A 55,776-nucleotide genomic window follows, 5' to 3' on the forward strand; every position below is an offset into this window, starting at 1 on the left:
TATTGTAGGACGCTTGTATGCAATAGCAGCCAGCATAACAACTCCGACGCCTGTAACTACAATATCGGCACGCTGAACAAGAGCAAACATCTGAGAAATGGTTAGCTCGCCGTGGTGCAGTTTCTGATGAGCGAAAGGTTCAGCGTCCGTTATCCACTCAAGACCGACTTCTGTATCCGCAATACTAATGACATGCCAGCCCCGAAAAGCGAGAATCTTGGCAACACAGTCAACGTACTCATTGAGAGGTCCCCGTGCTGAGTTATGCCATTCAATCCGCTCAGTAGTAGGTCGGATGAGTGCGATAGGTTTATTATGAGAAAGTCCAATATCGGGCAAAAAAAAATTTGGCAAATAAATCCTCGCGGGTGGAATGCCGAAGCGGCGTTCCATCGCATTAAAAATACTGCCATGCTTTAGGTCTAAGTCACCATAAAAAATACGCCGACATTGTATTTCATAAGGTACTGACTCAAATGTCACCTCCGTAATATTTTCATTTTTATTTTGAGTACGCAACTTGGAGTACGCTCGGACATAATGAATATTACTTAAACCCTCGTAAATTTCTGGTAAAGGTGTTTTTATCCAGACCCCTTGGCCTTTTTGTGTTAACTGTTTTATAAAACAGCGCTGAATAATGTTGTCTCCAATGCCGGACATTCCCTCTATATATAGATTAGACATAATTTCTCTAAAGTAACTTGAATACGGCGCAGTAATCTACTGCCAATCTGAACATAACGCACTTTTGAAACTCGTTAACGGCAACTGCTAAAGAATAAAATTTCACCAGTTCCTCTGCGTAAAAACAGTTGACCCTCTCACACCTCGGAATAATTTATCCAGTCTTTTTTAGAGAAGGTGGTAAGTAATTTGAGATTAGAGGTCAAAAACCTTGAAGCTCAACAGGTAATCTAGATACTTTTGTTGACCATATTGTTTGAGTAAAAACCCTCAAAAAATCATATAAAATATATTATTAATAGTTGATGGTAGCTGGCTTTGAACAAAAACCCATCGCACTCCGTCTTTCCAAAATACTATGGTTAACACACGGTAAATTTAAATTTCAGTAGCCTGATCAATCATCTTTTTGCTGTATTTTATTTTCAACTACTAAATTTATTCGGGCCATAATATTAACAATAACCGTAACAATGAGAGCGCTGCATAAAAAAGCGCCGATAACACGGTTATCACAGAACACGCCCGGAAAAAATATCTTTATTAACTCAAGTGTTGCATCCCCACCGACTATCCCCATGGCAAAGGAAATAAAAAAAGCCACCGACTGCCGGAAGCGGTCAAAGTGACGCTGCGTAATAATGTACGCCAGTGCACCAGAAAGTGAAGCAACTATTACACTTAGGTCGTCATGAATACTGAGAGCTAAAGACATCCTTCTGCCCCTGTAAAATGATTGCAGTATCCGGGGCGTTCCGGTAATACCCGCCCGTCCTCATTAAGTATGCATGCTGTCTCTGAAATATACTGTACGCGCATTAACCATACTAAACCAATGGATATTATCGATCATTTAACCCATCTTGATAGGTAAAAGCTATTGAATATTTATTAAAGATCGTTGTAAACGATTAGTTTTTGTCATGGATTTAATAAGAACTGGTTAACTGTACCCTGAAGCGAGACTACTCACCGCAGTGCAAAAGCCATAAGTTACAACACCCATTTCAACCACGCCTGTTCCATCCTTCTTCGCTTGGCGGCCGGGGCAACTCAAGTGCGGCTAAATTCACCTTAAAGATTGCGGGTAAATGTGGATAAAAAATCTGGCGGTCGCGATTCTGGCCTCGACCGCCATAACATGCGCAGAAAAGTGGAAGTTCAGGCATGAAAAAGAGCCGAACCGGACGCTTGGAACAAGCGACTTTACCGCCAGTGAAGGCGGTTAATTGAGGAACGGTGTGTCAGTGAAAAACGTCGGGCGGTGCCAGCTCACAACCGAGGCCCAGGATCCAGCTGGTTAAGATAGTACCAGACCATGCGTTCGAAGCCGTCACCATCGATGTTCATCAGCTCGTGATTCGGACGTGTCAGGATTAGCCAGCTGGCCATCGCCTGCCGCCGCTCGTCCAGCGTAAGTCTGCTGAGGAGTTTTCTGTGCTTCTCCTTTACCGCTTTTCACTACGGTGGAGCAGCGTGGTCATGCGCATCTTCTCGTACCAGCGCTTTCGCGTCTCACGAACGGAGTCATACGTGCCAGGCTAAATGATGCCGTCAGCCAGGGCCTGCAGTCGGACATTACGCTGCTGAAGCAGTCTGTCCATGTTGACGCCGCACAGTTTCCAGAAGCGATCGGTGAGGAGGATGTGCCGGTGCATCCAGTAATTTTCAACCGTGTCACACTCAAAATTCGGCAGCTCAATAAAGCCATAACGCGCCAGCTCCTCAAACAGACGGGACAATCGGCACGGCTCAACCCGGGTTTGACGGACTCTGTCGCATGACAAAAAGGTAAGTGGCGGAAGGACCACTATCTGCACTTACAACGATGCATCGCCAGTTTCCGCTTCTGTCACCCTGCCGTCAGGAAAAAAATAGCATATACTTATATCCCTGAACTGGGTAACGTCGTCAGCAGTATAACGTCGAAGGGAGTAAGCCAGACATTCAGCTATGAAACGCTGACGGGCCAGCTGGTTTTGGCGAAGAAGTGAGGGACGGAAAACATGTTGAGATGGAATAGATCCGGCATTCTGAAGGCGGAAACCTTCACTTAGTGCAAGACTATGCACGGTACATCTTATACCCGTACATTAGCAGGTGTAATAGCCTCATACACGGACGTAACTGGCAAAGAAACATCGTATCAGCGGGACACGTTTGGGCGGGTTTGACCACCTCCATCCGAAATCGGTGCAGACTGGCAGAGCCGATGTCTGCAGAAAGGCTTTGTCACACCGGGGCATACCGAAAAATACTATCTGGCAGGAGCACGCCACAGCGGCACTGGCCTGGTCAGTTATGTGGGCAGCAGCATTAAAATTTCGTTGCTGTTCATCTCGCGGTTAAAACACCTAAAAGCGATTTACTGGCGAGAAAAAACCAGCATGTTAATCGTGGGTAACTCCATCATTCACAAGTGCAAAGAAACGCTGCGCTGGCTGAATTCACCCCCGAAGTTCAGAATAATTTACCAGCTGGTTTACTCGACGTGAGTGAATCACGTTGAGCGTTTATGGCATGTACTGCACGAAACCATCACACGGAATCATCAGTGTCGATTAATGTCGCGGCTATTAAAAAGTACGCCACTCTATGAAAACTATCAGTACCTTCACGGGTGGCAACTACGGACTTGCAAAAGTGTAGCTATATTATGTTCACTTATTTAGGATTACTGCGGCGGTTTAGTCGTACGTCAGCGTGAACTCCGTGTCGGCATCTGCAGTGCCGGGTCTGACGCCATTATCTCCAGTGGAGACATAATTCGCCCGGAAATTCAAAGTGACATTACCGCTTCCGTCTACTATGCCGCGTGGTGCCTTGCTTCCCATGGGGATACGCTGACCGCTGCCGTCCATAATCTGTACGGCAACGCCGGTCGCATCTTCTTCACTACCAGTCCTTAGCGCCAGCAGCTCCGGATTTACGGAATCTTTTTTCCCGGTAAATTTTGTCGTCACTCCGCTTGCTGTACAGCCGGTGAGATGAATGCTGAAAGCAACGGGTAATGTCTTCTGACCAGCTTTCTTGAGCTGTTTCGTTGCCCATGAGCCAAGCTCAATGGGTTTATCAATGTCGTCGGGGTCAACGGTACAGCCCAGCGCCACCACCGTACCTGTCATCCGGATATTGATCTCCCCGACTGTGCCATCAGCTTTCGCTGGTGTTGAACTAATCAGGCAGCACAAAGCTGCCATCGCAGCAAAGGTCCGACATTTGAATCCTGCAGTCCTGACTGCCGTTTTAGTCAAAATCGACACGCAGATAGCCCTCCGAGGTGAACCGGCCTTCCGCAGGTTTGTTCCCCGTCACGCTGACGGGCCATGCGCTAATCGGCACTGTAGCCGCAGCATTATTATTCAGCCGGAACGGAATTTTGCTGTCTACATTGTTAGGCGTAAGAGGATTCTGCTTACCGTCCGCAACCACAAAGCCCAAGTCTGCGTTATCAGAAACGATGGCGTTACCAGAGACATTATTTGCCTCAATACGCAGAGAAAGCAGAGTCTGTGCGTCAATGTTTTTGCACTGAATGCCAATGCTTCGTGTCTGAGGATTTACTCCAGCGGGCTTTTTACCAGCACCCGCCTGTGAAAAGGCAGAGGAACCAATATTACCAAAGTCCATACTGATAACCTGCCCGGCATTCAGCTCGCAGCCTTGAGGGACAATAATGTTTCCTGAAAGGTATAAAACAGTAAGGGGTTTGGTACTTATGCCTTCTTTAAACGTATTAGCATAGATCTCGAGTATTTCTTTTTTAAAAGGCGACATGCCGATAAAGGCACGGTCAATTCTGATCGATACCCTGCCTTTACCGCCTGTATGCCAACTTGTTTCAGTACCATTTTGCTCATTGTATTCATTACTTTCGTGTTCCATTGGATTGTCTATATAGGCTTCTCGGCCAGCATCAATCCATGTTTGACTTTTCACTGAAAGATAATCATTAATTCTATACCATCCATCGTCCTTACCCGACCGACTCAGTGGCACTTTTGTGGTCAAAAATATAGGAGTTAACGCACTTTTGTCATTATCACACGAAGCTCTGTACGGCAGGCCAGAGGCAAAAAATGGGAAATCTTTGACAATTATCTTTCCGGGAACATTACTTGAAGAGTCGTCAATGTTGAACGCGCCTATGTCAGCCGAAAGCGTATTTGTTCCTCCGTCTGGCATAAGGCACTGTCCCGTATAACCCAAGGCAAAGTAAGGAAGGCAAGTCAAAAATAAAAGACCTTTTGTTATAGAACCTTTTTTTATCACTTTTTCACCTATGAATTTTTGCAATTCTTCTTTATCGTGATGATGGGTAATTTTTCGCTTTCGGCTGGCAGGCTGTAAGGCACCTGACATCGATTTTGCTGACCGTTACCCCATACCATCTCCAGTACCCCTTTCTGTGGCACGCCGACCATATAAACTTCCCCTGTATCGTCTGCGATACCTGTCGTGCCGGAGCTTTTTTCCGTCACCGTCGTGCCGAACGGAACCGGACTACCGCCATGAGTCAGGCTGAACATGGCTCTTAATCCTACATGCGTCCGGTATTCAGCCCGCACTATAGCCCCTTGGGTTGGCACGACATCCTGCACTGAGTCATCCAGGTCTGTATGCATGTCTAGGCTCTTAACGTCAAGCGCAACGCGGTTACGGCGGTACACCGTGGCATACGGCATCACGGCATAGCCCCGCCAGTCCGTGCTGACCCCCGTTTCATTCTCCACGTGAACGCCCTTCGCTCCTGGCGCCTTAATCAGTACGTTAGTGTCACCAAGAGACTGGCTGAAGGTGACACCGTCCGCATGCGCCACCACTCCACCCGACAGGTCCCAGTTCCAGGCGTGTTCGTTACGGCTGTAGTTGTAGCCGCCGCTGACGCGGCCTGCAGCCGCCTGCCAGATTGCGCTCAGGCTGCCACTGTTACCGCTGCGGCTGCTGCGTCCCTGCATGAGGCTGTAATTCAGGTTATTTCCCGCAAGCAGAGTGCCGCTGACCCCGCTCTGCATCTGAGTAATTCCGTCCTGGTCCCGGCTCATCTGGGTCGTGGCATACAGGCTGTTAAGGCGTTCATGCTCTGCCATGTTATGACCCAGCCAGCTGCCAAACGGTACAGAGATATTCAACGACACGAGGCGATCCGTTCCCGGCATGCCGTTGCTCCGGCTCAAAGAATAAGAAATGTTATAGTTGACACCGTTCCAGCCGCTGGAAAAACCTACCTGATACCAGTTGTCGCTGCCGGTGCTGTTCCAGTAGTCCTGTCGCGTGGCGGTAAGGTTCAGGGAGCCGATATCTGCCACCTGCTGCGAGAGACTCACCTGCAATCGCCCCTTTTTGCTGTTACGCAGGTCATGGTAGCTTACGGGCTCCTGCTGCGGCCCTTGGCCATCGCTCTCGTCTTTCCATGCGTACTGATAGCCGTTCATCTCGCTCCATGCGGCCTCGTCTAGGGTATAAAATCCCCTGGTGGAGTAGCGATAGCCAAGCAGCTGAAAAATGGTACCGTAGTTGTTCAGAGATTTGGCATATAGGAAGCGCAACGACTGCCCGTTGTGTGAGCTGCTGTCAGAGAGTTCGCTGTGTGCCGTGGTCAGGTCAGCTGACACAGCCCCCCACGTTCCCAGATTCATACCCGCGCCGGCCACGGCAGAGGTATAACGCTTCGCTATCTGGCTTCCGCCGTACAGCGTTATACCGCCGGTAAATCCGCGCGCAAGTGTACCCTGTACAAAAACGGGTGCATTCTTAGCAGACAGTCCGCTCCGGTACTGCCCGGCCACGACGTCATACTTCAGACGTCCCTCACGCTGAAGCAGGGGAACCGTTGAGTAAGGAACAATAAACTTTTGTACGGTACCCGATTCGTTTTTAACTGTAACCTCTAGGTCGCCACTTGATGATGCCGGGTTGAGGTCAGTAATTTCAAACGCGCCGGACTGAACGGTATTCTGGTAAACCACATAACCGTTCTGTCTGATGGTCACCTGAGAACGACCCGAGGCAATACCACGAATAGTGGGGGCAAATCCCTGCTGGCTGTCCGGATACATAGGGTCAGAGGTGTAGATCCTTACCCCGCGAAATCCCAGACTGTCATAAATGTCTCCCGCGCTGCTGCTGTTACCAAGAATCAGCTCACTTTTCAGCGGAATTAGCGTGCGCTCAGCATACGTGGAGATATTCTGCCATTTCTGCTGCCGGTCTCTGCCCGCATAATCTGAGTACGTCCATGCCCCGTTATTACGCAAACGCCAAGCCCCCAGATTCAGACCGCTGGTAATGTTAAGGTAGTAATTGCTGCTGTTATTGCCTTTACTGCCCGTCAGCGTGTAGTCCAGCAGGCCAGCATTAATCCCCTCATCCCACTCTTCCGGCGGAATATATCCCCTCACGCTATTCAGTACATACGCCTGAGGAAAAAACAGCTTCAGACGCTGTGCCGAAAAATCATAATAAGAGGACGCGCCGGGAAAGAGATGCATAAAGTCCACACACTGGCCGTCATCTTTCAGTTTCCTGAGTTCTCCAGCGGCCATATTTACTCCAAGCCGCTTCAGCCATTTAAGGGACAGGCATGGAACCAGCCCCGTACCGTCATCTTTTGACCGCTCTGTGACAGTAGCTGCACTGCGGCCGCCTTTTATTGCCTCAAACCGCAGGGGGGAAGTTGTCACGAACTCATCATTTACCCAGATATCGACCCTATAGATACCGGGCAGCTGACCTGCCCCATTTTCAAAACGGGACAGGTCAGCCACTTCACCGCCGTCTCTGGAAAGAAAAGCCGGGTTAAACCAGTCCTGTGCGTGGGCAATCCCCGTCAGGGCAAGGAGCACTGCCATGGCGCAATACCGGAGGCTGGGAAGGCGATGAAGGTACCTGCAGGGATAACAGTAGGACTGAAGCATAACGTAACTCTCAGGTTTTCACGAACAGAAGCAATGCAGAAAAAACGACCACCTAAATCTTTAAGCGGGTTTTCCAGTTTTTTCTGTAGTGATGGCACCATAGTCGTTAACCGTCTGATAATGTACCGGCCCTGTAATGCCTGAGGGTAGCTTCAGCACGCGCTGACCAAAGGGCTCAACCATAATGTTTTCAAGCTTCCGGCCACCAACGTAAATGTTGACCAGCGACTGGTAATAGGGCGTCGGATTTTTAACGACAACCTGCCCTGCCGTCTGCTGAAAACGAAGCTGCTCTGCAGATTCAGGTTCGCTCATCTTCAGTCCGTCCGGGCGCATGAACAGCTTCATTCTTGAAAGTATGGCAAGCTGAAGTGTGTTTGCCCCTTTAAGAGCAGATTTATCCACTGCGGGTATGGCTTTAATATTCATCCAGTAGACCGCCTCCCGGTCCCCGGGAAGGGGCTTGCCGGTATAAACGATGCGCAGGGTATTTTCACTTTTGGGTGCGGCCGCAAACAGGGGGGGGGTAACAATGAAATCATGGTCACGCTGGCCCTTATCGTTTTCCACCCAAGCCTGGATAAGATAGCGTTCATGGCTGTCACTGTTGGTGACGGCAAGCGAAGCCTGGCTGTCACTTTCCGGGTAAATCACGCGTGTGGCACCTGGTGCGATGCCACCTGCGGTGGCAGGCTGAAACACACAAAGCGTCAGGAAAGCCAGAGGCAATAAAAGAACTCTTTTCTGCATGATGAGTAACCTGTTTTTAAATCAGCAATTATTACGGGTAGGCAATATCAAAGCGCACTTCACTTTGCAGTTTACCGGGCCAGACACTTCGGGACGTAGTCCGATAACGGGCAACGTAATGAAGAGACATATCGCTCCCGTCCGGCCCGAAAAACTCCTCAGGTAAGCCTCCGGGAATGACCTGGTGTCCCTTCGGGTCAGTAATCAATAATCCAAGACCGGTGTAGCCGTCATGTCCGAATACGCCGGTGGGCCTAGTATCAGAGGCCTCAACCAGAAAGACATCCGGCTCTTTAGGGGCTGTTTTACCGGAAAACGTAATGCCAACGCCGCTCTGTATTCCGGGGCCACAGTCAGTGAGATTAATGGTAAAGGGGATTCCCGGCGCAGAAATGTCACCGACCCGCTCAAAGGAGTGAGTTGTATACTCGCCCATATCGACATGCAAATCCTGACTGTCAGCACTGACGACACATGCCCCACTCGTGAGCTGCCCGCGCATATGCACCTCGCCTCCCGGGATGATGACACGCACGTTGCGGGCCTCAGCAGATCCGGAATGAATGAACAAAACGAGAAGAACCGGCATCAGGTATCGTGAAGATTTCATAAAGGCGCCTTGGATTAATGTGCGGGACGGCGTAAGTATGCCGTCCCGCAAGTGCCGGTGAATCAGTTGTACTGCATGATGAAGTTAGCGTCTGCGTTCGCATCACCTGCAGTGGCGACGCCCGTAGACTTATACTGCGCAGCGAACTTCAGGATGTTCTCGCCGTCAATCAAGGTGGTCGAATTAACAAACGTGGTTCCATCAAATTTCACGGGGGCGGACTTGTTGTCCAGAACCTGAATGCCAATGTTGGTTGCTGTACCGGCGTTGCCTGAAGACAGATCCTGATCTACAGCCAGTAGAGAACTGTCTTTACTGGAACTGTCAGTCCGTCCTGAAAATGCAACTGAGGCGGTTTTTGCAATCGAAGTGTCGCAGTCTTCCAGTTTGATCTGGAACGGCACTATTGAACCCAGCGTTCCTGCCTTTTTAAAGTGATGGGTAGTGTATTCACCGAGCTTAACTTCCTGATCGCTAGTATCCGTGCTGACGGTGCAGGGAGCAGCAACCAGCTTACCTTTAAAATGTACGGTGCCGCCGTTAACTGTCACGGTTTTATCCGGCTGCGGCTGCGGCTGCGGCTGCGGATCTGGACCATCACCCGCATTTGCAGCGCCTGCCAAAACAGCCATTCCCATACCCAATGCCAGCACAATAGTATTCAGTTTCACTAAAAAAACTCCATTAATTATCAAAATAAACGCATTAAAAAATCTATAACAGCCATATTTATCAGCATACAATGCTACTGATAAATATGACGGCACCATATTTTATTTTTTGTGGACAGTTCAATTTACATGTGATTTTTTATTTAGGTAGTCGAGTTCAGTTACAAATTCTCTTGGCGGTATAAAGTAATCATCTCCGTTGTCGTTTACTCTCAGGCAGGTATGTATTTTTTAATGTACGCTAATTCACTATCGCCTAGTTCAGTAGCACTGCAAAAAATCAAAATAATAGCGGCCATCTCAGGAAAGCCACAATATTGAATTGCTCTTTATATTTTTAACGAGAGAAAAGGTGAAAGCAGTACATCCTTTCTAATAATAATGCGTAACGTGCATTGTATTTTCCTAGGTTACGTTTTAATTGCAATTATAATGCACCATCTCTTCTCGATCGGCAAGAACGAAAAATTCAACATAAATGATAGTCACAAACTATTATAATCAGATTAATGATCGCCCATACCAATTACATTGATGTCCAATCAAATTTTAAAATCTTAAAAAAATCAACAAATTACAGAGCATTCAAATGAATTAATTAAGATGAGTTATTTTTAGGAATGAAATTTAACACGGAACAAATAACCAGAATGAAAAGAATAAACTATACTGGATGTTGAGGTGTTGTTTAAAATACACCCATAATTTATCAACAGGAAAAAAACGGAAAAATTTAAAGAGTTTTTTCTTTTACAGAAAAACATCCGGGTTCAATTTCTAAAAGCTAAAAATTGATTTATATCAAAATCATGCAGCTGGGGTAGACAATTAATCAGATGGCTTTCCAAAGAAATTTTCAACGTCTCTCTTTAGTGAAAAACTGAAATTCATCTTCAGCCAAAATGTCACTTTTACAAAGATAGCAGTGCTTATAAAACTCGCTGGATTTTTAATCACCACCTGTATTCATGAACGTATTAGAATGACTAAATCTTCAACGGAAGATAATCCTTTTGGCGGTACGCTAATACTGCAAATACGGTTCTGTCGCATCAACAGAGTAGATTCAGTAAAATTTTCGCTGCAGACATAAATCGCAGGCCGTAGATTTGGTATGCTTTAACGGCGTCCCGCCTCTATGCGCGGCAGTTTTTCTTTAAAATGGAGGCAGTACCTCAAGGTGTTATGCCCGATATTTCACGCGATAGTACCTATTAGAAATGAATGGACACTATTTTCCAGGAACCGGAGTCTGATGCACAGATGGTCTAATTGAGGTGCTTATGTGTCAGAGACTCTTTCATTCGTGGATTTATGAATTTCGCCCTGTTTGTTGGCGCAGTAAACATTATCTTTACCCCCTTCATCGGCCTGCAGGCCGGAATCGCCGTCTGGCCCGCTACGACAGGATTTTTGCTGACGGGCATGGGCCTTACGGTCGTTACGGCTGTTGCGATGGCAAGATCCGGCGGCTCAATGGCGGCCCTAACCCGGCCGACAGCTCGCCTGTGCGATATCCTGCAGACCGTTTATCTGCTACCTCTGCGTCAGACCGCTGTTCGCTACTCCCAAAACGGCTACGGTTTCGTACGAGCTGGTGCTGCCGGTATTAACCGGCAGCTCAGTCCGGAACAATTTGAAAACCAGAATCTCGCTTAGGACGGTGTCCACATTACGTGGGTAGGATCATAATTTAACCTTAAAGCAAAAGGCTCAGCAAGATGAACCGAGCAACTTCATGGTTAATTTGGCAGGAGCCAATGATATTATCATGCATAGAAAAACAAATGCGTATTAGGTCATTTTGTATACTTATCAAAGTCTAATCTCAGTAAAACCAGTTTTTGAAAGTTAACACCCCCACAAATACCAATAGCTGTCTTTGATACCAAACCACCTTGGATAAGAGCATCAATGTTTTCGTTCAAAATATACTCACTATACATACCAAAAGCAGAAAAGTATTGTCTCCCAGTGATTGGATCTGGGTAGGCTTTTGCTAATGCTATGAGTATTTCACGCTGAATTTTTTCAGAAATCAAATTTCGCTTCACGGTTCAACATTCTCCATGGTCGAAAAAAACTAGCATACAATGAGATGTTTACGTTGCGGAAAAAATGATCAAAATCATATAAATAAAACTTAACTAATAGTTATTTTTTTCGATATTCAGGAAATTATGTTGACGTAGTTATTATGATTCTAAGTCAAATTTTCAACTTCGCTGTAGTCAAAACTAGTGCCGGTTTACTCTATTAATCATTTTTCCATAGAAAAGAGCTCTATCCTGATCCGCCAACAACCTAAATAGGAAAAATTTCTACAAAACGTAGCATATAGGTATTAAAAATATTTATCTAATAGCGCGGAGAAAAATTTTTCTTGTTGGATAAGGGGTTTGTATACAAAAGTTATATTTTATTATTATCTTCGTAATAAAGATGGTTGAATTTTTAGCCTGATAAAAAATAATCAGATACTGCGATTTTCTAACTCGGGGGCTAAATAGCTGCGCGGAATAGTAGATCACTTTGAGGGAACTCAGCCCGGATTGTGCGATCTGATCAATCGTCAAACCAACCAAAATCACCAACCGGACTGAGCGATGCCGATCATAGCACCAATTCCCCGTGACGAAAGACGCCTGATGCAGAAAGCTATCCATAAAACTCACGATAAAAATTATGCCCGCAGGCTGACTGCCATGCTGATGCTGCATAGGGGCGATCGCGTCAGCGATGTTGCCAGAACGCTCTGCTGTGCCCGTTCCTCCGTCGGACGCTGGATTAACTGGTTCACGCTGTCGGGTGTTACAGGACTGAAATCATTGCCTGCCGGACGAACCCGTCGCTGGCCGTTTGAGCATATCTGCACGTTATTACGTGAGCTGGTAAAACATGCTCCCGGCGATTTTGGCTACCAGCGCTCACGCTGGAGTACAGAACTTCTGGCAATAAAAATCAATGAGATAACCGGTTGCCAGTTACATGCCGGAACCGTTCGCCGCTGGTTGCCGTCTGCGGGGCTTGTGTGGCGAAGGGCCGCGCCAACTCTGCGTATCCGTGACCCGCATAAGGATGAAAAGATGGCAGCAATCCACAAAGCACTGGACGAATGCAGCGCAGAGCATCCGGTCTTTTATGAAGATGAAGTGGATATCCATCTTAATACCAAAATCGGTGCGGACTGGCAGCTGCGCGGACAACAAAAACGCGTAGTGACGCCAGGGCAGAATGAAAAATATTATCTGGCCGGAGCACTGCACAGCGGAACAGGTAAAGTCAGCTACGTGGGCGGCAACAGCAAAAGTTCGGCGCTGTTCACCAGCCTGCTGAAGCGGCTTAAAGCGACGTACCGTCGGGCGAAAACTATCACGCTGATCGTGGACAACTACATTATCCACAAAAGCCGTGAAACACAGCGCTGGCTGAAGCAAAATCCGAAGTTCAGGGTGATTTATCAGCCGGTGTACTCGCCATGGGTAAATCATGTTGAACGGCTATGGCAGGCGCTTCACGACACGATAACACGCAATCATCAGTGCCGTTCGATGTGGCAACTGTTAAGAAAAGTTCATCATTTTATGGAAACGGCCAGCCCATTCCCCGGAGGTAAGCATGGGCTGGCGAAAGTGTAGCGGTATTCGGCGCAGCTATTTAGCATCGTTTAAAGCATAACTAGTTTTCCAAGTTTCATATTGGTTGTTATTAGACTTTAGTTCAAACGCTGGCTGATTACTCAGCCCATTTTTTGGAGAGATGTAAAGTACAAATTTTATATTATAGTGTACGAAAAGGGAAGGTCCTATTTATGAAATATAAACTTAACAAAAAATAAAAATCATAAAACCACTAAAACTGAGATTCTAAATAATTTATCTTATTATCGCTTTATTGAAACGGCAAATGTTTTAAATTTTTTTAATAATCTTTGTAACCTGCTCCCCGTTAATTAACACACGACGATGTCAGTAATGTCTTCATCAGCAACGTGAGGACATCCCCATGAAGAAGCGTTTTTCTGACGAACAGATCATCAGTATTCTCCGCGAGGCCGAGGCTGGCATTTCCGCCCGTGAGCTCTGCCGTAAGCATGCTATTTCTGACGCAACCTTTTACACCTGGCGTAAGAAGTTTGGGGGCAGGTCACTTCCTCTCAAGCTTAATCTTTTTCACTGAATAGATATAACAGCTATACCGGCCCCTCTAAACTCTCCGGCATTAACAGAGCCTGATGAAATTAGCTCACTATTTATGACAACATTTTGAGGAGCATTTGCCTTCATTTTCATTTCAATACCTGTACTTGAAGTATCTTTTCCGTCCACGGTAAGTTTAGAAGATATTGACTTATCATCTCTCAAGTATATAACATTCGAACTCTTAGTTGAATTTTTTACTTTTATTTCTACTGTTGCATCTCCATTGCAAATTAACTCTGTAGTAGCAGATTTTTTTAGCCCATTAATTTCATCATCCTTTACAACACCATAATTAATATTAACTTGTTTAGTAAGCTTGCAATAAACTTTATTCGGAACAGGAGGTATAGGTTTTCCGTTACAAGCGAAGGGAAGTCCAGAAAATACCGTACTATAAGGGCTGACACTATCTTCAAATAAGCATGCGTACACATTTGTTCCTCCTTCGATTGGAAATTCCTTACCAACTAAAGAATTTACACTATCCAATACTACTGGTGTGTCGCTTGCTATGCTCCTGTTTGAATTAAATACCATGACCATCTTATTATTGTTTACGTTGTTATGTAAGGACGGATCACCAAGTAATATGCTACATTTATACTTATGAAAAAGACCACTTTTCCACTCAGTACTTCCTGCGCATGGGCCCCCTGCTCCAGCACCCATGTAGGCATGTGCCTTAATACTCAACACTTTTCCAGTGTGATCATCTAACTTTGTCCAACTAAATTGATCTAATATCAAGGTTTGTGATAATGAAAATTTAGAAAATGCAAATAAAATAAAAAATATAAAGGGCATAAAAAAGTATTTTTGCATTTTTTTCTTTCCTATTAGGGGGCAATAAAATAAATTAATCGATTGATTTTTTTGCATAGCTACTCACTTTTTCATATAATTTAACAAAAACAAGACATTGTAACAAGAATGAGGGAAATCAAGCGCGCTAAAATCTAAGTAAATTTTAATAATAGTCTATTTTCATAGTAGCAGATGCATTGAAAGAACCAGAACTAACATTTCTCTTTTTAATTCTTTCAGGATCGGCTTTTAGGTAGGCTTTGAATAATATCTCGTTATCGCCTCCGGTTATATTATACATTGAATTTTTTTGATTTATCTTAATTTGTCGACCTGCGTCATTTTCTAATCCTATGGCTATCCCTGATGCTTCGGAATTTTTATTTATAGCAAGAAAGCCAAGAAGATTTTTATCCTCACCCCCTTCAAAAGTGATGCTAAGTTTATTAGCTACATTAGGATCACAGTCTCGAAGATGCAGTAAAAAAGGTACACGCGGCATAAGTTGGTCTAGATAAATCTTGTGTAATTCTATTACCCCAAGACTTACTTTTATTTTTTTATCACTTTCAGGGATATTACATGGTAAAGCAACCAGTGTACCATGAAAATTTAAATTACTTTCTGCATTTGCGGCTTTAAAAAGTAAAAGAAACAACATGATTATTATAATTTTGATATTCATTTTCGACCCTCATTGGTAAGAAGCAATCAGTGTCGCTCCGGCACTAAATTCACCAGATGCTAAAGAATTACCACTTTTTTTTACAGGTACAGCTATTAGTTCAGGTAGCTTGCCAGGCTCTAATTTAATTCTTGTTCCTAATACAAACGGTTGTCCATCCCGTCGTATTTCGATAGCAAGGTTATCGGAAGATGTCTTAACTGCCGCCGCATCCCAACTTACACCCTCCCCATCCATTGAAAGGTAAAGATTTTCGTCAACATCTCCGTCACATGATATAGTGTAGTCTATTTTCTTTGCATAATTTACACCGTTGACTTTATTAACTCCTACATTGTTAAATTCCACTTGGATAGTTTCCCCGTTGTTAATATGACAATCTGGAGTATTAATTAGTGTTCCATGAAACCTCATATTTTCGACAGCATTAGCATAAAAAACGCACAAAGGAAAATATAATATAATAAAAAAAAGATTACGTTTCATTAGTCATCCCTACTGCCATTCCACTATCATGGTTGCGCCCACATCAAATTCTCCAGTTTTAAGATGAGCACCCGCTTTCTTAACCGGTACAGCCTGTAGTTTGGGCAAATCGGGCCAAGTAAATTTAATTTTTTGGCCAATATTTAGTTTTTTACCTCCGCTCTGAAGTTCAATACCGAGTCCGTCGTGTCCGGCATCTAATGCAGCCCCACCATCAAAGTTAGCCGTATTACCTTTGATTAAAATACTCATTGTATTACTTGTTGTGCCATCACACTTCAAGGTATAATTAATGTCCTTGATGTAACGTCTACCGTCTATTCTATTCACATCTAAAGAATTGCCAAAGTTAACATCAACAGTATTGTTATCATTTACAATACATGGAGGCGGTTTTATTACCACCCCAGTGACAGTAACTTCATTTAATTGTCCGAAATTTTCACCATAATCAAACCCTGCAGCACCAAATGCTGTCTTGAAGAAAAAAATAAAGAGTCCCGCTTGTACGTAGATTGATAACTTCTGAATGGCTAAATAGCACTTATTCATAACTTAGCCTCATATTAACCACGCTGTGCCATGCCCCTTCATGTAAAGGAGCCACTGTTCGCTGTGCAAATAGCCAGAAGATGAGCTCGTCACTATTTCCATCTATCACCATTGGTTCTCCTATTTGGTTTAGCTGAACAGGATGATGCGCAGCATCTTCCAGAAGAAGGCCAAACCCTTTCGCGCCTGATACCGCAATCAGCTTTGAATTATCTTCATCTAATTTACTTACAAAGCTGATACGGACTACAGGCTCATCCATTATTCCTAGTGAGTTGGATGTGGTAATTTTCTCATCTTCAGTACTATTTGTAACACAGTCGCGTAGGCGTAGATGAAACGATTTACCATGGGCTTTGACCCCTGGTCGAGAGAGCTCTCCACTATTGATAGTTCCCATAGCTAAAGTTTGCCATCGTGAAGAAGTTTCAATATTGCATGCTCCATGTGTTAGCTCCCCACCAACATACAGAACCCCACTATCACCGTTAGCAATATTATCATCAGCGTATACATAACCAATGAACAATTCCAATGCGATAAAAGTCATTAATATTAAGCGTTTGAAATATGTCATCGGCTTCTCATGTTGCCTGCAGTTATGTCAAAGTTCAATTCTTAAAGTCCTCATCCCCAGATACCTTGCACTGACTCTCATTGCACTTAAAGGTCAGAACTCGCGTGCCACCATAATCATTGATGTAGGAAATCGTTGGTTTCGATCCGAGACTGGCGGCAGACACACCAAGTGATGCATTTCCTTTAGGAGCAACCATTAAAGGTTTGAATTTTTTTGAGCGAGCCGCATCGCTGTTCTTAGAACCTGCAGAAACCAAACTAATAAAGTATGGCGTTGAATTAATCACCTTATAGTCATCACCTTCGCGGGATAATGTTAAACTGTCCTGCCATGGCGTCATCATTTGTGCATGTGATGGCAAAATGCTTTTTGGACGGTAGAACAATTTTATACGCGTCTGAAGCGCAAGTTGAAGAGTGTTTGGCTCATTGCTTCTAGGCGGTATTTCACGCAGATTGAAGTAAAAAACCGACTCTCTATCTTGTGGTAAAGACTTTACATCAGGTAAGGCTTTAATTTGGAGTTGAGAAGCGGAGCCCGCTTCGACACGCTGTAAAGGAGGTACGACGACTAACGGTGAGGAAATTTTATTACCTTTTTCGTCCTCAACCCAAGATTGTGCTAAATAGGGAAGCGAGGTGTTTTCATTATGTATATTAACGGTGACGGATTTCCCCCCCCCCGGGAAAATGACTCGTGTACGATCCAGCGCAAGCGCAGCATTGGCTTGTTGAGTATTTAGCATGGTTACTAAAATACCAACTGACATTGTCATAAATCGGGCTTTCTTCATTTCGATTCCTTATATCTTATTTGGAGGTAATATTTCAATTAACGTGGTTACCACTGCGTATACAGGGCAGAAAAAGAGCTGGTACATCTAGCCTTTTAGGAAGCTTAAAAGTACATTGCACTTTTCCATCCCATTCGACGCTCATGGTTTCTGAAGGTCTCATCCCAGACAGCCAAGTATTTCCGCTATCCCCAACCAAGCCAGTTTGCTGACCTTTCGCATTTCTTACTGTAGCGCCAAAGGGTGCCATCTGACCATCTTTGAGACCAATAACTGCCATTGCCTGTCTACCTGCAACAACACTGAATCGGCGGTAACCAATTGCACCCTCTGTTAGCGTATCTGCTACAACCGAAGAGCTTGCTGTAACGTCATCTGGCAAGTGGTCCATATCTATACTTGCCTCATTATGATAGTAACTGGTTATGTCACTAATAACAGCTATACCGATAGCGTTGGTATTTGTAGTACTTCCATAACCATGGACTGGCACACCAGAAACGCCCTCAGTATCAAGCATCAGTCGTGTTCCGCCAGCCTGAGAAGTACGGTGCATTGCAGCACCGCAGGCAGTTATAGTCATCCCACCCCGTAGTGTAAGGCCTCCAGAAACATAGTTTCCTTCCTGCCACCCCGCGCTCGCATCAATTTCTGAACTACTACCTTCGTGAGAGAAAGATGCGCTTCCTGTTGACCCAGTATTCCCATTACCCGCACTAACCTGATAACTATTGTGTTCGTCGATTGTCGTAAAATAAGTAGCATCGTGCTCCAGAACACCGTTCGACATGCTTTCAGAATACGAAATAGTATCCGCATTACCCAGAGGAAGAGAGATGGAAAAATACCCACCTCTGTCCCAAGCACTATTAAATTTGTTACGATATGCAGATAGAGAAAAACTGATATTTTTGAATCGTCCTATATCGAAATATTTAGACAGGGAGAAAGAATAGCGAACGTCTGCTGGTGTATCGTTCCAGTAGGTTTGTCGACTAATATTAAAATTACTGCTAAGTCCAATACTACTGAATTGTTTATTAAGTGAGACAGTATATATTTGCTTATTGCCAATCGGTCTAATACCCTGATCGAGCGCATCAAGAAAATCGTTCAAACTCACGAATGTTCGCTGAGAAAAGCGGTAGCCTGCGAAGGTTACTTGGCTATCAATTGAGTCGAACGTTTTCGAATAACTAAGCTTATAAGATTTTCCAAATGTTCTTTTGCTATCAGGCAGGTCTGCTCTGGCTGCAGACACATCCGCAGCCAAAGCACCAAAAATCATAAGATCACGCCCAATACCACCAGACAATGTCTGATATCCATTTCCAAAAAGACTCCCCCCATATAAGGACCAACCATTGTTTATTCCCCATGAAAATTCGCCTGTAGATAGTAATGGACCATTTACACGGTGGCGCATATCATCGGGCCTGCCCATGGCCAGCTTATATCTTATTAATCCCGGACGACTGAGATAAGGTACAGTAGCAGTGTTAATTTGATATTTTTTAATCTTTCCATCCTGCTCTGTCACTTTTACATCAAGAGTACCATTAGTTGTATCACTAAGTGTTTGTATCCGAAACGGACCTGGCGCAACCTGACTTTCGTAAATTATACGTCCTTGGTCGCTAATTGTAACTTTTGCATGTGTACGAGCTATGCCAGTAACTTCGGGAGCATAGCCACGAAGATTTGGTGGTAGTTGATTATCATCAGATACAAGTCTTAGCCCCGCCAATCGGGGAGAGTCAAAAAGGTCTGAGTCGAGGTAGTCCTCACCCAAAATTAATTTAGCCCCCAAACTTCGGATAGCGCGAAAAAGATAATATCGGTTCCACTCCCACTGTTGATGGACTGGAGTATCACCGTATCGGCTATGGTTAGCTTGCCAGTCGGCTCTCAGACGCCATGCGCCAATATTCATGCCAACCGTTCCGTTTCCGCTCAAGTTTGAGCTGGATGAACCGCTTTTTAATCCATGTACCTTCATTAGGTTGAGGTTATAGTCCGAGATTAAACCAGATACACCGTCGTCCCAGCGTGAAGGGGGATCCCATGTAGCACTAGTATATTCAAGGTAGGCTTGAGGTATAGTGACCACTAGTCTCGACTTAGCAATATCTCCTTTGACAACTATACCCTTAACCACATCGGCATGAACGTTCAGACACTTACCGCCTCTTAGCCATGAAAGTTTTTGGTATATTTCATCTTTAAAACCAAACTTCTTTACAAGCTGTGGTGAAAGGCATGCTACAGTTTCATCCGGCTTGTTATCTAGCTTGATAAACTCAATGTTTTCCTCTTGCAGACTGCTATCGTTTACATTTACCGACATGCTGTATTCACCTGGCATTATATAGCCTGCATGGGAAAACTGATTCAAATTAATATTATTTCTATCTTTAACATCCAGCACATCGGTGTTGAAATCAACGCCAAGGTCATCTGCATGAACTAAACTTACTCCCATGAGAAAAAGAAGAGAATATAAAGTAAATTTGGGATAGTTGAACCACATATAAATAACCTCAATTACAACTGGCAAACCACAAAATCAGAAGTAAGTAATCCCAAAACGTACGACTGCTCGAAAATTACCTTTTAGTAAAGGCTTGTGGTTCGCAACGAGTTGCAGACTGAAATTCAGCGTTTGATCACCTTGCACAAGTTGCTCTTTAGGAAGCGATTTACCTGGTACTACGCGCTTACCGTCTGTATCTAATATTCGGAGCGAAACGCCACTCGCATTTCCACTAACGGCGAAGTCATTACCTTCAGATACTCCATTCATCGTGATTGTAAAACCTTGCCAGTCTGCCAACCGTCTATCCAGGCGCTGAAGCGTACAGTCATTAAGTTTTACGACAAATGGAACAACCCCACCAACACCGTTTCGTTTTATTAATTCAGTTGGAGTTGCTCCCATCCATATAGTTTGCTCTTTGCTACCGGGATCTATAGAACATGGAGTGTCAAGAATATTGCCCTCAACTGTGAGCCGTGTATGATCAGTTGATATACGAGCTAACACAGATCCGTTATATATGCAGCTTAATAAAAGAATACATCGCAACATAAGTTTCAGGCAGGTATATTTGTAAAACACTTATGTTTTTCCGCCTTCAAAAAGGGGGGCATGCCCCCTAAAAATTTATTGATACGTAAAAGTTACGTTGGAAACTGCAGAAAATTCTCCTGTTGTAACTGAATCACTGTCGCCTTTAAGTTGTGCAGCGAACGTCAGCGTGTTGTCACCTTCAGTAAGGTTCTGCTTCTCAGTTGGCTGATCCAGTTTTACAGGTTTGCCATCAGCAAGAATCTGAATGCCAGCACCTGAAGCTTCGCCGCTACCTAAAGCAAGAAGAGACTTGTCTTTAGGATCAGACGCTCCGCCAAAGGTTACTGAGACTGAGCTACCAACTGGGCAGTTAATCAGGTCAAAATGGAATGGTTCTGCATCAGAAGTACCACCATTCTTTAAAACGTGAGCGGCAATACTACCCATCTTGACGTGTTGGTCGCGTGAAGCGTTTGGGATTGAGCAAGGGGCGTTAGTAATAGTTCCATCGAAATAAACATGTGTACTGTCAGTAGTTGGTGTCGGTGTCGGTGTCGGTGTCGGTGTCGGTGGATCATCGGCCATAGCCGCACTCGCAACAATAATTAATCCCATACCTAATACTGCTGAGATTGATTTCATTTTCACTTAAAAACTCCCTTGCTTAATAATTAAAAACTTAAGTTGCTACCATGCAATAACATTAATACACACGTCATGATAAGTATATGCAGCAGCTAATAAAATATAAAATCAAGCATGAATTTTTGCATACTCACAGTTCCTACTTAAACGATATCCTTTAAGAAGCAAATAACATTAACTGTAAGTTAAAAAACAAATAACTTGCTTGATGCGGATAATTATATATTCATAATTCTCTTAATCAACCGCGGCACTTTCTTCGATTTTAATAGTAACTCCCTATCAAAAAACCTCAATAAATAGATATAAACATTAAAAAAACCAAGTCGAAAACGCAAATAACTATAAAAAACAAAATGTTACATACTTACTTCAATCTCCTCACTCCCCATTGTTTTAGTATTAAATTTTAAAGAAAATAAAATTAACAACAAAATATAAACATAAATATTACACGCCTTGTTGTGGATGCATTTCGGATATGCACTTCAATTCTAAACGCCCCACTAACAGTACAATTAAAAAATCACACCTTTTCTTTCACGTTTAGGAGAAATTATTGACCTTGCTTGTGTTTTTTATATGAACCATGTGAAAATAAACACATAAATTGCGCACTTCTTGAAAACCATAAAAATATTACATTAAAGATATTTATACTAATAGTAAGCACACCCGTTTTAGTTCCACGGACTTTTTGAAATTTCCGCATTTTCGGCCATCAGCCTGTATTATTTCGGCGTCAGGTTATTCAGCGATTCATGAGGTCGCTCGCTGTTATATTCCATCAGCCAGCGTTCTGTGATTTCCCGTACTTCGTTCAGGGTTCTGAACAGGTAAAATCCAGTATTTTTGTCCGGTACATCCGGTTAAACCGTTCGATAAAGGCATTCTGCGTCGGCTTACCCGGTTTGATAAAGTCCAGCATTACGTCATGCTCTTCAGCACACTGCGCAAGGGTCAGTGATATCAATTCCGGCCCATTGTCCATCCGCATCTTCAGTGGATAACCACGGTTTGCCACGATCCTGTCCAGTACCCTGACCACCCACTGTGTCGGGATATTCAGGTCGATTTCTGTCGTCAGTGCTTCCCGGTTAAAATCATCCACCACATTGAAGGTTCTGAAGCGCCAGCCTCACACCAGCGCATCGTTCATAAAATCGATAGACCAGCTCTGGTTTAACGCCCCCGGCGTGGCCAGTGGTGCCGGGTTGCGCACTGGCAGACGTTGCTTTCCCCTGCGACGAAAGTTCAGTTTCAGCAGACAGTAAATCCGGTGCAGGCGCTTGTGATTCCAGGCATTACCCTGTCTGCGCAGCGTCTGGAACAGCTTCTTAAAACCGTACCGGGGATAACGTTCAGCCGCTTCTGTCATCGCCAGGATCACGGGCTCATCCCGGCGGAGATCGGGCTTGTAAAAATACACCGTCCTGCTCAGCGATAATGTCCTGCATGCCTGGCGTAAACTCATAGAAAATTGCACCGTCAGATAGCTGACAAGCTCACGCTTCATCGTTGATTTTAAAGCTTTTTTTCGATGACATATTTTAACGCACGATTTTCCAGACTCAGGCTGGCAAACATCTGCTTCAGACGACGATTTTCGTCCTCAGGGTCTTTTATTTTTTTGATATCAGCTGCTTCCATCCCGCCGTATTTCGCCTTACAGTTGTAATAGCTGGCTTCAGAGATACCGGCTTCACTGCAGACATCCTTAACAGTTTGACCCTGACCCAAAATCCTGCTCCATTCAGAAACAGAATTTCTGCATGATTAATACTCCCCCCGAGCGGAGGTTGAGCCGATGAAAAAGTCACGATTCACTGAAGAACAGATTGTCTTTGCCCTCAGGCAGGCTGAACTGGGTACATCAGTACCGGAGGTCTGTCGCAAGCTGGGTATCTCCGATGCCACATTCTATACGTGGCGCAAGAAATACGGCGGGATTTCCCCATCTGAACTGAAGCACATGCGACAGCTTGAGGAAGAGAATCTCAGGCTGAAGAAGCTGGTTGCCGTTCTGAGCCCCGACAAGGCCATGCTGCAGGATGTGCTGGCAAAAAAGAACTGACGCTGGCGCGACTGCGCGAATGGGTCCAGGATCTGCAGGCACGCTACGGAGCCAGCGAAAGGCAAATATGCTTTGCCCTGCGGGTCAGTCGCAGCTCGTTCAGGTATCGTTCTGTGGCAGCAGACGACAGTGCGCTACGCCTGCGCATCAGGGAGATCAGCGAAACCCGGCTCCACTATGGCTACCGCAGAGTTCACGTCATGCTCAGGCGTGAAGGCTGGCGGGATAACCATAAACGCATCTGTCGACTCTACAGCGAACAGGATCTGTCCCTGCGTCTCAAACGTCCACGTCGTAACAAATCGGCACTGCGCCGACAACCCCAGCCTCAGGGATTTATCTGGGGCATGGACTTTGTCTCTGACGCATTATTTGACGGGCGTCGGTTACGCCTGCTGACGGTAATTGATCTCTACACGCGTGAATGTCTGGGGATCTGCGTGGGCCAGAATCTGCGCTCAACGGAGGTTGCGGAGATGCTTGACAGTATTGCGTTCAGACGTCCTTTACCACAGTTGCTGAAAACCGATAACGGTTCTGAGTTTGCAGGAAAAATGCTGGACAAGTGGGGGTATGAACGAGGGATCCGTATAGACTTCTCACGCCCGGGAACCCCAACGGACAATGCGACGGTGGAGTCGTTCAACGGCAGGCTGCGGGAGGAAGGCCTGAATGAAAACGGGTTCATGTCGCTGGAAGATGCCCGGTCCAAAATTGAGGCCTGGCGCATACACTATAACCAGAGACGTCCCCATTCTGCACTGGGCTGGATGACGCCGTCAGAATTTGCCGGGAAATCTGCCGGTTGCCAGAATATTCAGCCAGACTGAAGCCGGATATTACTGGTTATGAATGGATCACATACGGGGAGCGGGTCATTATGAATGACATTACTAACATCGGGGTGTGTTAATCAACGAGGAGCTGGTCAATTATTCAGCAACGAAAGCTCCGTAATTTCCCTTCTGTGCTTCGAGCCTTAAACGAAGGTAATACGGCTTGTATTACTGATGTCTGCGCAGATGCGGCTTAACTACAGATCTCCTTACAGAGCGCGCAGCTCAGCCGGCACCGGTACCACGGCCGCCAGAAAACCCGCCCCCAGCGCCAAATATTCTTCCGTCGTCATGGCAATGTGCGTACCGTCCACCGTCCAGCCCGAGAACTGCCCTGCTGCCTTCGCCCCGGGATACCAAGCTTTCCCGGGCGCTACACGCGCCCGTGCTTCCCTGCCAGACGCGTGCATGCATGTAGTGGACCAGCGCACTGAACACCTCCCAGCCGAGTGCCAGCGACAACCCGCCCTGCGGTCACGAACAGGCTGAACTGCGGCGCCTGCCAGGCTTTCCCGCTGGTTGACGTTACTGTTATTCTGTATGATGAAATGACCAGCCACCGCAGCATGGCCGCCCTGACCCTGCTGCAGAAACACATCCATCAGCGGGACTTGGCAGAACTGACCGACCGGCTGGCCCCAATTATGCTGGCCGGCTATTTGTCTTCATCACAGGTGATATCGCTGGTACACTATATTTGTACAGGCAGGCGAATCAGCCGAGGCCGAAGCCTTTGTACGCGAACTGGTACAGCGTGTGCCGCAACACGGAGACGCACTTATGACCATCGCACAACAGCTTGAACAAAAGGGTATTGAAAAAGGCCGAAACGAAGGCAAGCTGGAAGTTGCCCGTACCATGCTGCAGAACGGTCTTGACCGCAATACCGTCATGGAAATGACCGGCCTGACCGAAGACGATTTAGCATAAATCCACCACTGACTTATTCAGCGGCCTCTCCGGTCGCACTGCTGAGCCGCCAAGTACAGCCTCCGATAATTCACTGCCCCAACGTTCGGCGATGCACAGATAATTCTGCACCTTCAGAAACATCACGGGCTTCAGCACGATTTCGTCGGGGATGAGGCAGCCATAGTACCTTATCAGCAACCTCCCCTCCGTGTACCCCGAACAGTACGGGTGCGGTGAAAGACCCGGATGCAGTTGTCCGGATGCGCCCTGAGTGCCAGCCGTATCGCTTCACGTTCCATCATTCACTCCTTTGTTTCAGACATCCACTATAGTCAGTAAGCGCCGTTATTCCTGTCAGCTGAAGAGAGCAGCTGCTGTACTGATTTTATATATGATTCTGTTAACTGATGATTTTCTGCCGTCATTGCATAAAGGCCGTACGGACCTTCACCGGTAATCCGCCATCCACAGCGGTTAAACAGCGTTTCCAGCCCCTTCACGCGCCCGGTCAGGCGCGCCATCAGCGGTCTGACCTGCCAGCCGTTGTCGTCAAACGCCGCGTCCAAGCTGGTCCGGGACACGTAGATACCATTTACCTCAGAGTTCAGGGCGGCGGCATGGCGTCCCGACCACTCCCGGTCACTGAGCAGCCGGTACGTCCAGTGCATGTCCTTCGCGGTTTCCAGCGCATAGGTCAGCCGGAACAGGTCGTTCTGTTCAGACAGCGCGCCAGTGCAGGAGCGCCAGAGGTAGTCCAGCTTGCTGGGCAGCTTTGCTCCTGCACCGTACCGGCGGCCCTGTTTAAGCAGCCATTCAATGTCGGGGGCGACCTCGCGCGGAAAGCGGTGCTGCTTCAGGGCGGTAGCCAGCCAGCGGATGATAAAAAGATTTTCTTGGGCGTCAGAGCATACACCTCCGTCTTTCCGTGCCAGGGCCAGTGCGGTCAGAGCGCACCACGCAAGATGGCCAGATTTTTCTGTCAGCGTCACTGTGGACTCTTCTCCTGTATATTCTTCCTGCTAGATTCTGGCAGTTTCCCGTTTACAGCCTGAGCCCGCTACAGCTGTTGGGTCAGTTTTACAGGCCCTTGGGTAAGGCTGCAGAGCCTGTATGCGCTACTGCATATAATACTGGCCTGATGATCCAGAATAAATGGCTGATTAGTTTCACCATGCCCGAATTCCGGATAATAATAAACCGGATAGTTAAAGTGGTCGGCAAACTGTTTTATCACATACCGGTAAAGCGATTTTTCCTCGTCGCTGGCATTCAGCCCGTAAAACTGACCGAAGATAACGGCACGTGGATGGAATTTTCGGCTGTACGCTATCTGATGCAAGGTCCGGTCAAGCTGTTTAGCCGTAACTCCCGTATCTTCCAGCATCATAATTTTGTCTGAATAGCTGCCCTCATAGACAGTGGAAAACAGGGACTGCACCAGGGTCAGGTTCCCGCCATCCAGTTTACCCCTTACTGTTTTTACCGCCTGATAGTTCATCGGCTTGATACCGGTGTAATTTATCCCGTGAGACAGGGCCTCAAAGACTTCATTCAAACTGTTGTTCATGCTGAGTTTTTTACTGTTATCAGCCTCATGCATTTCTTTATTGTAAGACGCCACCACGCCATGCACGCTTGGCCAGTTCAGTTCATGACTGACAAAGCTGTGAATGGCCGTTACATCACTGAAACCGATGAGGATTTTCGGCATTGAGGCTGAAATACGCTGCCGGCTTGCATACAGGGCAGGGTAAAGATTGAGCGCTCCCGAGCCGCCCCTGACAAACCAGAGGTAGTGCACGTTGCGATCACTGAGAGCATTAATAAGGGTCCGGGCCCGCTTTTCATCCGTGTTGACGTAACCCAACCGGGTAGGCACTTGGTCGAGATATCGTTTGTCAACCGAGTAGCACTGGCGAGAAAATGCCGTCTCAATCTCCGGGATGACGTTCTCGTCATATTGCGACGAGCTTGCAATCAGGAATACCGTCCCCTTCTGGCCGGAACAGACTTTTCGTTCAGGCGCTTCAGCCGGGGAAGCTGTTTTCTTCACCATAGTCTGTGAGGTAGTCGCACACCCGGTCAGAAAAAGCACAAGAATGATGATCGCGCTTTCTTTAAATGCCGTGCATTTTATATGAATCATATTTATCTTCCTTAAAAATATTTTACGGTCAACTAACAAGTATTACATGACATTTATAATATTATTTTTTTAAAGGGGTGATCTTAAAGATCACCCCTTTAAAAAATGATTTTTTATTGATTCAATTATTGTGAGAAAAGTCAGGTAATATTTAGCACGATCACCGCCGAGCCTGAAAACTCGCCAGGATCAGGAGCCCCTGAGACTATGGCTTCTGAGGTGACTTCAAGTGTTGCAGGCCTGTTTTTATCTATTGAAAATATCTCTCCAGATTGCGAAGCGTCTTTTCCATTTAAGGTCATTTTGGCCACGAGAGAACCATCCTTACGCAAAGGAACTGTTTGAGAACCGTCATTGGGATTAAAAAGCATAACTGAAAGATTGATGTTGGTATCACAAATTACGTCAACTCTGCCGCTGATTTTTTTCCCGTTTAACGCTGATGAAGATAAGGTTCCATAGTTCAGCGTTAGATCACCGCTGAACTTACAACGTCCTACCGGAGGAGGTATTATTCCACACATCGAACCAGGTAATAGTTTCCACTCCTGTGTAAAGTAATCACCATAAAATAAACCTACACATGATGTAGGTGTGATTTCTTCTGGTCCGACTTTGACTGCGTAATAACTATCCATATTAAAATATTTTCTTATTTCACCAATTGTTTTGGTCTTATTAATACATGTATAATTATCGTTATCAATCCTATACTTCGAAGAAGTCGAACTTAGACGCACACCCATTGTCAAGACACATGTAGCTGAATCACTGAAGCAAGGGTTAGGATTATTATCCGATTCATCTGTCCATGCGTCTGTTTTGAGTGAAAGAGATAAATCGGAACCGGGATTAGCGGTAACTTGCGCAACATGGGCATAAATGGCTGAATTGGAAGCATGTGAAAAAAAACAATCAAAATAAGCCATTGCAATGGAAATGATCTATTCTCGTGTTCAAAGAAATCACTCATAATTAAGCTCCAGTATGGCCGTCGATTTAAAACCACCCGGCTCAATGCTCTTATTCCTGATTCTATCAGGTTCTCCCAGAAGATATGCATTAAAAATCAATTCATTGTTACCGGTCGTCAGTTTCTGAGGTGGGGCATTTTTGTTAAGTGAAATCTGCTCCCCGCTTCTGTTCTCAAATCCAATTGCAACACCTGGCTTTTTAGAGGTACTGCCCTCCACTGAAAGCATGTCTGGCAAAGCCGTGTCTGCATTACCTATGAATTTCACAACAACACTATTAGCTATACTTGTATTGCAGTCCTGCAGATGTAAAATAAATGGAATACGTGGCATTGACTGGTTACGGTATAAATCCTGCAAATCAATATTACCCATATGTACATTTATTATTTTATCACTGTCAGGAACAATACAAGGTTGAGATACAAGGATACCTTTAACAGTCACAATTGAAACAGCTTTTGCATCACCCATTTTAAAAGCGGGTAATGTATTGGCCTGACAGGTGTAAGTTACTATGATCATTAAAACTGCAAGTAATCCAATCTTTTTTTATTCATAACTAAACCTCATTTTGATAAGACTATATTGCATGTTTAAGTATCGTAACTCCCACCCTTTTCTAATACGTGCGCGGCAATGCTATCCATTTTCACATGTTGATCGAGGAAGCATTTGGAATTGAAAACGGAGCATTAGTAATTGCTCCATCTAAATAAACGTGCGTGCTATCAGTAGTTTTGAGAGTTGGAGTTGGATAATCCGCCATGGCTGAACCCGCAAAAAATAGTTAGTCCAATATCCAGCGCTAATGAGATTGCATTTAATTTCATTTTAGAAAATTCCAATAGAATTTTTTATTAAAGAAGGGAAGTGAGCAACCATATTTACCTCTTCACATAATATGTAGATGAATTTCTTTAAAGTCAAGTAGGTAAAACTACCGAGAATATGTAAACATTTATCTCAACTTTGGGTTGACATGAATTATATACTCTTAAATGGATAGGTCAACTTTAGTAAAATTGATTAAATCATAGCTAAAAACTATCGATTTTGCTTATTTGATTAGCATTACAATTTACATTGGTTAGAACAGCTGGTAAATTATAATAAAATTCAATAAGTTAATTTAAATGGGAAACTTTAGTAAGTTATAGCTAATTCTTGCTTTTTTAATTACAAAAAATTGCAAATAAATATATTACATTACTCGTTTGCTGTCCGTTTTATTTAATGAGGAAAAACGTCAACAGAAAATAAATGACGATATTTCATGGTTTACATTAGATCAAAATTCAATGTGAATAGCTACGAATAATCTTGACACTTCCGAGCCGTTGATAATACTGGTTTTCATATTCTGCCGGTGACATCTGATCGCCAGAACCATGCCGACGCTTACTGTTATAAAACATTTCGATGTAATCAAAAATATCACTGCGGGCTTCTTCCCGCGTTCCGTAGATCTTTTTCTTTATCCGTTCGCGTTTCAACAACTGGAAAAAGCTTTCTGCAACCGCATTATCGTGGCAGTTACCGCGGCGGCTCATGCTGCCCTCCAGGCCGTGTGATTTCAGGAACAACTGCCACTCATGGCTGGTGTACTGACTGCCCTGATCCGAATGAACCCGCACCTCTTTTTGGGGATTACGCCTCCATACAGCCATCAGCAGTGCGTTCAGGACAATGTCCTTTGTCATCCGGGATTGCATGGACCATGCCGATAATTTTGCGTGAGAACAGATCAACAACCATGGCAGGATACAGCCAGCCTTAGTGGGTCCTGATATAGGTTATGTCGGTTACCCAACGCTCATCCGGAGCATCCGGATTGAACTGTCGCTGGAGCCTGTTGGGCGACACGATACTGGCCTCGCCTTTACGTGCCCGCGGGCTCCGGTATCCGACCTGAGCCTTTATCCCGACACGTTTCATCAGCCACCAGACTCTGTTGACTCCGCACTGTTGCCCGCTGTCCCGCAGATCCAGATGGATCTTGCGATAACCACAGACGCATCCCGATTCCAGCCAGAACTGTTTAATCTGTCCTGTCAGTCTCAGGTCTGTCTGATGGCGCTGTGAATGCGGCTGCTGAAGCCAGGCGTAAAAGCCACTGGGATGAACATCCAGCACCCGACAGAGCAGGCGAACAGGCCAGCAACGGGCGTTGTCACGGATAAAGGCGTACCTCAGTCGGACAACTTTGCGAAGTACGCCGCGGCTTTTTTTAATATGTCCCGTTCGTCGGTAACCCGCTTCAGCTCTTTCTGGAGACGGCGGATCTCGGCCTGAGCATCTGACTGTTCTTTATGAGTGGATGAGTCCGGACCGTACTTCTTTATCCAGGCGTAAAGGCTGTGGGTGGTGATATCGAGACGTGTTGCAACGCTGGAAACAGAATGACCGCGATCAACAACCTGTTTGACTGCTTCAATTTTAAACTCTTCGGGATAACGCTTACCGCTCATGGGCACCTCTCTTTAAGTCATCTTAAATGACTCCGAGGTGTCTGTTAAACCCGTGGCGATTCATACCGTACAATAATTTCCGATCTCCAAACTGCCCCCTTTTATGACATATGAGGTACGCATGGCCAGTGCAGCTTTACTGCTGTCAATTTAGCTGAAACAGGCCGAAGAGAGAGCGTACCTCATATGTCATAATCTCTAGCCATAGACGTTCTTTTTTGAAGGTTGTGGCGGCAAAAGCTAACGCTTTTACTGGTAGGTATTGAGTTGCTATGAAGCTTGAATGACTTTCGTTGAAGTTAGAGCTGATATTCGAACCGGTATCTTGTTCAACGCCATTTTTAGTTGAACCAAACGATAAGGAAACCACTTCTCGTAGCCTTTAGGCTAGCTTAGATAAGGTTGACGTATTACTCTTTTTTGATACAATGGTAATTGTCTAGGGTGCGAATGCCTCAGTAATTGGAACTGCGCTATTACGTTACCCTAGACACCCCCTCAAGTTCGCCACAGCAGTAAGCCATCGTTCTCCCATCTTTGAAGCTGATCAGGATTATCTTTCGCGTAAGCGCTCGACACCCAATGAACGTTTGGCTGGTATTTGCCTACATGCTTGCTCAGCTGAATGGGGATGATAATTGGATTACCCCGCTGAAACTCCAGGGTCACTACTACTACAGATCCTGGGCGCGATGCGGAATTAAAAATCTGTTTTGGCTCGCAAAGGATTGCATGGAACTTGGAAAGAATGTCTGTTCCAATACCATGATCAAAAACCATTTTTTCAAAAACTGAAATGGTGGTGACTATCTCAAGATCATCACAACCAATACCGGCTAATATATTAGCGGGAAATCGGCCAATAGAGACGATTTGACGCATTTTTTCTGCATCGATGCCCTCAGCAGTACTACCAGCCTCACAAATCCATGCAGCCATTTCTGGCGTAAATACCTCATACTCCACTCTGATGCTCAATATCATGCTCCCTAAAGGATGTTTTTAATCTGAGGGCAAAATTGACCCTTATTTTATCACCATTTACTGAAGCATGTTGGAGGTGTCACTCGTCACTAAAGATCAGTACGGGATCAGTTTGGCGCTTCATCAGAGCTTGATGCTTATTGTTATTGCAGAGCTATCAATCCCTGTTGCCTGGCTAATATCCCTTTTGGCTCTTTCAATTGCCTCACTAAGAGGGAGTTGCTCTGACCTTACTTCAGCAGGGTTCGGAACCGCTGCGCCAGGAAGTGACAGGGGAGATGGATTGAATTTCTTCCACTCCAGTTTTTCCGGTGTTACCTCAATACGCAAAAATGCTTCTTGCGCACTCAAATAAGCAACAGGATAGCGCTGACCATCTGTTAGCATTTTCCATGCGTTGGGAGAGTGAATTTCTGCGTATTCATCAAAAGTTATAACGTTCCTGTCTTCGTAATCGGGATTTTTAAAACAACCTGTAATTTTGGCAATAAGGAAAGCTGTGCCGTGCTCCAGGTCCTTTACTGCCCAAGTTTCCCTTCTGTTTCGTACTGCAATGAGGTATTCGGCATCGTTGAGCCTGTCTGTTTTGGCATGCCAGTAACCTGATCCCCCTTCAGAGCTCATTATGTTTAGATCTTTACCAGTAAAAACAACAACTGCCTTCATATCTTTCATATAAAAAACCTTAAAATGTGAATGAATTTCATTTTCCATTAAATCTATACGATAGAAATCGTTTTTTTCAATTTTTTTATTCGATAAGAATTCAGCGCGGTGTAACTTTATCGACTGTGGTAAGCGTGTTTACCTGGGATTTTGATAAATCACCCAAAACGGGGTTTTCAGCAGCCCTTTGTTCTGATATCCCTTGTCATTCATGTTCGTGCATAGTCATGCAGCTACACCAGAATCATCAGGTGCGTTTTTCAGGGTTTTTGACAGGGAAAGATGCCGGAAACGGCCCATTCGCCGCAGAAACGCGCTGAGGGCCTCTCAGGGGGGGCGGCAAAGGGGTGTTATGGTAAATCCTGGCGTAGGGCAGACACGGGTGATGCAGGGTAACAAAGCCGGAGGCCGATCGTTAATTTTGCCCTGCAGGAGTGATAGCATCGGCCTGACAACTTACAGGGAGCGTTTCATGCTAAAGATGACAATGAGCTACAACGACCTGGCAAAGGGGGGCGGCGAGGCAAAGCTGCAGGTCTACGGCGTGGGTACCTTTCCGGTCTTTTCTGGCCAGAAACCCTACACCAACGATCCCAACTGCGCTTACCTGCCGAACAGTGCCATTCCGGTTGGCCGTTACTGGATTGTCCCGCGGCCCGAAGGCAGTATCGCAAACCAGATCAGGGGATGGGTTGTTGATTTCTGGAATAACTCAGACCATTCAGAGTGGTTTGCGCTGTTTAATTCGCAGACCATGACTGACTCGATATTCATCAACGGCGTGGCACGTGGCGGCTTTCGCCTGCATCCTCTCCGGCCGGACGGTTCAGGAGAAAGTGAGGGATGTATCACCTTTGTGCGGCGCACTGACTTTTACACGGTCAGGCAGGCGCTGTTACGCACACCAAAAATCCGCGTGCCCGGTTCGCGGAACGGGCTGATGGCCTATGGCTACGTTGACGTTCAGGGAGACAGCAACTTTGCAGACTGCAAAATTCGTTAAGAAAGCGGCGGGGTTCGCACTGTGCTTCGTAGTGGCGTTTATTATGTCGCGGTACGGGATGCCGCTTTATTCGCTGACAGCGTGGATTGTTGACCGTTCTCATCTGGTTTTTGGCCGTTACCAGGCTGACGTTTATGAGGCTGGCACCGATCCCGTGACCTTCTTTGCTCTGCTTGCGGTTATCACCTTCTACGCCGCGATTCTGTTCGGCCTGATACGGATGGTGGTCAGGAAGCTAAAAGCCACCTGAAATTGGCTTTGATAAACTGTTTAAGTAACCGCGATATTGTCCGTGCTTGTTTAAGGTTGCGTTCTTCCTCAGCTTAGGCGGCTACTTTCATAATGCGGTGCTCAAATGTCTTGTAAGGGTAGTCTGCTTTCATAAATACAGAGTAAAAAGCGGCTACTTTCATAATCAATGCACCTTTCAGGCTCTGAAAGCTGGGTAATTTTATGAAAGTAGCCTATCCAGCAAGATGGGACTTATGAAAGTAGCCGCCTGAATGAATCTAGTTATGAAAGTAACCGCCTAATCTGCGCTTTGGAACGCCAGACGCTGTAACTTTGGTGACCTGCTATTGATTACGAACATGATTTCACGGCCTTTTTTGTACTCATTGAAATCCAGATATCCAATTCTGACTAAATCGGCCAAGGCACGCCGAATAATGGCATTTTGGTCTTTTATCTGAGACTCAAGCGCAAGGCGCTCGCGAAACCTTCTCATTGATATGTAAAGCGTACCAGCAGGCATACTTTCAAGATAAACGTACAGAGACTGTGCAGCCTCCTTTCGTGACAGTTCTGATAGAGCTTTCAATCCAAGTAAAACTTTATGGTCATACCGATAAAGTTCCCACAGACTACTGTCACCAACTATCTCAACCTGATCGGTTTCATGGTTAAGAACTGCTCGCTGTACGAGGTGAGTAACGAGGGATTTTTTCGCATTTTTTCCACGAAAAGATAGGGTCACACTGGATAAGTTAAAAAGCGAATCGTGTAAACGCGCTCTGGCACGTCCGTTGATATCAGTAGGCTTTAAGCCACACATGCGAGCAAATTCTGAGAAAGGTAGTGTAATCTTTTCGCTGTTGTAGCCATATTTGGAAAATGCAGAAATTATTCCAACCCAGGTTTTAAAGTCAGTTGACATACTGAGCTTAGCACCCTGAATTTTAATGTCTGTGTACCCTTCCTGCCGAGCTACTTCCAGGCTGGAGAGTTCTTCTGAAGCGTCGATTAAAAAGTCGCGTTTGCCCTTTTCTTTTGGGGCAACCGGTGTAAACACGCTCAGGCGCAGGAGGGCAACGGGCTGAACTGATTTATTACTGGTAGGCACCAGTTCATAACTTGTGTTTGACTCTTTTTTTACAATAGAAAAAGGACTGTCTATGTGTATGTTTTCCTGTTCTTTTTCCATTTACTTAACCCTAAAATGATAATGGCATCCGGTTTTATGAAAGTGACCGCCTGAGAGTTATGAAAGTAACCGCCTTGCTTATGAAAGTAAACGCCTTTTTTATGAATATAACCGCTTTTATTATGAAAGTGACCGCCTGAAGGTTATATTTAAACTTTAAAAACAGTAGCTTACAGACTCTGTGATCTTATTTGATCTTAAAGTGATCTATATATGAACTAAACAATTGATCTATCCAGTGGATATGTGGATAAGTATTTTTTCTAACGCACCTTCGGCTTGTTCAACGTAAATCGCACACGTAAATAATTTGCGAATACGATTTCCGTTATCGGTAAAAACTTGCTCATAACCGTTTAGTTTTATCAGTTTACTAATTTCCAGACATGAACCGGCACGCGGTCAAACAGCTTACCCACTGTAAGTTCAGCTTTACGGTGATCGTATGCTGACGTCATCGCATATTCTTCCTTTGGATCGCCTTCGTACTTCAGATGTTCGTATACGGTCTCCAGCGTGTCCATAGAACGATAACGCCTGAATCTCATTAACCAGTCTGTTTTTGTCATACCTTACCTTAAATAAGTGGGCGCTCATGGCACGGGATGGGCCATAAACCAAAAGATTTTTGCTGAGTGAAATGACTGCAACGTTTAAAATGATTCGTAGCGTTGAAAAATGAGAACAGTCCTGTGTTTTAAGGTCCTGTAAACGCTTGTTTGATCCCGGAGATGACAGGAGGGAATTAGCCATAGCATGAAACCGCATACTATTGATTCTTCGATTTTCAGTCTTGTGCGTTACGAGGCAACCAGTGGCCTTCTCGAACTGGAGTACATTAACGGAAGCAGTCGCCGCTGGCTGGGCGTTCCGGTCAGAGTTTACCACACCTTCTGCAGGGCCAGAGATCCGGATGCCTATTTCCGAAGCTGTATCGACGGACACTACACTTCCCTTCGCGGGAAACTGACTTTCTGAGGGAGATTCAGATTCACTTTTCCTGCTCTGTTCAGCCATCATCCTCGCATAATCTTCATAATGATTTTCTGCCTCTGTCCTTATACGGCTGAAGGAATATGAGAACCGGTGCTGGTAGCCGCAGCGCTTTTCCCTGGCGGCCTGCATCAGCGTTTGCTGAACCCACAACCAGAAGGAACGCCCTTTTTCTGAAGGCACCGGATACCCGGCCTTTTTCATGATCTTGCGCGCCACACTTTCGCTCCAGCCATTTATCAGCGACAGTGCACCATTAATATCACCACGTGATGTCAGTAAATTAATTTCATGAAACTGATTCATTCTTTTCCTCCGTCCTTTATAAAATAATTATCGGAGGGTAAACTGATTTCTTAAGGAGACAGTTGTTAAGAGTTATTAAAAAAAGTTAATACTGAAAAATGTTTGATTATTTATTGATCTGGTTTAATGAGTTATTAAACTGCAATGAAACAGGGGTTATAAATAATGAAAAATCTAAGGGTTTACTGTCTTTTTTTATTTACAGTTCCTTTTTTCACATACTCCGACTCTGACCTTCAGACGGGTTTTTCACCCGGAGGAAGTGCTCAGACACTCATCATCAGCTTCATACGCTCGGACGAGGGGTCAGCGGACGTGGCTGCATATGAGTTCACCAGCAAGCCGGTCGCTGAGGCGCTTGTGCAGCTCTCGCGCCGCAGCGTCCCTGTAAGATTAGTGGCCGACGAAAAGAAAAGTCACGACCGCTGGTCGCTGGTTAATAAGCTGGCCTGTTCGGGTATCCAGGTAAGAACAGATTCGCAGTACAGTATTATGCATAACGAATTCATTGTGACAGGAAATAACGGCGTGCAGACGGGCTCTTTCAATTACACCTCGTCGGCTGAAAAACGTAATGCCGAAAATGCGCTTGTTATCAGAAGCAGCTTATCAGTGAGTAAACAGTATCAGGATGAATTTAACCGGCTCTGGGCGGAGTCATCGCCTGTACAGTGCAGCCGTTAATAAAAATATAATTAATATTGCCGGTAAGGTGAACTGTATATGACTAAGAAAAGAGTTTATCCGGTTTACTTCACCGGTCAGCGTGGCCAGCACGAGGCGTCAGAAGCTTTCCAGCAGAACGAAACGCCTGTCTGGCAGCGCTGGCTGAAGCATGCCCGCGATAACAAAAAGACCACGGTGGTCACCTGCCGCTGCCTGCCGGCAGAGACCGACCCCGTAAAACGCCGCCTGAAGGTGCATTATTCTCATGAGACTGAACGATGCTGGCTCTCTTCATATGCCTTTACAGGTAACGAACACAAGCCGGACTGCCGTTTCTATTCGGTGTGGTCAGACGAACGTCAGGCGGAGATTTATCAGGGGGATGCAGTACGCTCCGCCGCGGACGGCACCATCGTGGTCAGGCTGCCCACCGGCCTGCAGAAAAAGGCACCGTCAGAGTCAAAACCGGCTGAAGACGTGTCCGGTGATGAACCGGTCAAGCGTAAGCGCCGGCCCTCTATGCGCCTGCTGGGGCTGCTTCACCTGCTGTGGGAACAGTCCGGCATCAACGTCTGGCATCTCGCTTTCGATAAAAAGAAACGCACGCCCGGCTGGGTGAGCTGGCGCCTGCAGCAGACGGCGGGCCGGATACGCGTCGGCCGCGTGCCGCTGGAGGAGTCGCTGCTGCTCATGGCCATGAAGGGCACGCCACAGGTCATTTCAAACTGGGAACACCTGAGAGCGGCCGAAAAGAACAAACGGCGGCTCATTGTGGTTTCCGTTCTGGCCGGCTGGAATGAGGCTGCTGAAGTACGGCTGCAGACCACGCTGCCGCTGGGGCTGTTTTTCGGTTTCCCTGACCTGGTGCTGCCGGAGGACGTGCGCCTCCGCCTGGAGAGGAGCTTTGGCCGCGAGCTGGGCGACTGGCGCCGGGGAATGAAGGTCGTGGTCATCGTGGAAACGGAGCCGCCCGAAACGACGTTCAGGCACGAAGACGGGCGCAACCGGCCGTCCAGCTGCAGTACCGTCATCGACGTGGCGCTGATGACGGTCAGCCCCCGCTTTATTCCGCTGGATTCGGGCTATGAGGGAATGGTTGAAGAAAAACCGTGGCAGGAAAAACGCACCTTCATCAAGCCGCTGCGCTACGACGGCGAGGAAGACGTATTCCCGGATTTTGTGCTGAAGGACGTTCCCGGCGTCGATGCGCTGCCGATGGAAGTCTTTGGGATGAACACGCCTGAGTACCTGCAGCGCAAACAAGTTAAAACCGCTCATTACGATTCGGAATACGGTGCGGGAAGATGGTGGTACTGGAACGCTGCAGAGAAGTCAGACTTGCCGGCATTTCCCCCTGCATGAAACGGTGACCGTCATCAGCAGGATCACAAGGGGGCTATCTGCAATTCCTGATTCTGTGCCTGACCGTCAGGTTGTCAGTCGTCACTGTCAGGGGTATCTTCACTCACGCGTCAGGAAAACAGCTCAGTCAGAACATATGGGAGCATGCAGTGGACACGACTGAAGAACTCAATGACACCTATTTCTACGCGGGCAGACCGAACCTGACCGCCGGTGAACTCTTTTTCATCATTTTTTGTGAAGAAGTTGCCGAACAGCTGGGAATCGATGACTTCGGGGCGATCGTAGCTATCCTCTCAGGCCGTAATGTCCTGACGACCCGCGCAAAACCCCGCGATGCGGAAAAGGGCACATCCTACGCTTCACGTGCTGCGCGCAGAGTATTCCGGACCGCCAAGTTCCCCTTCGGCATTCAGCTCCCCACTGTCGTTGGAGGATACCCACCCTGGACGGCGCGTATACGATGGACACACAAGCTCAGCACTTTTATAGGGCGTGCGGTTCCTGTCGTGGGCTGGGTGATTCTGGCCAGAGATGTTGCCGATATCAGCTTTCACACGGTCAACCGGTATAACACCATCGCCCGCGGGGAGGATAAGTTATGGTAGATGAGACGCAGGCGCGCGTGATGGCGCTCATTGAGCCGTGGAACGGTCGTTCCCTGCTGACGTTCCGAAAAAAAACACTCACGCCTGAGATGTCGCTCAATCTGGACATGAAGCTTGACCCGGAAGATGCGGCGGAATGCCTGCAAAACGTCTTTGATGCGTTCGGAATGGATTCTGACCAGGTCATGTTCAGCCTCTATTACCCGAAAAAACCGCGTGAGGCCATCCCTCTTACCATAGGGATGCTGATCGAGTCAGCAAGGTCCAGGCGATGGTGCTATGACTGATGCGTAAGAACCAGAGACAGTCATCAGCGTTAAGGCATGAAAGCCTTTGCGGAAAACGGCCAGGGCCGATGATGGTAGCGGGAGGTGGCAGGAACACTTGAAATGCCTCAATTTCCACCTCCTGAGTGCTGTAATTGCAATGTGACCTGTGAGCGATATCAGGAATCATATTTCAGTAGGTCTTCCCGACTTCTGTTCCATAAGCCCATCAAATGATCTGAGTGTTGTCTAACCCAGTCTGAAAGTATTTTTAGTGACTGCCGATTGTACTTTTCTCCTTCGCACTGCAGAAGACTGCCATCATTAATAGCAAGAACATGCGCACCGTTGTGATTTCTGAAAACAATCCGGGGAACAGCATCAGGTTCATTGCATATAACCAAAACTTCTCCGCCAGTAAAATCTTCTTCCTGAAGTATTTCGTTCAGCTCATTAAATTGCTGGGGGGTAAGGGAATAGAGGCCTACCTTTTCAAGCTCTCGACGTCCGTGTAACTCAAAGTCGTAAGGTACATAGACATCAGTTTTTTCCATAAACTCAATGGACAGAATACGCTCCACCGGTAATTTTTCAGTGTGAACATACCAGGTGTCATGCTTCAGTTTAGGACTTTTTGTCCACCTCATCAGTTCACGGTCAGAAAGGCTGTCGATATTAACCCAGCCTGCCACGCCCAGTATCTTAGCCCTTAGTGAAGGCTCTCCATATTTGAGCATTATCTGTTTCATGGAGTAAAACGTATCCTGTTTTTTTAACCAATCCGAGTCTACAGTCAGGCGTATAAGTCTTTTATTATGGGTGCCTCTGACTGGGCCTTTAGTATTTGGACCTGAAGCTCGTGATAAAAAGTTTTTAGTGCTCTCGGTGAGGACTTCTGTACCATCCACTAAACCATGACCATAAGGTAATGGGGAAGACGTGTACCAGCTGTGACCGTAAAGCATCCTTCCGTCACTCAATTGAAAGTAGCCTTTACTTATTCCTCCCGCCGCCAATATGTTGTGTAACATTGCTACACCAGTGAAATGATATAACTTCATTTTTTTTATATCCTTATGCAGTTCTGGCTGTTTCTGAATGATATTTCTCTGGTTTATGCCGATATGGGGCCAGACAACGAACGCGCATCTCTGGCTGTCCACCTTGCCTCAATTCCTTTAGCATTGAGGGCACCTGCAATACGCTCTGCCTGCTCACGACTGGCCACAGGGAAGCTGACATGATGTGGTTCAAACCAGACCATCACAGAATGAGTCATATACAGTGAGGCATAAAGCGGACGAGGCTCAGTCACAGGCGTTACCGCATTACGGTCGTTGAGTTCTGGTACTGCGCCAAAAATGCCGGAAAGGTAATCATCCATGCGTTCAATAAAGGCAGGACGTACTGTTAAAAGTTCAGGATTATCTTCTGAACTGTTCCACTGTTTCGCCTGCCGCCTCAGACTGTCCAGAAGCGACAACGATTCATAAGGGATTTTTTTCCCCGTACTTTCCCCCCGAATAGCGGACTCCAGCTGGTTTATTCTGAAAGACTGTTGCCTGATTTTCAGCATCATATAAATGCACAGCAGCAACATGGCCACAAACGTACTGCCCAGTAAAATGTTCATGTCTGTATTCTCTCAGCCATACAACCTGATTTAAGCGAGCCCAATCGTGAGCGGGCTTTATTGTTTGAAACTGTTCACATGCATAGTGTTAAGATCGGTCAAAGCACCTTGTCGTGACCGCTTACTCACCTCTCAGCATGATGTGTTTTCTGCTTCCACATCCTTCAGCAGTTTATTCGCAGTGGAGCATAGCCAGGCGTAAAGTTTTTGTCCGTTTTCTGAGAAGGTGTTCAGTTGGATATCGCGCTCCTCTATATCCCCGTCACAATCCCTGATATTTCTCAGGAGGGTTCCCAGCGTTCCGGTATTATCATCAATCACCACCCTGGACCGGTACTCCGCAAACTGGTTGAGGGTAAGATCGATATACCATTTGTCCAGCTTAGTGATGACGTGGGATTTTATTGATGATTTGTGTTTTTTCCTGAAGTCAGCTGTCGTTTGCATATGGACAATTACTGGCATCAGTGTCGGGTAGCTGTCCTTAAGGTACTGTGCCAGGAAGTTACTGGATAAATAACAGCATCCGTGCGGGAAATTATTCATCTCTTGCCACCATCGCGGCATCCTGAAACATTCGTGCGAACGGGTGTCGGCGGCGAGCACCAGTGCGTTGCGGAAAGCATGAATACTGCGTCTGATTTCTGGTGTCATTTTTTCTTAGTCCCTTTGGATTCTGCAGAATTTTCTTTATGAATGGCCCATATCCGTTTGACCTGACTTATGCTGCAGCCTGCAAGAGTCGCAGTGCGCGCAATCGTCATACCGGATTCGCGAAGGGCAATGATACGTTCGTGTGTTTTCGGTTCCGGTCTGCGCCCTTTGTACTTACCCGAAGCCTTTGCCAGCTCCACGCCCTGCCGCTGCCTTTCACGACGGGTTTCGTAATCGTCACGTGCGGTCTGTAGTGCCACCTTAAGCAGCATGTCCTGAACCGACTCAAGCACGATTCTGGCCACGCCGTCCTGGCTGACGGCCAGCTCGGACAAATCCACTATGCCGGGGATGGCCAGCTTTGCCCCCTTAGCCTTTATCGAGCCTATCAGCTGCTCCGCCTCCGCAAGGGGAAGACGGCTTATGCGGTCAATTTTTTCGGCCACAACAACCTCGCCCGGCTGCAGGTCGGCAATCATGCGCTGAAGTTCAGGGCGGTCTGCCCTGGCACCGGAAGCCTTCTCTTTATAGACGCCGGCGACATAAAAACCCCTGCCCCGGGCATCTTCAATAATACTGTTCTGTCGCGTCAGTTCCTGCTCATCCGTACTGACCCGAAGATAAATACGTGCAATCTGCATAGCTTTAGCGGTCCCGTCTTCTTAACATAAATAATCGCTGAGCGCTTCGCGGCCACCGTTGCCTTCAGGCATGACGCTCACAATGCGCCTCAGCGCAGCTTTGTGTAAGGGCGTACTGTTCACGAGCGTCATCAGCCGCCGCTGTGCTTCTGTCGTCGGAAGGCAGGCAGACGAGTATCTACGGGTTCTGAACAGACGGTCCCATAAGCTGATGTTTATCAGACGGTCTGTCATAACATACATGGCTATAAGCGCATGACGCACCTGAATCTCCTCCTCAGGTAGTTCACCTTCCGTGTAGGTTTCTCCCGGAGGACTGAGATAGGTTTCATCCAGTGGATGGTTTACTAAAAGGCTGAAGGGTTTCACTGCGAGCTCCGGGAATGTTTTCAGTACGGGTGAACGGTTTTAGCTGAGGGAGTGAAATTTTCTGTACGCGGTCCCCTGGATATTTATGTAATCCCCTACCCTGATTTCAACGTAAGCGTCCGGACTCAGAAACGCGATTATCTCAGCGTGTTTAATTTCAGTCGTGCAGATGCGTAACCATTCCAGCTCCCCTGAAAGCAGAACTCCATAGAGCATCAGGTTAACGTCGTTGAACGTGGTTACATGTACAACGCGTTCCACCCTTCCCGAAAAAGTTTTCGTATTTGCCGCAAGCATTCAACACCCCTTCTTCTTTAAGACCTGATAGTAGGCATTTTAAGTATACCTTAATTGGCCTGTTGGTTTTCACAGGCTAATAATAACTGAAGGCAGTTTAATTTGGCTATCTATTTATTGGCTATCTAAAATGTACTTTTAACTGAAAATCCATTAATAACCTAATGTTACTTTATCTAAGGGTATTGTAACATTATGGTATCAATCAGATGGGGTCATAATGATTGTTAGCTACTAAATAGCTTACTATTAAATAATATTACATATATTAACAAGCTATTTAAATTGCACATTAGCCATACTAGTCATGATTAAAAAAATCTGTATATAAAAACAGTGGTAAAATTTATTATAAATATTGACTCTAATAATGGGGCTTGCTATCTTCAACTATGACGCATGTGTTACAACCAATATAGTTGGCGAACACTATCTGAAGTAAGGCAACCGGCTCACTTAAAACGAGTTGCCAAAATAGAGGTAAAGACGATGACAACGATTTCGCAGAAGTCGGCCCGCGAAATGCTCGGTTCTCCAGAGCAATTCAGAGGCGGTGTCTTTGTGACAAAAAACGGTGCAGCTGAGCTTTTCATTCAAACCGCGGAAGAACGTGAAGCGGAATTGGCTGAACGTTATCAGCAGCAGCAGGTAAGCGCCATGCTGAAACTGGTCAATCTTTCTCAGCATGATTATGAACAAGGTCGCTTTAGCTCAGCCCGAGACCTATTGGCACGGAGGCGAGCAGCGCAGAACAAATAAAGTAGGAGATATAATGGCAAAAGCTTTCACTACAGATTCAACTGAACACACTTTAAATTTAATTGAGACCTATAAAGAACGACGGATGTTACGAGCCGATGCTCAGGCTTTCACTTCCGATCTTCTTGAACAGGCTATTAATGACATTGAAGAAAACCCCCTCCAGTACCGTGAAGATTCTGACGCATTAGAGCTTGGTGTTCGTTTACGACGTTGGATCGATCCCACCGGAAAGTACATTTGCCTCTTCCGATATAATCAAGCCACTGATGAAGCAATCTTAGATATTTTTGCCAGTACTCGGCAGGACTGGCTTTCGCTTCTTTATTTAGTACAGATTTCCCGCCCATAGATTAACCAAATCTTAATGTAAATGCTCAACCCTACATGTTGTTAGTTCAATAGTTTGGGTTCTGTTCTAAGTATCCTCAAGATAATGTGACTGGACTACCTTCTTCATGTTAGTCCTTTAAATCAAGGGTTGATTTAATTAATCTTGCAGCAATGTAGTAGCATGCTGCATTATTGCTGCAAACAAGTTGAAAGCTTCTTAATTTTCTTATAATTTGTCTTGCAGCAAGATTGCTGCTTAATTGAGAGGTTGTATGGCCTGGATTGTCGGATTCATTTCCCAGAAAGGTGGTGTTGGTAAAAGCACAATGTCCCGTGCATTTGGCCGTGAGGCTAACGCAGGAGGTATTGTTACTAAAATAGCTGATCTTGATACTGAACAGGCTACTACCACTGACTGGCATCGTAGACGCCTTTCCAATGGTCTTCCCCCTGCCTGTTCAGTTGAGCTTTTCAAGACTGTTTCTCAGGCGCTATCCGTTGCAGACAATGTAGATCTTCTCATCCTGGATGGGCCTGCTCGTGCAAGTAAGGGCACGACTGAAATTGCTAAAGTGGCTGATCTCGTAGTGCAGCCTACCGGTGCATCACTCGATGACTTAGTTCCAGCAATCAAAGTTTTTCATGCACTTGTTAAAGAAGGCGTTCCCCGCAGTAAACTCGTTTTCTCATTGAGTAGGGTTGGAACTGATGCTGAAGAAGCTGATGCTCGTGCCTATATCTTAGAGGCTGGCTATGACGTTCTCGACGGCTGTCTTTTCGAAAAACCCGCTTACCGCAAAGCAATGAACGCAGGACTTGCGGTTACAGAAACCCGATACAAAGGTCTCAATGAAAGAGCTGATGAACTGATTCAGGCTCTCATTAACAAAGTGGGAGAGCAAAATGGCTGATTTGTCTGCATTGAAAAATAAATCTAAATCTAAATCTAAAGGGTTAGGCTCTCCTCCGGCTCCTGATGAATACGCTACGAGTTTGAACTCTCCAGAGGTCGCGCCAGCACCAGATATTGCTGAAGCGGCAAAAGCACCGTCCTCAGCTGGGGCGTCACTGGAACAACCTGTTCAGGAGTCTTATATCAAGCGTGATGGCAGAAGCATGCGCAAAACCAATCGCACAATTCCTTTCGCGACTCGCGTTTCTGCTGAGTTTGATCAACGCTTCCGCGATATAGCGTATCAGGAAGATCTCAAAATAGTTGAGCTATTGGAAAAGGCCCTGCAAGCTTATGCGGAAAAACAGGGTTATAAGTAGCAGCTAGATTGCTGCTAGATTGCTGCTAGATTGCTGCATGATTAATTTTATTCTTATTATATGGAGCTCGAAGTTAGCTTTTATTTGTCTGCAAGATAGCTGCTATCTTGCGGCATGCTGTTACTTTGAGCTCCTTTTGTTTTATTGATTTTATCTTGCTGCAATCATGCTGCTATCTGTTTTCACTCGTTGGGCATTGTTTTGTTTATTTTATGTTGCAGTAAGATTGCAGCAATCTTGCTGCATAAAATCGAGGTGGCTTGTTGATAGCTGATTAGAAAAAATTGCAGCAAGCTAGCAGCTATCTTGCTGTCATCTTGCTTCCATATTCTGATTTCAGGAAACCAATTTGCAGACCTACTGTTCATGTTATCTGCAATCTTGCAGCAAGATCATGAAATTTACTGAGATATATAAGAGAATAATGTGAGAAATATTGAGGTTGAGTGTATATCTGAGTCCATCCTTAGTGTATATTTATCTCATATTGTTCTCAATTAATGGGTGGTTTGGGATATGAAAGTGTTCATCGATGATGGTTCTACAAACGTAAAGCTGGCCTGGAAAGACAACGGCAGTATCAGAACGTACCTGAGCCCGAACAGCTTCAAGCGCGAATGGTCAGTGGCATTTGGTGAAAAACCGGTTTTCAACTACACCATGAACGGCGAGCAGTACTCTTATGATCCGATTGCACCGGAAGCGGTGAATACCACGAACATTGCATGGCAGTACAGCGACGTGAACGTGGTTGCTGTGCATCATGCGCTCCTGCAAACCGGCCTCAAACCCTGCGAGGTGGATATTACGGTCACGCTCCCGCTGACTGAGTTTTATGACCGCAATAACCAGCCCGCTGCATCAAACATCGAAAAGAAAAAGGCGAGCCTGCTGCGTCCGGTTACGCTGAACGGGGGTGAGGCCTTTAAAATCCGCAGTGTCTCAGTCATGCCCGAATCCATCCCTGCCGGCTTTGAGTTGCTGAGTGAGCTGGACCCGCTCGATTCACTTCTCATTGTTGATCTGGGAGGAACGACGCTCGATATTTCACAGGTCCGTGGTCGCATGAGCGGTATTACGCGCATTCATGGTGACGCAACCATTGGTGTGTCACTGGTAACGACCGCGGTCGCGGACGCGCTGCGTGTTGCAGGAACGCGGGGCAGCAGTTATCTTGCCGATGATATTATTGTCCATCGTAATGATGATGCATACCTGGAGCGCCGGATTAACGATCTCTCCCGCGTGAGTCTGGTGAAAAGTACCATTAACGAATCACTTGAACGTCTCACGCAGCGTGTTCTCAGCGCCATGAAGGCGTTTGAAGGCTATACCCATGTCATGGTAATTGGCGGGGGTGCCGAAATTATTGCCGAGGCCGTTCGCACGCACTGCGGTGTGAGGGCAGAGCGCTTTTATAAAACCGACTCATCCCAGTTCGATTTGGTCAGGGGGATGATTGCTATCGGATAACGTCATGGATACGCGCAGAAAGATCCAGTTTTACATTAATCCTAAAAGCAGCCTCGGTGAGGCCTATGCAGACAGTCACACCGATGAAACTCCGCAGGGTGAGCGCGGCCGTCTCTGGAAGGCGGCCATGCTCAGCGGGTTTGCACTTGAGCGGATTGATCCGCGCCTGCCGTTCCTGCTGTCGGAACTGCTGAGCGAAAACACGACGGCAGAAGAAGTGCTTCAGGTGATACGGGCTGTCAGCCCTAAAAGCGCCACCGCGCAGACTCCGTCTCAGGCTGAAAGCGTTCCTGAGCCGGCTGAAGCATCCCCGAATGCCACTGTCGATGAAACCCGCAGTAATGCCAGAGGCATGTTCGGCGGAGGCTAATTTAACGAGGTCATCATGAACAGAGTGATACTGCTGGTAACGGGCTTTCTGGGGTTCCGAAAGCTCACCGGCCAGGACAGGAAAAGTGCAGGGGAGTGGGGCTTTCTGCTCAGCATGCTGTTTATCGTTCCGCTGCTGTTCTGGGAACATCCCGGCGTCATCGTTTCTGTGGTTCTGCAACTGCTGTGGGCAGCCGTCGGGACACGCTCCGCTTTTCTCGCCAGCGAAACGTGGAAAAAAAACAGGCAGAAGCGCTGAAACAGCCAGTCTGCATAAAGAGCCGCGCGCTGGTTCAGGTTACCCGGGCGACCGGTATATCGCTCCACCGCGTGGTCCATGCCGGTGACAGCATGTCCCGCTTCATCTTCCACTCGGTATCAATTCCCTGACCCGCAAACCATACCCGTCCCAGACCTGACTGGTTGATGCCGTCCAGCACCTGCATCAGCTGCGCGCTGTTCGCCCGGGGCCGGTTGTCGTCAAACAGGTTCAGCTGACTGACGCCGTGAGGCGTGAAGTCATCGAGCATGACGCCGGCCTTCATATACCGGTGGCCATCAATCCAGATGCGGTCCAGCGCGCGCATGGCCACACCGATGATGTCCCGCGTGTCATGCGTGGGCAGGGTGAGTTTTTCCCCGGCCGTGTTGCCGTAAAACGTCTCGCCGACCGCATGCGGCGAGGTCCGGACAAACACGCTGATGTGTCTGCAGTACTGACGTTCGCCCCGCAGCTTCTCAGCGGCGCGCGTGGCGTACTGGCAGAGCGCCTGCTGCATGGCCACTTTCGTGGTAATACGTGAACCGAAGCTCCGGCTGCAGACAATCTGCTGCTTTGCCGGCGGCATCTCTTCGAGGGGAATGCACGCCTCGCCGTTCAGCTCGCGCACCGTTCTTTCCAGCACCACCGAAAAGTTCTTACGGATAAAAGCGGGGTGCGTGCGCGCCAGTTCGAGCGCGTTGGTGATGCCGAGCAGGTTAAGCTTTTTGCCGATGCGACGGCCAACACCCCAGATTTCCTCCACGGGCTGGCGCATCAGCAGCGCCTCGGTCCGCTTCGGGTTTCCGGGCGTCAGCGCCAGTACGCCCTTAAACTGGGGCCACTCCTTCGAGGCCCACTGCGCTGATTTGGCCAGCGTTTTGGTCGGGCCGATGCCGGCGCCAATCGTCAGTCCGGTTCTGGCCAGAACGTGGGCACGCAGTCGGTGGCCGAAGTGTTCAAAGTCCTCACAGCCATCAATGCCGGTCAGATCGAGGAACATTTCATCGATGGAGTACTGCTCGACTCTGGGCGTCATTTCCTCAAGCGCTGACATGGTTCTCTGCGATAATGAATGATATAAGGCGTAGTTTGAGCTGAAAATGTGAACCTTTTCAGGGAAATCTAGCGCTTTTAACTGAAACCACGGCACCCCCATTTTTATGCCCAGGGCTTTGGCCGCTTTGCTTCTTGCTATGACGCAGCCATCGTTGTTCGAAAGGACGACGACAGGTTTTCCCCGCAAATCAGGCCGGAAAAGGGCCTCACAGGACGCATAAAAACTGTTCACATCAGCCAGACCAAACATCGGCATGGTTACCTCCGGCGCGCCTCGGTGTTGTGGAAAAACCAGGTGACCACGCCCAGCAGGTGCAGCTCCTCCGGGTATATCACCGGATAGGCCGGGTTCATCGGGCGCAGTGCAATCTGCGGGTGCAGCTGCAGGCGCTTGACGGTGAACTCCCCGCCAACCTCCGCGATGACGATGTCTCCGTGGCTGGCTTCCTTCGCGCGATCGACGACCATCACGTCCCCGTCGTACAGTCCGAGGTCTTCCATGCTGCTGCCGCTGGCGCGCACAAAAAACGTGGCGGCCCGGTGGGTGATGCAGAGCTCGTTCAGGTCCAGTTCCGCCTCCACGTAGTCGGTGGCAGGGGAGGGGAAGCCGGCCGCACAGCGCTCAACAAACAGCGGGATGCGCATGACGGGGCGGATGTCGGCAGGCCTGAATATCGTCAGCCCGCCCCGGGAGGATGTCGTTTTCATGGCGCCGCTCTCCGGACTGAATGGCCTGAGGCCGGGGCGGTTGTGAGTGAGTCTGACATGGTAAATTTCCTCCCTAAATAGCACTGTATATAAAAACAGTATTATTGAGCCGGAGGCGCATGGCAAGAGGAACGAAACGGTACTCTGTCAAAGGGATGCCTATGTTACTGAGCAGGCTAATGATTTTTTTGTCAGGCGGTTTCAGTCAGGGGAGCGCGTAAGCAGTCTTTGCCGGCAAAGGTGAAATGACGCTTCCTCGACACGGCTGTTCGTTCCTCGCTCCGCTGCGGTACGCCTCAGCCTGGCCTGCGGCGAGCGTTGCCACCTCGCGTTTTAAGGGCGGAATAATCGCACAGTGTTATTGTTGTTCAGGGCGGGTGAGTGTTTTATCTTCCGGGAAAGCCACAGACGGAGGAGGTATTTATGGATGAGCAGGAATCAGTGGGCCGTTTTCTGGCGGCGCTGCTGGCCGAATACAACATGAGCGTGGACAAATTCTGCCGGCGTTCCCGGCTGCGGGAGCATGAGGTCAGGCTCATTCTGCGGGACGAGCGGGTTGTCACACCCGCCGTGGCGGAAAATCTGGGCCGGGTGTTTTACTCTCCCGGCTTCTGGATGGTCCGCCAGGCGATGTCTGAGCTGAAAAAACTCAGTGAGGACAGCTAAAAAAGCCCGGCATGCCGGGCCAAATACATCAAAAACTGCCATCTTCAGACTGACGCGCCGGTGTGCAGCCGGAGAAAGCGTAGCCGCTTTTCCCTGTATTACTGTTAGCAGGGTGTTTCACTTTGTGTGCGAATATAAGGCAGATGTGCAGGGATCTGACCTTTATCTGCCTGAGCGGCCACGGTAAAAAGTGTCACCGCTTACGCTTGCAGACGGACGGGGTAGTCGACAGAATTATCCCCTCTGCCACAGGCAGAGTAACCCACTTTAAGTCTGATGATTTGCCGCCCTCTGAGCAGGGCGGCTTTTTTTCCCCCGGGCATGGCGTGGGTATTCAGCCTGCAGGCAGAGCGCCGGAAAAGTGATATGCGCAAAAAAAAGCCCGTCAGCATGAAGCGCGACGGGCCTGCCCGGAGGCGAGGACATCTTTCAGACAACGAACACATCACAGCGCCAGACAGTAAACCCGCGCTGTGTGACAGATGTATGTCAGCCTGAGCCCGGTTTTATTCCGCTGTTTCGCCGCTTTTTCCCGGGCTGTGCTTCAGGGAGGCCAGTACATTTTCGATGATTTCTGCAGTATGGGTGAGGGCCATCAGCTCCGCCATGAGGCTCACATCCGCACGCAGCACCATGTCTGCGACGCCGGGCTGGCTGAGCAGGGGCTTCAGTTCCGTCCCCATGCGTATCAGGTGCGCAAGGTTGTTGGCAAGGGTCTCATGACAGGCGTAATGCCCGCTTTTCAGCTGCGTTAATATCACCTCAACGTCGGCTTTCATGCCCCTGATGGCTTCGATGCACTGCTCTTCACTGTAGGCCTTGTCACCGTCAGACACGGAAGGCCTCCACCATTCCCCTCAGCGCGTGCGCCTGTTCAGACAGCGACTGCGAAGCCGACGACGACTCCTCAACCAGCGCCGCGTTGTTCTGCGTCACGCCGTCCATCTGGCTAACGGCCACGCTGACCTGTGAAATGCCCTGCATCTGCTCTGATGACGCCATGGAAATAGTGTCCATCGCCTCCGCCAGCTCACCGACCAGCCCGACCACTTTCCTGATGCTGTGCCCGGTGGACGCGGCAACGGTGACGCCGCTTTCAATCTGCTCAACGGCCTGCTCTATCAGCACCTTGATGTCCTTCGCGGCCGTGGCGCTGCGCTGTGCCAGCGTGCGCACCTCACCGGCCACCACGGCGAAGCCGCGGCCTTCTTCACCTGCCCGGGCCGCTTCCACCGCAGCGTTCAGCGCCAGGATATTGGTCTGGAACGCGATGCCTTCAATCACTGCGGTGATGTCGCGCACCTTCGTTGCGCTGACCGAGATGTCCTGCATGGTCACTGACATGCGCTCAACGTCAGACCCGCCGGCGTGAGCCATCTGCGCCGTACTGCGCGCGGACTCCGCGGTCTGCTGGGCCCCGGCGGTATTACTTTTCACCGTGGCGGTCAGCTGCTCCATGCTGGCGGCCGTCTCCTGCAGCGCGGCGGCCTGCTGTTCGGTCCGGGAGGAGAGTTCGGTGTTGCCCTGCGCAATTTCGTCGGCGGCCAGGGCCACGGAAGCGGAGGTGTCCTTAATCTGCGTCACCAGGCCGCGCAGTCTGGCCTGCATGCTGTCGAGCGAGGCCAGCAGGCTGGTCGTGTCGTTACGGCGGAGCGTTACGGGGGACGTCAGGTCACCGGCGGCGATGGTGGCGGCCAGCGCCTGCGCCTGCGCGGGTTCGCCGCCCAGCTGGCGCATCAGTATCCGGATGACCACAAAGCAGGCGCCTGCGGCCACAAGTACGGAGGCGCCCGTCAGCAGCATCAGGATGAGCGAGGCGCGGTCGGTGGCGCGACTGTTCTGCTCCACCGCAACCTGACTGTTGCGCTCCTGTATCTCGGCCATATCTTTCAGGGCCGCGAGGAGCTTACCCTGAACCGGGCGTAGGTCCCGGATGAGATAATCCACTGCCTGCTGGTCGAGGTTGGCCAGCCCGAGCTGAAGGCCTTTATCCACGGCTGCAAAGGTGGGGCCTTCAGCGTCGATGATACGTCTGTAGGTTTCCCGGCCAGCAGGTGTCGAATCGGTCTTCATGATGTCGGCCAGGGCCTGGCGGTTGGCGAAAAACAGGGCTTTCTGTTTGTTGATGCGCTCAACTTCTGGCTTCATCAGCGCCGGGTCACTGAACATAATGACGTTCCTGACCGCAATGGCGATGTCCCTGTTTTCGCCGAACATCGCCTGGGCGAGCTGGTATTTCTTCATTTTAATGTTAACGGCGTCGTCCATGCCCTCACGGGCATGGTGAAGCGACCGCAGTGCCGTGCCGGTGCACAGCGTAAGCAGGACAATGAGCAGGCCGAAACCTGCGATAAGGCGGGTGGAAATTTTCATAAACGTTCTCTTTTTTAAGTTTTTTCTGCTGTGTTTGCGTCTGCTGACGACAGGTTACTATCGGCATGCGTTATCACTTGTTCTATGTCTTTATTGGCAAATATTTCTTATCACTTGACGGCCTTTCATCACCGTCTCCTGCGGACGTCGCTGCGCTCCGCTTCTGACCGGCGTTCCGGCTCCGCCTGACGCCGGACTTCTCCGCCTCCTCTGACGCATTTCTCTCTCTTTTCAGGGCCTGCACCGTGCCTTCACGTTAGCCGGGCCGCTGCACAGTCAAGGACCGCTGGCGCTCGGCCTGCTCACCCGTTCCCCGCCGTGCGCGGGACATTCAGTCCGCTCCGGCGGCGCGTGCGGCTTCGCGTCCGCCCGTGACTGCTCCGCTTTTCGCCCGGCTGCTGTGGCGGCACGGCGCAGGTGAGGCCGTGCAACCACTGACTGAGGAGAGAATCATGCCGAACTGGTGTGCAAACAGGCTGCGTGTGACCGGCCTGGCGGAGAACGTGAGTAAGGTGCGGGCGCTGATGCGGGGAGAGGTGCGCCCTCTCTACGCGCGGGCGGAGGCGGAGGGTATCCAGCTGTTTCTGGCGGGCTGCGCCGGGCTGCTGCGTCCGGTGACGGACGAGGCGTATGCGCCTTATCCGGCGCTGACGGCGGCGGGGCGGGGAGAAAACACCCCGGCAAACGCGGCATTTACGGAGTGGCTCACGCAGCTGCGTGACGGCGTTGCACTGACGGAGGAAAACGGCGACCGGCTGCACGACCTGTGGCTGGCCACCGGCCTCCGGAGCCGGACGTGGGAGACGCTGGACAGTGAGGCGCAGGCGGCGATGGGCGACATCTGGCGGAAAAAGCACTTTGACTGGTCGGGCCTGGGCGGGGCGGGCCTCAGCGAATGCTGGAACCGGGTGTGCAGTGAAGATATCGCTGAAGGCGCAGCGGCGTTTGACGTGCGCCTGCTGCTGCCGACCCGCCTCGACGTGGAAATCAACGGCTTCAACGGCGGGCTGCTGGACGGCGTGCCGGATGCTTACCGGTTTTACCTTGCCCTTTATGGCGTGAAATGGCCGGAAGGCTACCAGCTGGAGGTGGGTGACAGCGGCCCTGACTTCCTGGAGGTGGATTTTGACACGCCCTGGTCTCCCATGCACGACCGCGTGTTTTCCGTCCTGAGTGAGCGGTTCGGTGTGACCGTTGAACACTGGTACGCCGAGCGCGGCTGCGACTTCTGCGGGTACGACACGTACAGCCACGGTGAACTGACGGACAGACTGAGCAGTTCGCTGGAGTGGGGTGAAGAGGATGAGGACGGTTTCGCCTGCGTGACCGGGCCGGACTGGATTGTGAACAACGTCGGGCATTACGGCGGCTGACAGGAGGCGGCGGGGGAAGCCCCGCCGGACAACGACATGAGAGAAATGACGGTACGTGAATTTAAGGCGCGCCTCGATGCCATCGGGGATGACCAGCTCTGCTGCGGCACCTTCTGGCTGGCAGATGACTTCCTCAGCATTGACCCGGCTCTGACTCAGGAAGAAATCGCGTCGGCAATGGCGATTGCCGAAGACAGGCATGATGCGAATGAGGGGTTCAACTGGTGGCATCTGGAACGGGCCATCAGTGAAATGAAACAGGGCGGTGACATATGAACACCTGGCTTGTCAGCTGGCAGGAAGAGGTGGGCAGCACCTCGCACGAGTATCACATGCTGCTCAGGGGGCGTGATTTTCCCCTGGCGGAAGCAGCGTGCGAGCGGATGGGTGAAAACTGGTGGCCGCCGGAGCGGCCCGTCTGCTCACAGGGCTGCTACTGGCAGTTTGACCGGGGCAGCGTCTGGCTCAAAAGCATCGTTCTGCTCGATGACCGCGAGGCTGATACCCTCACCGGTCTGAGGTTCCTGGATGAATGGGTGGTAAGCGGCACGCCGGATGCGCCCGTCATCTGTGACCGCTGCGACTGCCGGTGGGAAGATTACCGGCCCTGACCTTTCACCCCGATGCCGCCCCGACCGGCGGCATCATCTCCAGAAAACCCTGAGTATGTCGCTCCGCTCCGCTTTTTTGCCGCTTCCCGTCCGCCGGCCGGAAACCGGCAGATGCAAACTGCCGTGCCCTCACTGTAGCCGGGCTGCTTCTCAGACAAGCGAAGCTTCGCCGGGCTGCTCACCCGTTCCCCGCCGTGCGCGGGACATTCAGTCCGCTCCGGCGGCGCGTGCGGCTTCGCGCCCGCCCTTGTCTGCTCAGCCGGTCGCCCGGCTGGGTGATGGTCACGGCACCACAGGGGTGCCCCCTGAGACTGAGGAGCAGAACTATGTCCCGATTCATGCGTGGCGACAGCGTACAGGTAATGGCCGGCTTTCCGGATAACAGCATCGATTTCATTCTCACCGATCCGCCGTATCTCGTCGGCTTTAAGGACCGGTCCGGCCGTTCGATCGCGGGCGACGTTAACGACGAGTGGGTGCTGCCGGCGAGCCGGCAGATGTACCGCGTACTCAAAAACAACAGCCTGGCGGTGAGTTTTTACGGCTGGAACCGCGTGGACATCTTCATGCAGGCCTGGAAGACGGCCGGTTTCCGCGTCGTCGGGCACCTCGTTTTCACCAAAACCTACGCCTCGAAATCGGCCTTTGTGGGGTATCAGCACGAAAACGCCTACGTGCTGGCCAAAGGCCGTCCGCCGCTGCCGGCGAACCCGCTGCCCGACGTGATGCCCTGGCAGTACACGGGCAACCGTCACCACCCGACCGAGAAGCCGGTGAGCGTCCTGCGGCCGCTGATCGAGTCCTTCACGAAGCCCGGCGACCTGGTTCTGGACCCTTTCGCCGGAAGCGGTTCGACCTGCGTCGCCGCGGACCAGTGCGGCCGGCGCTGGATCGGCATTGAACTGCTGGAGCAGTACCACGCCGCCGGCCTTAAGCGCATCGGCGAACTGCGCGCCGCCCGGGCCGCCTGATTTATTTCCCTTAACCCGACCAGAAGGACAGCACCATGACAGACCCGACCCTGAATACAGAACTGACTCAGCTCACCGACGACGTGAACGACCTGGAGGAGTCGCTTTACGAGTTTCACCTGCGGCTGCGGGACATGGTAAAGCGCAACCTTTACCGCGGCGCCTCGCCGGCGCAGAAAATGGCGGGCGTCCTGATTGAGGACATGGACTTGCAGCTCCTGGAGCTTTACCGGCGGGCCGCCCTGATGCGCAAGCACCTGAACTGATATACCGGAGTGGTCATTTTATGACCACTCTTTTTCAGTTCGCGGGTACTGCCGCCGCGGCGCTTTTATCCACAGGGTTCCGGCCGGTTTATGCACCGGGCTGTGGACAACAGGGAATAAGGCGGTTGCTGCGCGCCGCTTTATGCCGCCTTGCGGTGGGGGAGGGCAGAAAACCCGGTCCGTGCGGTCTGCGGCCGGTGCCGTGCCTTCACTTTAGCCCGACCGCCTCGTGGTAAAGCGCGCCTCCTCCCCCGTTCGCACTCCCTCCGCCGCGCTTACTTCCGTCGCGCTTCCGCTCAGTTTTCGCGTCAGCGCCGTGCGTAATCACGGCTCCGCTCGCTTGCGCTGCGGCCTCGTCGTCGCGCTTGACCACTGCGGCTTTTCGTCGGGCTGTCATTCAGGCACGGCACAGGCCGGAACGTTAATCCATTCTGACTGCGGAGATATCTGATGAACACACAACCCCACGTTTACCCGCCAGCGTCTGTCCTGGCAGATGCTGAAAGGCTGCACTTTCTTCCTGCGCTGTTTGGCCACGACTTCATGCG

63 protein-coding genes and 5 pseudogenes (2 of these 68 only partly in view) are annotated in these 55,776 nt (G+C 48.5%); 28 read left to right on the forward strand and 40 right to left on the reverse strand.

All coding sequences use genetic code 11. The features are described from left to right. Both A6A26_RS01785 and A6A26_RS01790 read right to left on the reverse strand, forming a co-directional pair. Positions 1-687, reverse strand: the 5' portion of a protein-coding gene (locus A6A26_RS01785) for a glycosyltransferase family 9 protein (protein WP_082875132.1). The gene continues 228 nt to the left of window position 1, outside the view; 687 of the gene's 915 nt are visible here — the first part of the coding sequence; it begins with the start codon at positions 685-687; its stop codon lies beyond the left edge, outside the window. A 397-nt stretch (positions 688-1,084) separates the two neighbouring features. Next, positions 1,085-1,402: a putative holin gene (locus tag A6A26_RS01790; protein WP_063877197.1), complete on the reverse strand. Its 318-nt coding sequence runs from the start codon at positions 1,400-1,402 to the stop codon at positions 1,085-1,087. A 376-nt stretch (positions 1,403-1,778) separates the two neighbouring features. Between A6A26_RS01790 and A6A26_RS25330 the strand changes: the two genes are divergently transcribed. Then, positions 1,779-1,916 carry a hypothetical protein gene (locus tag A6A26_RS25330; RefSeq protein WP_156506628.1) on the forward strand — a complete coding sequence of 46 codons (138 nt, stop codon included), beginning with the start codon at positions 1,779-1,781 and terminating at the stop codon, positions 1,914-1,916. 312 nt (positions 1,917-2,228) lie between these two features. Here A6A26_RS25330 and A6A26_RS25700 read toward each other — a convergent pair whose 3' ends face one another. Then, complete coding sequence (locus A6A26_RS25700; RefSeq protein ID WP_063877198.1) at positions 2,229-2,429, reverse strand: hypothetical protein; 201 nt, start codon at positions 2,427-2,429, stop codon at positions 2,229-2,231. 444 nt (positions 2,430-2,873) lie between these two features. On the opposite strand from A6A26_RS25700, the pseudogene A6A26_RS25930 reads away from it, so the two are divergent. Next, positions 2,874-3,336 (forward strand): annotated as a pseudogene (locus tag A6A26_RS25930) (IS630 family transposase); the annotation flags it as partial. A gap of 38 nt (positions 3,337-3,374) precedes the next feature. Here the strand turns inward: A6A26_RS25930 and A6A26_RS01805 are convergent. The 6 genes from A6A26_RS01805 to fimA all read right to left on the reverse strand — a co-directional run bounded on the left by A6A26_RS01805 (position 3,375) and on the right by fimA (position 9,635). After that, the gene (locus A6A26_RS01805) at positions 3,375-3,950 is read right to left on the reverse strand and encodes a fimbrial protein (RefSeq protein WP_156506629.1); all 576 of its coding nucleotides are present in this window, start codon (positions 3,948-3,950) and stop codon (positions 3,375-3,377) included. Continuing rightward, entirely contained in the window at positions 3,934-5,049 is a 1,116-nt protein-coding gene (locus tag A6A26_RS01810; protein ID WP_253851858.1) for a fimbrial protein, read from the reverse strand. Before A6A26_RS01810 ends, A6A26_RS01805 begins: the two co-directional genes overlap by 17 nt. Then, positions 4,968-7,604: an outer membrane usher protein FimD gene (gene fimD, locus A6A26_RS01815; protein ID WP_063877202.1), complete on the reverse strand. Its 2,637-nt coding sequence runs from the start codon at positions 7,602-7,604 to the stop codon at positions 4,968-4,970. Before fimD ends, A6A26_RS01810 begins: the two co-directional genes overlap by 82 nt. A gap of 60 nt (positions 7,605-7,664) precedes the next feature. Then, positions 7,665-8,354 carry a fimbria/pilus periplasmic chaperone gene (locus A6A26_RS01820; RefSeq protein WP_063877203.1) on the reverse strand — a complete coding sequence of 230 codons (690 nt, stop codon included), beginning with the start codon at positions 8,352-8,354 and terminating at the stop codon, positions 7,665-7,667. 31 nt (positions 8,355-8,385) lie between these two features. After that, on the reverse strand, positions 8,386-8,964 hold the full coding sequence (locus A6A26_RS01825; protein ID WP_063877204.1) for a fimbrial protein: 579 nt from the start codon (positions 8,962-8,964) through the stop codon (positions 8,386-8,388). Positions 8,965-9,026: 62 nt separating this feature from the next. After that, positions 9,027-9,635, reverse strand: coding sequence for a type 1 fimbrial major subunit FimA (fimA, locus tag A6A26_RS01830; protein ID WP_063877205.1), 609 nt, complete (start codon positions 9,633-9,635; stop codon positions 9,027-9,029). Between the two features lie 1,272 nt (positions 9,636-10,907). Here fimA and A6A26_RS01835 point away from each other — a divergent pair. Next, a complete protein-coding gene (locus tag A6A26_RS01835; RefSeq protein ID WP_371558853.1) occupies positions 10,908-11,294 on the forward strand; it encodes a branched-chain amino acid transport system II carrier protein in 387 nt (128 codons plus the stop codon). Between the two features lie 140 nt (positions 11,295-11,434). Here A6A26_RS01835 and A6A26_RS01840 read toward each other — a convergent pair whose 3' ends face one another. Continuing rightward, a complete protein-coding gene (locus tag A6A26_RS01840; protein ID WP_063877207.1) occupies positions 11,435-11,689 on the reverse strand; it encodes a hypothetical protein in 255 nt (84 codons plus the stop codon). Between the two features lie 552 nt (positions 11,690-12,241). On the opposite strand from A6A26_RS01840, the gene A6A26_RS01845 reads away from it, so the two are divergent. Then, the gene (locus A6A26_RS01845; protein ID WP_063877208.1) at positions 12,242-13,273 is read left to right on the forward strand and encodes an IS630 family transposase; all 1,032 of its coding nucleotides are present in this window, start codon (positions 12,242-12,244) and stop codon (positions 13,271-13,273) included. A gap of 367 nt (positions 13,274-13,640) precedes the next feature. Further along, positions 13,641-13,790: pseudogene (locus A6A26_RS01850) on the forward strand (transposase); the annotation flags it as partial. 17 nt (positions 13,791-13,807) lie between these two features. On the opposite strand, the gene A6A26_RS01855 reads toward A6A26_RS01850, so the two are convergent. The 10 genes and pseudogenes from A6A26_RS01855 to A6A26_RS25335 all read right to left on the reverse strand — a co-directional run bounded on the left by A6A26_RS01855 (position 13,808) and on the right by A6A26_RS25335 (position 23,195). Then, on the reverse strand, positions 13,808-14,716 hold the full coding sequence (locus A6A26_RS01855) for an MrpH family fimbial adhesin (RefSeq protein WP_156506630.1): 909 nt from the start codon (positions 14,714-14,716) through the stop codon (positions 13,808-13,810). Between the two features lie 88 nt (positions 14,717-14,804). Then, the gene (locus tag A6A26_RS01860; RefSeq protein WP_063877211.1) at positions 14,805-15,326 is read right to left on the reverse strand and encodes a fimbrial protein; all 522 of its coding nucleotides are present in this window, start codon (positions 15,324-15,326) and stop codon (positions 14,805-14,807) included. 9 nt (positions 15,327-15,335) lie between these two features. Continuing rightward, positions 15,336-15,812: a fimbrial protein gene (locus A6A26_RS01865; protein WP_063877212.1), complete on the reverse strand. Its 477-nt coding sequence runs from the start codon at positions 15,810-15,812 to the stop codon at positions 15,336-15,338. 9 nt (positions 15,813-15,821) lie between these two features. Further along, entirely contained in the window at positions 15,822-16,364 is a 543-nt protein-coding gene (locus A6A26_RS01870; protein WP_082875134.1) for a fimbrial protein, read from the reverse strand. Continuing rightward, positions 16,357-16,941, reverse strand: coding sequence for a fimbrial protein (locus A6A26_RS01875; RefSeq protein WP_063877213.1), 585 nt, complete (start codon positions 16,939-16,941; stop codon positions 16,357-16,359). The genes A6A26_RS01870 and A6A26_RS01875 overlap by 8 nt, the downstream gene beginning before the upstream one ends. A gap of 34 nt (positions 16,942-16,975) precedes the next feature. Continuing rightward, entirely contained in the window at positions 16,976-17,737 is a 762-nt protein-coding gene (locus A6A26_RS01880; RefSeq protein ID WP_063877214.1) for a fimbria/pilus periplasmic chaperone, read from the reverse strand. Positions 17,738-17,771: 34 nt separating this feature from the next. Next, the gene (locus A6A26_RS01885; protein ID WP_156506631.1) at positions 17,772-20,267 is read right to left on the reverse strand and encodes a fimbria/pilus outer membrane usher protein; all 2,496 of its coding nucleotides are present in this window, start codon (positions 20,265-20,267) and stop codon (positions 17,772-17,774) included. Positions 20,268-20,303: 36 nt separating this feature from the next. Further along, entirely contained in the window at positions 20,304-20,855 is a 552-nt protein-coding gene (locus A6A26_RS01890; protein ID WP_156506632.1) for a fimbrial protein, read from the reverse strand. A 45-nt stretch (positions 20,856-20,900) separates the two neighbouring features. Then, positions 20,901-21,449 (reverse strand): fimbrial protein, encoded by a 549-nt coding sequence (locus A6A26_RS01895; RefSeq protein WP_074180975.1) that lies wholly within the window; start codon positions 21,447-21,449, stop codon positions 20,901-20,903. Between the two features lie 734 nt (positions 21,450-22,183). After that, positions 22,184-23,195: pseudogene (locus tag A6A26_RS25335) on the reverse strand (IS3 family transposase). 64 nt (positions 23,196-23,259) lie between these two features. Between A6A26_RS25335 and A6A26_RS01915 the strand changes: the two are divergent. Further along, positions 23,260-24,356, forward strand: a protein-coding gene (locus A6A26_RS01915; RefSeq protein WP_371558854.1) for an IS3 family transposase whose coding sequence is annotated in 2 segments (ribosomal slippage) — positions 23,260-23,521 and positions 23,521-24,356 — 1,098 coding nt in all. Because the reading frame shifts where the segments join, the coding sequence is not laid out codon by codon here. Between the two features lie 215 nt (positions 24,357-24,571). On the opposite strand, the gene A6A26_RS01920 is transcribed toward A6A26_RS01915, so the two are convergent. After that, positions 24,572-24,772 carry a hypothetical protein gene (locus A6A26_RS01920; RefSeq protein WP_063877219.1) on the reverse strand — a complete coding sequence of 67 codons (201 nt, stop codon included), beginning with the start codon at positions 24,770-24,772 and terminating at the stop codon, positions 24,572-24,574. Positions 24,773-24,868: 96 nt separating this feature from the next. Here A6A26_RS01920 and A6A26_RS01925 point away from each other — a divergent pair. Then, positions 24,869-25,292: pseudogene (locus A6A26_RS01925) on the forward strand (Rpn family recombination-promoting nuclease/putative transposase); the annotation flags it as partial. Positions 25,293-25,606: 314 nt separating this feature from the next. Here A6A26_RS01925 and A6A26_RS01930 read toward each other — a convergent pair. The 7 genes and pseudogenes from A6A26_RS01930 to A6A26_RS01965 form a co-directional block, all read right to left on the reverse strand. Then, positions 25,607-26,263, reverse strand: a complete 657-nt coding sequence (locus A6A26_RS01930; RefSeq protein ID WP_063877220.1) for a DUF2913 family protein — start codon at positions 26,261-26,263, stop codon at positions 25,607-25,609. Between the two features lie 68 nt (positions 26,264-26,331). Next, positions 26,332-27,420: an LD-carboxypeptidase gene (locus A6A26_RS01935; RefSeq protein WP_063877221.1), complete on the reverse strand. Its 1,089-nt coding sequence runs from the start codon at positions 27,418-27,420 to the stop codon at positions 26,332-26,334. 140 nt (positions 27,421-27,560) lie between these two features. Continuing rightward, positions 27,561-28,349, reverse strand: coding sequence for an MrpH family fimbial adhesin (locus A6A26_RS25340; protein WP_156506633.1), 789 nt, complete (start codon positions 28,347-28,349; stop codon positions 27,561-27,563). Positions 28,350-28,385: 36 nt separating this feature from the next. Then, a complete protein-coding gene (locus tag A6A26_RS01945; protein WP_082875138.1) occupies positions 28,386-28,919 on the reverse strand; it encodes a fimbrial protein in 534 nt (177 codons plus the stop codon). Positions 28,920-29,692: 773 nt separating this feature from the next. Next, a pseudogene (locus A6A26_RS01950) lies at positions 29,693-30,865 on the reverse strand (IS3 family transposase). Positions 30,866-31,363: 498 nt separating this feature from the next. Further along, positions 31,364-31,843: a MuF-C-terminal domain-containing protein gene (locus A6A26_RS01960; protein ID WP_156506634.1), complete on the reverse strand. Its 480-nt coding sequence runs from the start codon at positions 31,841-31,843 to the stop codon at positions 31,364-31,366. A gap of 129 nt (positions 31,844-31,972) precedes the next feature. After that, a complete protein-coding gene (locus A6A26_RS01965; protein ID WP_063877225.1) occupies positions 31,973-32,524 on the reverse strand; it encodes a hypothetical protein in 552 nt (183 codons plus the stop codon). 463 nt (positions 32,525-32,987) lie between these two features. On the opposite strand from A6A26_RS01965, the gene A6A26_RS01970 reads away from it, so the two are divergent. Both A6A26_RS01970 and A6A26_RS01975 read left to right on the forward strand, forming a co-directional pair. Continuing rightward, positions 32,988-33,518 carry a DUF2778 domain-containing protein gene (locus A6A26_RS01970; protein ID WP_063877226.1) on the forward strand — a complete coding sequence of 177 codons (531 nt, stop codon included), beginning with the start codon at positions 32,988-32,990 and terminating at the stop codon, positions 33,516-33,518. A gap of 43 nt (positions 33,519-33,561) precedes the next feature. After that, positions 33,562-33,768, forward strand: a complete 207-nt coding sequence (locus tag A6A26_RS01975; protein ID WP_253851861.1) for a hypothetical protein — start codon at positions 33,562-33,564, stop codon at positions 33,766-33,768. A gap of 279 nt (positions 33,769-34,047) precedes the next feature. On the opposite strand, the gene A6A26_RS01980 is transcribed toward A6A26_RS01975, so the two are convergent. Then, positions 34,048-34,941, reverse strand: coding sequence for a RepB family plasmid replication initiator protein (locus tag A6A26_RS01980; protein WP_063877228.1), 894 nt, complete (start codon positions 34,939-34,941; stop codon positions 34,048-34,050). A gap of 365 nt (positions 34,942-35,306) precedes the next feature. Next, the gene (locus A6A26_RS24555; protein ID WP_074180967.1) at positions 35,307-35,510 is read right to left on the reverse strand and encodes an Hha/YmoA family nucleoid-associated regulatory protein; all 204 of its coding nucleotides are present in this window, start codon (positions 35,508-35,510) and stop codon (positions 35,307-35,309) included. A 187-nt stretch (positions 35,511-35,697) separates the two neighbouring features. Between A6A26_RS24555 and A6A26_RS24560 the strand changes: the two genes are divergently transcribed. From A6A26_RS24560 to A6A26_RS02005, 5 genes are all read left to right on the forward strand, one after another. Next, the gene (locus A6A26_RS24560; protein WP_074180968.1) at positions 35,698-35,919 is read left to right on the forward strand and encodes a KTSC domain-containing protein; all 222 of its coding nucleotides are present in this window, start codon (positions 35,698-35,700) and stop codon (positions 35,917-35,919) included. Positions 35,920-36,405: 486 nt separating this feature from the next. Continuing rightward, positions 36,406-36,924: a phospholipase D family nuclease gene (locus A6A26_RS01990; RefSeq protein WP_063877230.1), complete on the forward strand. Its 519-nt coding sequence runs from the start codon at positions 36,406-36,408 to the stop codon at positions 36,922-36,924. A 39-nt stretch (positions 36,925-36,963) separates the two neighbouring features. Then, on the forward strand, positions 36,964-38,268 hold the full coding sequence (locus A6A26_RS01995; RefSeq protein ID WP_063877231.1) for a DUF1173 family protein: 1,305 nt from the start codon (positions 36,964-36,966) through the stop codon (positions 38,266-38,268). 149 nt (positions 38,269-38,417) lie between these two features. Then, positions 38,418-38,876 carry an STM2901 family protein gene (locus A6A26_RS02000; RefSeq protein WP_063877232.1) on the forward strand — a complete coding sequence of 153 codons (459 nt, stop codon included), beginning with the start codon at positions 38,418-38,420 and terminating at the stop codon, positions 38,874-38,876. Then, positions 38,870-39,163: a DUF1493 family protein gene (locus A6A26_RS02005; RefSeq protein WP_063877233.1), complete on the forward strand. Its 294-nt coding sequence runs from the start codon at positions 38,870-38,872 to the stop codon at positions 39,161-39,163. The genes A6A26_RS02000 and A6A26_RS02005 overlap by 7 nt, the downstream gene beginning before the upstream one ends. A gap of 158 nt (positions 39,164-39,321) precedes the next feature. Here A6A26_RS02005 and A6A26_RS02010 read toward each other — a convergent pair whose 3' ends face one another. The 6 genes from A6A26_RS02010 to A6A26_RS02035 form a co-directional block, all read right to left on the reverse strand. After that, a complete protein-coding gene (locus tag A6A26_RS02010; protein ID WP_063877234.1) occupies positions 39,322-40,203 on the reverse strand; it encodes a hypothetical protein in 882 nt (293 codons plus the stop codon). A gap of 53 nt (positions 40,204-40,256) precedes the next feature. Continuing rightward, positions 40,257-40,775: a hypothetical protein gene (locus tag A6A26_RS02015; protein ID WP_063877235.1), complete on the reverse strand. Its 519-nt coding sequence runs from the start codon at positions 40,773-40,775 to the stop codon at positions 40,257-40,259. Between the two features lie 132 nt (positions 40,776-40,907). After that, on the reverse strand, positions 40,908-41,429 hold the full coding sequence (locus A6A26_RS02020) for a hypothetical protein (protein ID WP_063877236.1): 522 nt from the start codon (positions 41,427-41,429) through the stop codon (positions 40,908-40,910). After that, positions 41,426-42,070, reverse strand: a complete 645-nt coding sequence (locus tag A6A26_RS02025; protein ID WP_063877237.1) for a recombinase family protein — start codon at positions 42,068-42,070, stop codon at positions 41,426-41,428. Before A6A26_RS02025 ends, A6A26_RS02020 begins: the two co-directional genes overlap by 4 nt. A gap of 21 nt (positions 42,071-42,091) precedes the next feature. Further along, a complete protein-coding gene (locus tag A6A26_RS02030; RefSeq protein WP_063877238.1) occupies positions 42,092-42,439 on the reverse strand; it encodes a hypothetical protein in 348 nt (115 codons plus the stop codon). A 39-nt stretch (positions 42,440-42,478) separates the two neighbouring features. Next, positions 42,479-42,736, reverse strand: coding sequence for a hypothetical protein (locus A6A26_RS02035; RefSeq protein WP_063877239.1), 258 nt, complete (start codon positions 42,734-42,736; stop codon positions 42,479-42,481). 489 nt (positions 42,737-43,225) lie between these two features. Between A6A26_RS02035 and A6A26_RS02040 the strand changes: the two genes are divergently transcribed. The 7 genes from A6A26_RS02040 (at position 43,226) to A6A26_RS02075 (ending at position 47,201) form a co-directional block, all read left to right on the forward strand. Further along, positions 43,226-43,495 (forward strand): hypothetical protein, encoded by a 270-nt coding sequence (locus A6A26_RS02040; RefSeq protein WP_063877240.1) that lies wholly within the window; start codon positions 43,226-43,228, stop codon positions 43,493-43,495. Between the two features lie 13 nt (positions 43,496-43,508). Continuing rightward, complete coding sequence (locus tag A6A26_RS02045; protein ID WP_063877241.1) at positions 43,509-43,847, forward strand: hypothetical protein; 339 nt, start codon at positions 43,509-43,511, stop codon at positions 43,845-43,847. A 253-nt stretch (positions 43,848-44,100) separates the two neighbouring features. Next, the gene (locus A6A26_RS02050; protein WP_063877242.1) at positions 44,101-44,739 is read left to right on the forward strand and encodes a nucleotide-binding protein; all 639 of its coding nucleotides are present in this window, start codon (positions 44,101-44,103) and stop codon (positions 44,737-44,739) included. Further along, a complete protein-coding gene (locus tag A6A26_RS02055; protein WP_063877243.1) occupies positions 44,732-45,100 on the forward strand; it encodes a hypothetical protein in 369 nt (122 codons plus the stop codon). The genes A6A26_RS02050 and A6A26_RS02055 overlap by 8 nt, the downstream gene beginning before the upstream one ends. 516 nt (positions 45,101-45,616) lie before the next feature. Continuing rightward, entirely contained in the window at positions 45,617-46,573 is a 957-nt protein-coding gene (locus A6A26_RS02065; RefSeq protein WP_063877245.1) for a plasmid segregation protein ParM, read from the forward strand. Positions 46,574-46,577: 4 nt separating this feature from the next. Next, positions 46,578-46,943 carry a plasmid partitioning/stability family protein gene (locus A6A26_RS02070; protein ID WP_063877246.1) on the forward strand — a complete coding sequence of 122 codons (366 nt, stop codon included), beginning with the start codon at positions 46,578-46,580 and terminating at the stop codon, positions 46,941-46,943. Positions 46,944-46,958: 15 nt separating this feature from the next. Next, the gene (locus A6A26_RS02075) at positions 46,959-47,201 is read left to right on the forward strand and encodes a hypothetical protein (protein ID WP_063877247.1); all 243 of its coding nucleotides are present in this window, start codon (positions 46,959-46,961) and stop codon (positions 47,199-47,201) included. Positions 47,202-47,235: 34 nt separating this feature from the next. Here A6A26_RS02075 and umuC read toward each other — a convergent pair whose 3' ends face one another. Both umuC and umuD read right to left on the reverse strand, forming a co-directional pair. Beyond that, entirely contained in the window at positions 47,236-48,510 is a 1,275-nt protein-coding gene (gene umuC, locus A6A26_RS02080) for a translesion error-prone DNA polymerase V subunit UmuC (RefSeq protein WP_063877282.1), read from the reverse strand. Between the two features lie 8 nt (positions 48,511-48,518). Next, on the reverse strand, positions 48,519-48,968 hold the full coding sequence (gene umuD / locus A6A26_RS02085; RefSeq protein WP_074180969.1) for a translesion error-prone DNA polymerase V autoproteolytic subunit: 450 nt from the start codon (positions 48,966-48,968) through the stop codon (positions 48,519-48,521). 423 nt (positions 48,969-49,391) lie between these two features. Here umuD and A6A26_RS02090 point away from each other — a divergent pair, with 423 nt between their 5' ends. Beyond that, a complete protein-coding gene (locus tag A6A26_RS02090; protein ID WP_063877248.1) occupies positions 49,392-49,634 on the forward strand; it encodes a hypothetical protein in 243 nt (80 codons plus the stop codon). Between the two features lie 506 nt (positions 49,635-50,140). Here A6A26_RS02090 and A6A26_RS02095 read toward each other — a convergent pair. Both A6A26_RS02095 and A6A26_RS02100 read right to left on the reverse strand, forming a co-directional pair. After that, positions 50,141-50,470, reverse strand: coding sequence for a hypothetical protein (locus tag A6A26_RS02095; protein WP_063877249.1), 330 nt, complete (start codon positions 50,468-50,470; stop codon positions 50,141-50,143). Then, entirely contained in the window at positions 50,463-52,007 is a 1,545-nt protein-coding gene (locus A6A26_RS02100) for a methyl-accepting chemotaxis protein (RefSeq protein ID WP_063877250.1), read from the reverse strand. The genes A6A26_RS02095 and A6A26_RS02100 overlap by 8 nt, the downstream gene beginning before the upstream one ends. Positions 52,008-52,459: 452 nt before the next feature. Here A6A26_RS02100 and A6A26_RS02105 point away from each other — a divergent pair, with 452 nt between their 5' ends. The 6 genes from A6A26_RS02105 to A6A26_RS02135 form a co-directional block, all read left to right on the forward strand. After that, the gene (locus A6A26_RS02105; RefSeq protein WP_063877251.1) at positions 52,460-53,380 is read left to right on the forward strand and encodes a DUF1281 domain-containing protein; all 921 of its coding nucleotides are present in this window, start codon (positions 52,460-52,462) and stop codon (positions 53,378-53,380) included. Between the two features lie 36 nt (positions 53,381-53,416). Beyond that, a complete protein-coding gene (locus A6A26_RS02110) occupies positions 53,417-53,656 on the forward strand; it encodes a hypothetical protein (protein ID WP_246872105.1) in 240 nt (79 codons plus the stop codon). Further along, on the forward strand, positions 53,653-53,991 hold the full coding sequence (locus A6A26_RS02115; protein ID WP_063877252.1) for a hypothetical protein: 339 nt from the start codon (positions 53,653-53,655) through the stop codon (positions 53,989-53,991). Before A6A26_RS02110 ends, A6A26_RS02115 begins: the two co-directional genes overlap by 4 nt. A 326-nt stretch (positions 53,992-54,317) precedes the next feature. Further along, complete coding sequence (locus A6A26_RS02120) at positions 54,318-54,962, forward strand: DNA methyltransferase (RefSeq protein WP_063877253.1); 645 nt, start codon at positions 54,318-54,320, stop codon at positions 54,960-54,962. Positions 54,963-54,997: 35 nt separating this feature from the next. Further along, a complete protein-coding gene (locus A6A26_RS02125; RefSeq protein WP_063877254.1) occupies positions 54,998-55,228 on the forward strand; it encodes a hypothetical protein in 231 nt (76 codons plus the stop codon). Between the two features lie 450 nt (positions 55,229-55,678). After that, positions 55,679-55,776, forward strand: the start of a protein-coding gene (locus tag A6A26_RS02135) for an antirestriction protein (RefSeq protein ID WP_063877256.1). It continues 349 nt past the right edge of the window; only the first 98 of its 447 coding nucleotides appear in the window; it begins with the start codon at positions 55,679-55,681; its stop codon lies off the right edge, out of view.

Source organism: Pantoea sp. OXWO6B1 (assembly GCF_001641135.1).
In the GTDB taxonomy this organism is placed as follows: Bacteria; Pseudomonadota; Gammaproteobacteria; order Enterobacterales; family Enterobacteriaceae; genus Pantoea; species Pantoea allii.

Excerpts from the sequence above, each read along its gene's own strand:
- A6A26_RS01790 (WP_063877197.1), bottom strand. The coding sequence starts at position 1,402 with ATGTCTTTAGCTCTCAGTATTCATGACGACCTAAGTGTAATAGTTGCT.
- A6A26_RS25330 (WP_156506628.1), top strand. The coding sequence starts at position 1,779 with ATGTGGATAAAAAATCTGGCGGTCGCGATTCTGGCCTCGACCGCCATA.
- A6A26_RS01810 (WP_253851858.1), bottom strand. The coding sequence starts at position 5,049 with ATGTCAGGTGCCTTACAGCCTGCCAGCCGAAAGCGAAAAATTACCCAT.
- fimD (WP_063877202.1), bottom strand. The coding sequence starts at position 7,604 with ATGCTTCAGTCCTACTGTTATCCCTGCAGGTACCTTCATCGCCTTCCC.
- A6A26_RS01820 (WP_063877203.1), bottom strand. The coding sequence starts at position 8,354 with ATGCAGAAAAGAGTTCTTTTATTGCCTCTGGCTTTCCTGACGCTTTGT.
- A6A26_RS01825 (WP_063877204.1), bottom strand. The coding sequence starts at position 8,964 with ATGAAATCTTCACGATACCTGATGCCGGTTCTTCTCGTTTTGTTCATT.
- A6A26_RS01845 (WP_063877208.1), top strand. The coding sequence starts at position 12,242 with ATGCCGATCATAGCACCAATTCCCCGTGACGAAAGACGCCTGATGCAG.
- A6A26_RS01855 (WP_156506630.1), bottom strand. The coding sequence starts at position 14,716 with ATGCAAAAAAATCAATCGATTAATTTATTTTATTGCCCCCTAATAGGA.
- A6A26_RS01860 (WP_063877211.1), bottom strand. The coding sequence starts at position 15,326 with ATGAATATCAAAATTATAATAATCATGTTGTTTCTTTTACTTTTTAAA.
- A6A26_RS01865 (WP_063877212.1), bottom strand. The coding sequence starts at position 15,812 with ATGAAACGTAATCTTTTTTTTATTATATTATATTTTCCTTTGTGCGTT.
- A6A26_RS01870 (WP_082875134.1), bottom strand. The coding sequence starts at position 16,364 with ATGAATAAGTGCTATTTAGCCATTCAGAAGTTATCAATCTACGTACAA.
- A6A26_RS01875 (WP_063877213.1), bottom strand. The coding sequence starts at position 16,941 with ATGACATATTTCAAACGCTTAATATTAATGACTTTTATCGCATTGGAA.
- A6A26_RS01880 (WP_063877214.1), bottom strand. The coding sequence starts at position 17,737 with ATGAAGAAAGCCCGATTTATGACAATGTCAGTTGGTATTTTAGTAACC.
- A6A26_RS01885 (WP_156506631.1), bottom strand. The coding sequence starts at position 20,267 with ATGTGGTTCAACTATCCCAAATTTACTTTATATTCTCTTCTTTTTCTC.
- A6A26_RS01895 (WP_074180975.1), bottom strand. The coding sequence starts at position 21,449 with ATGAAATCAATCTCAGCAGTATTAGGTATGGGATTAATTATTGTTGCG.
- A6A26_RS01920 (WP_063877219.1), bottom strand. The coding sequence starts at position 24,772 with ATGCACGCGTCTGGCAGGGAAGCACGGGCGCGTGTAGCGCCCGGGAAA.
- A6A26_RS01935 (WP_063877221.1), bottom strand. The coding sequence starts at position 27,420 with ATGATTCATATAAAATGCACGGCATTTAAAGAAAGCGCGATCATCATT.
- A6A26_RS25340 (WP_156506633.1), bottom strand. The coding sequence starts at position 28,349 with ATGGCTTATTTTGATTGTTTTTTTTCACATGCTTCCAATTCAGCCATT.
- A6A26_RS01945 (WP_082875138.1), bottom strand. The coding sequence starts at position 28,919 with ATGATCATAGTAACTTACACCTGTCAGGCCAATACATTACCCGCTTTT.
- A6A26_RS01965 (WP_063877225.1), bottom strand. The coding sequence starts at position 32,524 with ATGAAAGATATGAAGGCAGTTGTTGTTTTTACTGGTAAAGATCTAAAC.
- A6A26_RS01970 (WP_063877226.1), top strand. The coding sequence starts at position 32,988 with ATGCTAAAGATGACAATGAGCTACAACGACCTGGCAAAGGGGGGCGGC.
- A6A26_RS01975 (WP_253851861.1), top strand. The coding sequence starts at position 33,562 with ATGTCGCGGTACGGGATGCCGCTTTATTCGCTGACAGCGTGGATTGTT.
- A6A26_RS01980 (WP_063877228.1), bottom strand. The coding sequence starts at position 34,941 with ATGGAAAAAGAACAGGAAAACATACACATAGACAGTCCTTTTTCTATT.
- A6A26_RS24555 (WP_074180967.1), bottom strand. The coding sequence starts at position 35,510 with ATGACAAAAACAGACTGGTTAATGAGATTCAGGCGTTATCGTTCTATG.
- A6A26_RS24560 (WP_074180968.1), top strand. The coding sequence starts at position 35,698 with ATGAAACCGCATACTATTGATTCTTCGATTTTCAGTCTTGTGCGTTAC.
- A6A26_RS01990 (WP_063877230.1), top strand. The coding sequence starts at position 36,406 with ATGAAAAATCTAAGGGTTTACTGTCTTTTTTTATTTACAGTTCCTTTT.
- A6A26_RS01995 (WP_063877231.1), top strand. The coding sequence starts at position 36,964 with ATGACTAAGAAAAGAGTTTATCCGGTTTACTTCACCGGTCAGCGTGGC.
- A6A26_RS02005 (WP_063877233.1), top strand. The coding sequence starts at position 38,870 with ATGGTAGATGAGACGCAGGCGCGCGTGATGGCGCTCATTGAGCCGTGG.
- A6A26_RS02010 (WP_063877234.1), bottom strand. The coding sequence starts at position 40,203 with ATGAAGTTATATCATTTCACTGGTGTAGCAATGTTACACAACATATTG.
- A6A26_RS02015 (WP_063877235.1), bottom strand. The coding sequence starts at position 40,775 with ATGAACATTTTACTGGGCAGTACGTTTGTGGCCATGTTGCTGCTGTGC.
- A6A26_RS02020 (WP_063877236.1), bottom strand. The coding sequence starts at position 41,429 with ATGACACCAGAAATCAGACGCAGTATTCATGCTTTCCGCAACGCACTG.
- A6A26_RS02025 (WP_063877237.1), bottom strand. The coding sequence starts at position 42,070 with ATGCAGATTGCACGTATTTATCTTCGGGTCAGTACGGATGAGCAGGAA.
- A6A26_RS02035 (WP_063877239.1), bottom strand. The coding sequence starts at position 42,736 with ATGCTTGCGGCAAATACGAAAACTTTTTCGGGAAGGGTGGAACGCGTT.
- A6A26_RS02040 (WP_063877240.1), top strand. The coding sequence starts at position 43,226 with ATGACAACGATTTCGCAGAAGTCGGCCCGCGAAATGCTCGGTTCTCCA.
- A6A26_RS02045 (WP_063877241.1), top strand. The coding sequence starts at position 43,509 with ATGGCAAAAGCTTTCACTACAGATTCAACTGAACACACTTTAAATTTA.
- A6A26_RS02050 (WP_063877242.1), top strand. The coding sequence starts at position 44,101 with ATGGCCTGGATTGTCGGATTCATTTCCCAGAAAGGTGGTGTTGGTAAA.
- A6A26_RS02055 (WP_063877243.1), top strand. The coding sequence starts at position 44,732 with ATGGCTGATTTGTCTGCATTGAAAAATAAATCTAAATCTAAATCTAAA.
- A6A26_RS02065 (WP_063877245.1), top strand. The coding sequence starts at position 45,617 with ATGAAAGTGTTCATCGATGATGGTTCTACAAACGTAAAGCTGGCCTGG.
- A6A26_RS02070 (WP_063877246.1), top strand. The coding sequence starts at position 46,578 with ATGGATACGCGCAGAAAGATCCAGTTTTACATTAATCCTAAAAGCAGC.
- A6A26_RS02075 (WP_063877247.1), top strand. The coding sequence starts at position 46,959 with ATGAACAGAGTGATACTGCTGGTAACGGGCTTTCTGGGGTTCCGAAAG.
- umuC (WP_063877282.1), bottom strand. The coding sequence starts at position 48,510 with ATGTTTGGTCTGGCTGATGTGAACAGTTTTTATGCGTCCTGTGAGGCC.
- umuD (WP_074180969.1), bottom strand. The coding sequence starts at position 48,968 with ATGAAAACGACATCCTCCCGGGGCGGGCTGACGATATTCAGGCCTGCC.
- A6A26_RS02090 (WP_063877248.1), top strand. The coding sequence starts at position 49,392 with ATGGATGAGCAGGAATCAGTGGGCCGTTTTCTGGCGGCGCTGCTGGCC.
- A6A26_RS02100 (WP_063877250.1), bottom strand. The coding sequence starts at position 52,007 with ATGAAAATTTCCACCCGCCTTATCGCAGGTTTCGGCCTGCTCATTGTC.
- A6A26_RS02105 (WP_063877251.1), top strand. The coding sequence starts at position 52,460 with ATGCCGAACTGGTGTGCAAACAGGCTGCGTGTGACCGGCCTGGCGGAG.
- A6A26_RS02110 (WP_246872105.1), top strand. The coding sequence starts at position 53,417 with ATGAGAGAAATGACGGTACGTGAATTTAAGGCGCGCCTCGATGCCATC.
- A6A26_RS02115 (WP_063877252.1), top strand. The coding sequence starts at position 53,653 with ATGAACACCTGGCTTGTCAGCTGGCAGGAAGAGGTGGGCAGCACCTCG.
- A6A26_RS02120 (WP_063877253.1), top strand. The coding sequence starts at position 54,318 with ATGTCCCGATTCATGCGTGGCGACAGCGTACAGGTAATGGCCGGCTTT.
- A6A26_RS02125 (WP_063877254.1), top strand. The coding sequence starts at position 54,998 with ATGACAGACCCGACCCTGAATACAGAACTGACTCAGCTCACCGACGAC.